The following is a 47,579-nucleotide window of genomic DNA, read 5'->3' as shown; positions in this document are numbered from 1 at the left end:
TGAAGGGGTGAAGGGGTGAAGGGGTGAAGGGGTGAAGGGGTGAAGGGGTGTGATGGATACGATCGCGTGAGGGATGCGCGCCCGCAGGGCCGAGAACACGGCGCGCATGCACGGGCGCGGCGGAAACGCGCAGAGGATGGTGCGCGCCGGGGGCTCGGCGCCGTTGGCAACAGTTGTATCGTTGCCTACGGCGCGCGCAGCCCGGCCCGGAGCGCAGCGGAGGGACACGCCCAAACGGCTTTTTTCCCAGGGCGAACTGTTCCCTGTACCCTGTAACCTGTCCCCTCCCAGTCTTGACAGAGTGGAGCGAATCGCTGAACCTACGGACCATGACCACCATATCCGAGCGCCCGTACACGCCTGTCGTCGAGGACTACCTCAAGGCCGTCTGGATGCTGCAGCAGGTGGAGTCGCCGGTCTCTACGTCGCGCATCGCGGAGCGGCTGGGGCTGACGGCGGCGGCGGTGACGGCCATGGTCAAGCGGCTGGCCGAGCACGACCTGCTGCGCCACGAGCCGTACTACGGCGTAAGCCTTACGGCCCCCGGTGAGCTGGCGGCGCTGCGCATTATCCGGCGGCACCGCGTGCTGGAGCTGTTCCTGGTCGAAAAGCTGGGCTACGAGTGGGACCGCGTGCACGACGAGGCCGAGCGGCTGGAGCACGCGGCCAGCGACGAGCTGATCGAGCGGCTGGCGCGGCTGATGGGCGAGCCGGAGCGCGACCCGCACGGCAGCGCCATCCCCACCGCCACCGGCGAGGTGGACCGCGGCGCCTACCCCGCCCTGGGCGACCTGTCCCCCGGCGAGCGGCGGCGCATCCTGGAGGTGCAGGTGCAGGAGCCGGAGCAGCTGCGCTACCTGGGCTCGCTGAACCTGCGCCCCGGCGCACAGGTGGAGGTGGTGGAGAAGTTTCCGTTCGAGGGCCCCATCTCACTCTCCATCAACGGCGCCCCCGCGGTGATCTCGCACTCCCTGGCCCAGCGCATCCGCGTGCGCCCGGAGGAGAGCAACTGAGGGAATAGGGAATAGGGAATAGGGAATAGGGAATAGGGAATAGGTTACAGCCAGCGGATCCGCGCCGCGTCCGCCGTCTGCACCGCGACCCGCAGGCTGTCCCCTGTAACCTGTCCCCTGTCACCTTTCCCCTCTGGCCGGTCTTTTGCTCCGCCCACCGTACTGAGGACGTGTCGCGAACCGGGAAAACAGACTGATGCGCAGAACTTTGAAGTTGCTGATCGGCGTGGCGGCGGTGGGGGTGGTGGCGGTCGCCTTTCGCGACTCGGCGCGGCGACGGTGGCTGCGGCCCGCCGTGCCCTTTGGCGACGACGACGACGAGGAGGGCGGGTTTTCGATGGGCGGGCAGGAGCCCGTGCTGGGCTACGACGGCATGGACCGCGACACCCTGCTTGACTGGCTGCGCGACGCAGACCTTGACCGCGGCACCCTGCTGCGCATCCAGGCCTACGAGTCCGCCAACCAGGCCCGCGGCCCCGTGCTCGACGCGGTCGAGGACATGCTCGGCTGACGCTCCGCCGTCCGCCGGAACGAGAGAGGCCGTCCACCCGCGGGGGTGGACGGCCTCTGTTCGTCAGGCGACGCGCTGCTCGGCGACGATCTCGATCTCGTCGATGGGCACGTCGAAAGCACCTTCATCGTCCTTCAATCCCTCCGGCCGAATGCGCACCATCTCTCGGCCACCCACGCCGATGAAGCCACGGTGCTCGATTACCTCAGCTGTCATCTTGTGACTGGGAAACGGGACCAGGACACGTGTCCCGACCGGCACCGTGATCAATTGTCTGCGTCGCCCACCCATCTCGGCCTCCCTGTCTACCACGGTCGAGTTCCTGTCGCGGATAGCAAATGATCGTACATCACCCGCTCAAAATCTACTGCCAGAGATTCACATACCTGCCGCCACTCCCGAACTTCCCTTAGCCGAACCCGTTTCCGTCCTTGAAGAAACGCACTGGAGAAATCCTGGTGCGCCACAGCGTTGCGCCAGCGGTTCAGCTTACCCAGCGCCTCCTGTCGTGCCCTGGCCTGGTGATCACGCGCGAGAAGCACCGGCCAAAGTTCAATTCCGAGTCGGCCGAAATCAGCGCCAAGGTTACCCGGGTTCGGATTGCCGGTTTCGAGCTTCCGCGCTTCCATCATTCGTTGCCGCACAATCATGCGGACGGCTGGATGCGAGATCGTGGCGGTCAGGTGCTCGATGCACTCCGTGTGCAGATCACGGCAGAACGCCTGAAACCACGACGAGAGCAGCACTACGTACGCCTGCTTGATCTGCTCTGCGACCGGCCCCCGGCGCGGCATCGTGCTACTGGCAAGCTGGTAGGCAACCTCGATTCCATCGAGAGCCCTGCGGTTGCGGGACTGCCACCTTCGAAGCGAACGCGACATACGAGCCTGTCCGAGCACGGCACTTGGTTCTGCACAGGAGATATCCAAAGGATCTTACAAGTAGACAGAGTGTTGCGCAAGGTGCGCAGCACTCGTTCCCCCTCAGCCGGCCAGGGCCTCGCGGACCAGGCGGTTGAGCTCCTTGCCGTCGAAGCGGCCGCGGGTATGCGGCATCACGGCCTTCATCGCGCCGCCCACGTCCGAGGCTCCGGCGGCGACGCTTCGCGGATCATGGCGACCACCTCGTCCTCGCCCAGCGCGGGGGCAGGTAGGCCTGCAGCAGCGCGGCCTCCTGGTCTTCTACCTCCGCCAACTCCCGAATCAGCTCAGGCCGCGAGTTCGTCGTCCAACGACTCTACGATTTCCAGCAGGCGAACCGGTGTGTCGAACTCGTCGGGAAAGTCAGGCTCATCGATCGTGCGAATGCGCACGACCTGCTGATCGTCCCTGAGAATCAACCCACGGTCCTCGATGACGACTGCATTCAGGAACCCGGCGGGAAGCAGATATCGCACACGCGTTCCCACGCGCAGACGCTGTGGCCGGCTCTTCCTCGGTCTGCTGCTCATCGTTCTTCCTTACCAGGGCGCAGCTCCCGTGAGGTTCGACAAATATGCGTGCATCACTTTGTCCATGTCTACCACGAGGCGGTTGCACGCGCTTCGCCAGCGCCTGAGCTGCGTGCGCTGGATCGTGGTGCGTCCGCGAAGCTCGGGATTCCGGAAATCCTGATGGGCAATGGCGTTGCGCCAGTGGTTCAGCATCTCCAGTGCTCGATGGTGCATCTGTCCACGCGTGCCCAGCTGCCGCAACTCCGGCCATACTTTCACACCCAGCCGGCCGAAATCGGAGCCGATGTTACCTGGGTTGGGATTTCCGGAATCCAGCTTTCGGCCTTCCATGAAGCGCATGTTCAGAATTCCATGATACGGCTGTACCGCCAGCTGTCGCACGAGGTACTCCACACACTCTTCGTGCAGGTCACGGCAGAAGAGTTGAAATTGAGACAGGAGGAGTACCACGTATGCCTGGTTCATCTGCTGCATGGCAATCCGGCGGCCGCGACCGGAACCCCGGACCGTGAGCCGTGCCGCCTCCATCTCATTCAGTGCCCGCCCGGCGGTCATTTGCCACTTGCGCAGAGAACGGGACGGCATAGGTGGCCGGGTTCGATACGGGCAGCGTCAAGTCACGGGACGATACGAAATGATCTTACAAGTAGACAGAGTGTTGCGCAAGGTGCGCAGCACTCGTTCGCCTCAGCCGGCCAGGGCCTCGCGGACCAGGCGGTTGAGCTCCTTGCCGTCGAAGCGGCCGCGAGTATGCGGCATCACGGCCTTCATCACGCCGCCCACGTCCGAGGCGCCGCCGGCGACGGCGTCGCGGATCATGGCAACCACCTCGTCCTCGCCCAGGGCGGGGGGCAGGTAGGCCTGCAGCAGCGCGGCCTCCTGGTCTTCCTTCTCCGCCAGCTCGGCGCGGCTGCCGGCGCGCATCTGCTCCGACGCCTCGCGGCGGCGCTTGATGGCGGTGGTCAGCAGGCCGCGCACGTCGTCGTCCGAAACGGCACGACCCTGCTCGATCTCTCGATTCTTGACCTCGGAGAGAAAGGTGCTGAGCGTGGTGGTGCGCAGCTTGTCGCGGTCCTTGCGCGCCGTGGTGAGGTCGGCGCGAAGCTGCTCCATGAGCGACGGGTCCGGCATGGTCGGCGTGTCCGGTTGAAATCAGGGCGTTGGATGCGAAGCCCCCAATCTACCGTGCGCGGCGCTCCGCCTCAACTGGACCGTGCACGTCCGCCGCTGTCTCATCCGAAGTCCCGGCTCGCCATCACCACCGCGCGATCTCATCCCCTGCCCTGCCACCATCCGATCTACCATCCCATTGTCCTATCCACTCATTCCATCATCCGATCCACCATCCCATCTTCCGATCCACCATCCCATCTTCCGATCCGCCATCCCATCGTCCGATCCCCCATCCCATCAATCCGATCACCATCCCATCATCCGATCCACCATCCCATTATCGGTCCGCCATCCGATCACCGATCCGCCACCCGTCATTCCGTCCATCGGCCGATACCGACCGTCCGCCATGTCTCACCGGCCGTCCACGATCCATCCACTTCCGCCGCGCCGGACGGCCCGCTAAAATTCCAGCACCGGGCGAAACCCGCCGGGCGCTCCCGACGTACCACGCCGCGCACGCCTCCACACGGCCGCCGGAACCGGCGGATCGTGGTTGTCCCATCCCCCTGAAAGCGCATGAGCCACGCACTCCTGCTGGACGGCGTCTCCAAGAGCTACGCCAGCCACGCCGCCGTAAAGAACCTGAGCCTGGCGGTGCCCGCGGGCACCATCTACGGCATCCTTGGCCCCAACGGGGCCGGCAAGAGCACCACGCTGCGGATGGTGATGAACATCATCATCCGCGACGCGGGCACCATCCAGCTGCTGGGCGCCGACCCGGAGCGCGACCGCTCGGTGCTGCGCCGCATCGGCTTTCTTCCCGAGGAGCGGGGGCTGTACCGAAAGATGAAGGTCACGGACGTGATCGTCTTCTTTGGCGAGCTCAAGGGGATGCAGGCGCGCGACGCCCGCCGCGAGGGCGACCGCTGGATCGAGCGGATGGGGCTGGGCGAGTGGCGCAACGCCAAGGTCGAGACGCTCAGCAAGGGGATGCAGCAGAAGGTGCAGTTCATCACCACGGTGGTGCACGACCCGGAGCTGCTGATCCTGGACGAGCCGCACTCCGGGCTGGACCCGGTGAACCAGGAAGTCCTGCAGGACACTATCCTGGACTGGCAGCGCCGCGGCCGCACGGTGCTGTTCAGCACGCACAACATGGCCGCGGCCGAGGAGCTGTGCGAGCACGTCTGCATCATCGCGGGAGGGAGCAAGGTGCTGGACGGACGGCTGCGCGACGTGCGGCGCGCCCACCGCGGCACCCGCTACCGCGTGGAGTTCGAGGGGCCGTCGGAGTCCGTAGACCGCTGGATGGCCGCGTCGCGCCACGGCCGGGCCGAGCGGCACGGCGAAGGGTGGCGGCTGGAGCTGGCCGGCGGGGACCCGCGGGCGCTGCTGGACGAGCTGAACCGGCTGGACGTGCCGCTTTCCCGCTTCGAGCACGAGCAGCCTTCGCTGCACGAGATCTTCGTATCCCGCGTGGGCGACGCCGCCACCGCGCACCGCCGTCCCGAGGTGGCCCATGTCTGAAACCGCGATCATCCTGAAGCGCGAGTTCTTCGAGCGCGTACGCACCAAGGGGTTCTGGATCGGCACGCTGATCCTGCCGCTGTTCATGGGCGGCATCACCATTCTTCCGTCCATGATGGGCGGCAACGACGCGCGCACGCTGGTGGTGGTGGACGAGGCGCCCGCCGGCGTGGGCGACCAGGTGGTGGCGGCGCTCACCCGCCCGGACGAGGACGGCGAGGCGTCGAACTACACGGTGCGGAAGGTGGCGGGGCCATTCGCCGGCCGCCGCGCGGAGCTGAACCGCCAGGTGCTGGAAAAGGAGATCGACGGCTACGTGTACCTGCCCGCCAGCGTGGTGCAGACCAACGCGGTGGAGTACCGGGCGCGCAACGTGTCGAACTTCCAGGTGGCGGGGGACCTGCGCCGCGCGGTGAGCCAGTCGGTGCAGGCGGCGCGGCTGCAGGGGCAGGGGCTGAACGTGGGCGAGGTGGCGGCGCTGATGCGGCCGGTGGAGGTGAACGCGGCGCGCGTAACAAAGGACGGCGAAAAGGCGGGCGACGCGGAGTCGGCGTTCTTCCTGAGCTACTTCGTGGGGTTCGTGGTCTACTTCCTGGTCTTTCTGTACGGCTTCAACGTGATGCGAAGCGTGCTGGAGGAAAAGACCAACCGCATCGTGGAGGTGATCGTAAGCTCCATGAAGGCCAGCCACCTGATGCTGGGCAAGATCCTGGGCGTGGGCGCGGTGGCCATGCTGCAGGTGGCCATCTGGGTGGCGCTGAGCGTGGTGGCCGCGCGGCTGGGCTCGCGCATCGGCATTCCGCCGGACGCGCTGAAGTCGCTGGGGTTGGGATGGGGCGTGGCGGTGCCGCTGATCGCGTTCTTCGTCCTGGGCTTTTTTCTGTACGCGGCCCTGTTCGCGGCCCTGGGCGCGGCGGTGAACAGCGAGCAGGAGGCGCAGCAGTACCAGACGGTGGTGTTCCTGCCGCTCATCGTGCCCGTGGTGTTCATGGGGCAGATCATCGGCGACCCGCTGGGCACCGCGGCCACGGTGCTGGGGCTGATCCCCTTTACCGCGCCGGTGGCCATGCCCATGCGGCTGACGGCCACCTCGCTGCCGGGCTGGCAGATCGGCGCGTCGCTGGCCGGCGTGCTGGTGACGGTGTTCGTGGTGGCGTGGCTGGCGGGCAAGATCTACCGCGTCGGCATCCTGAGCACGGGGACCAAGCCCTCGCTGCGCGAGCTGGGCCGCTGGCTGCGCGCCGCGTAGCGACACAGGCGGTTCGATGAAAGTACGAGGGGCGCGCCGGAGCATCCGGTGCGCCCCTCGCCGCGTTGCTACCGGGATCACGGCGTTCTGCTGACGACGGACTGGCCTCACACAGAGTCAGCAGAGTCAGCAGAGTTTTCTCGTGCAGGATCCGCCGGATTCATGCGTGGCGTCCGTCGAGTCCGACTGCTTGCTGGAGCCGGGCGCCGGGCATACACTGGCCGGGCGCCAGGATCATCTTCCCCCCTTCTTGATCACGCCATGTCCGACATCGACAACCCCACGGTGCGCGAGAAGCTGGCGCCGCACCGGCGAAGCGCCTGGATCCCGGAGGTGGTGGACGGGGAAGGCCCGGCCGACGGCTCCCGGTTGGGCGGAGCACCCTGGCTGCGGCCCGGCGAGACGTGGCCCGCCTGCGGCGGCTGCGGCCAGCCGATGCAGTTCTTCGTTCAGCTCAACGCGCGCGACCTGCCGCAGCCGGCCGCACAGGCGCTCGAAGGCGGGCTCCTGCAGTTCTTCTACTGCACGAGCGACGACGGGGCGTGCGTGGTGGATGCGGAGCCATGGGCGCCCTTCTCCCCGACGGCCCTCGTTCGCCTGGTCGCGCGCGACGACCTGGGGGGCGGCACGGCAGCCGTCGCGGAACCGGAGACGTTCCCCGGGAAGCGCATCGTCGACTGGGCGGAGAGCCCGGATTATCCCAACTGGGAGGAGACGGGGGACAGGGGGCTGACGCTCTCTGACGAGGAAAGCGACGAGTTGAGTGACGCGGGGTTCCCGCTCGGCGGCGAAAAGCTGCTGGGCTGGCCGTTGTGGGTGCAGGGGGTGGAGTACCCCGACTGTCCGGACTGTGGAGAGCGGATGGAGCTGCTCTTCCAGGTCGATTCGGAACAGAACATCCCCTACATGTTCGGAGACGTCGGCGTCGGCCACATCACGCAGTGCCCGCGGCACCGCAGCCGACTCGCCTTTGGGTGGGCCTGCTCCTGATCGGGTCCTCGCCAGACGCCCCACCCTGCGCGGAACCACCTGAATGCGGACGGCCCCGCCCCTCGTGCGAGGGAGCGGGGCCGCCCTGTTCATCCACCGAATCCGTTCAGCCGTGAGGCCCAGGACATATCCCCCGCCCCCATGCCGCCGCCGGAAGATCCTGCGGAGAGCCTGGTACTGGATCCGGGAAAACAACGCCTTTGGGGTACAGAGGAACAGAGTCAAACAGAGGAAGCATGATTTCGCTGCCTCTGTCTGACTCTGTTCCTCTGTACGATGATTCTTTTTCAGGATCTGGGCGCAGCGGCGGATCTCCGTCCCGCTTGACGCCCCCGGCCGGCCGAGGCGAACGGTCCTCCCCGACAGGGCGCCAGGGCTACGTGTTCGACAGCGAGACGAGCTCGGCGGCCGCGACGATCAGGGACTGGGCCTGCTTGATGGACAGCGACGGATCGGCGCGCACCACCCGCTCGGGACCGGCGGCGGCGAGGTCCCAGGCGGTCACGATCCCCTCGCGCGCAAAACGCTCTTCGCGCACCTCACCCACGCCGGCGACCTCGCGCACCGGGAGCAGGGGCACCCGAGTCGACTCCAGATCATCGGGCGGCCGCGTGATCACCCCCTCTTCAGTTGAGGGCGGTGTCGCCTCTTCCTCCGTCGTCGGCGGCGTCACCTCTTTCTCCGTCGGGGGCGCCGTCGCATCCTCGGCCGGGGGCGGCGGCACGACGGGCGAGGTGAGAGGCGGGGCGTCCGGGAGAGGGATCACGGCGGCCGGCGCGCGGGTGTCCCGGGGAAGCTCCCAGCGGGTCGACGACGTGGCGCGGGGCGCGGCGATGGGGACGGTGCGCGTCCGCGGCTGCGCGGCCCGGGAAGGCTGGCCCGTTGCCGGAGCGGTGGGCGCCGCGCCGTCGTCACCGCAGCAGACGTCATCATCTCCCCCCGAACCGCCGCCCGCCGCGGGGGGCGTGCCGGGTGCGGGCGCGGAGGAGGGCGGCGGCCCCGCCGCCGGAGCCGCCGATCCGGCCGTATCCACCCCCGCGGCCACGCCACCCGCCGCGCCCAGGTCGTAGACGATGCGCGCGTCCGTCACGGTCAGCTCGCCGGGGGCGCTGGCGATGAAGCGGACGGGGACGTCCACCTCGGGGGCGGGGACCAGGGTCAGCCGCTCCGCCTGCACGGCGGCGCGGGGCGGAACCAGCAGCGCGACGCGCGCCCGTACGGCGCCGGCCGGCGGGTCCAGGCGCAGCACGTGGGCGCTGAAGTCGTCGGGGTGGACGGCGAGGGCCGCGGCGGTGCCGGTCTCGCGCCCCCCGGCGTCGATCCACGACACGCGCAGCCACGGCACGGCGCCGTCGGGCGCGGCCAGGCCGCGGCCCTCCATCCGCAGGCGGAGGGGGACGCCGGGACGGACATCCGCCTCCTGCACCACTTCCGCCGTGCCGGGCCCCACCCCGGTGACGCGCGTTCCGCCGGGGCCGAGCGCGCGGGCGACCGCCGCGCGCGCCTCCGGCTCCACCGTCCACCCGCCGTCTTCGCCCAGCAGGGGAAGGCGCAGGTCGCCGTTCACCAGCAGGTCCGGCGAAACGGCCAGCGAGGCGGCGGCGATCCGCGCCACGCCCACGGGCACCCGAAAGCGCACCTCCACCCGCGCGGAGCCGGCCGGGGGCACCACCACGCGGCGGTGCGGGCGCAGCGGCGGCGGCGCGGCGTCCGCGGGGGGGAGCTCGCCTTCGGCCATGGGCACCGGCCAGGCGTCGATCGGCTCGCCCCGGGCGCCCACCCACAGCAGCTCCGCCGAGGCGCCGGACCCGCGCGAGGCCAGCGCGCCGAACGAAAAGACGTAGCGGCAGGCGGGGGAAACCGCCACCGACTGCAGCAGGACGGCGGGGGCCGGCCCGTCCGCGCCCCCCCCGCGCAGGATGACGCTGCGCGGGCCGCCGGCGGTGGGCGGGCCCACCTCCATGCGCCCCGACTCGGCCGTCCACACCGACAGGCGGCGCGTACCCAAGGGAAAGGCCCGCGCCCCCGCCCCCGTGACGGCGTACAGGCGGTCGCCCTGCGGGGTCACGGCCAGCACGGCGGGGGTGCCCGCCACACCCAGCGGCGTGCCGGGAAGCAGGGCGTTGCGGTCCAGCTCCAGCACGGCTACGGCGCCCGCGACGCCCAGGTAGGCGCGCAGCCCGTCCGGGTCCACCACCACGGAGCCCGGCGCCACGGCCTGCCGGGCGCGCGTGGCGATCACGGCCAGCCGGTCCAGCTCCACCAGCACGGCGCCGGAAGCCAGCGCCACCACCGCGCGCCCGCCATCCGGCGTCACCGCCACGTCGCGGGGAAGCGCGGGAAGCTCCACCTGCACCGCGCCGCCCCCCGCCACGTCCAGCAGGTGCAGCCGCCCGCGGTCGAACACCGGCCCCACCGTCGTCCCCGCCCCCGCTCCCGGTTTCGCCTTCCCCGCCGCCGCCGTGCCCACGCACAGCCGCGCGCCGTCCGGCGAGACGGCGATGCACGCCACCCGCTCGTCCGGGAACGGGTGGACGGAAAGGATGCGCACCGCGCCCCCCGCGTCCCCAAGCGCGTCCACGTCCAGCGCGGCCAGGCCCTCCCCGCCGGCCACCCAGAGCGTGCCGCCGTCCGGCGAGATGGCGGCGTGGACGGGGGGAGGGGACGCCCCCGGGCCGGGAAGGAGCACGAAGTCCGGGTCCGGCGGCAGGATGCGCGCGGGGCCGGCGGCGCGCCCCTGCTCCAGGTCCACCGGCTGCACCAGCAGCGAGGGCGGGGCCGCGCGGCTCGCCGCGACCACGAAGGCGCGCGAGCCGTCGGGGTGCACCACCAGGGCGCACGTGTCGTGCGTGGAGAGGGAGAGCGGGAGGGCGGGGTCCAGCGCCACCTGCGCCACCACGGCGTCGGCGGGGACGTCCACGCGCAGCAGCAGGGGCGCGCCGCCGCCGCCGGCCAGCACGTACGCCCAGCGCCCGTCGGGCGACACGGCCACCCGCCGCGGCGCCGGTCCCACGCCGGCAAGGGCCACGGGCACGTCCATCCCCTCCCCCTCCACCGTCCACGCCTCGAACCCGCCGTCCGCCAGCGCCTCGCCGGGCGCGCACCCGTCCGGGCCGCCGCGCGCGTGGCGGGTCACGGCGTCCGCCAGCGCGGCGTCATCCACCGTGAAGTCCACCCGGGCCAGCGGAGCGAAGCGGTCCAGGCCCACGCGCGTGGCGTGCAGCCCGTCGCCCACCTCCACCTGCAGCGGCACCTCGTAGCGCGCGGGAAGGGAGCGCAGGCGGTACAGCGCCAGGAGCGCGCCGCCGGACCGCCACGAGGCGCCGCCGTCGTCGCTGTGCTGCAGGGGGGGCGCGTCGGCGGGGGCGGCGGGAGGACAGGCGCGGCCGCCGGCCAGCTCCAGCCGCCGGGCGGCCTCGGTGCCGGCGCGGTACGCCACCCACTCGGCCTCGCCCTCCACGGCCTGCAGCACCAGCCAGTAGCGGCGGCACGGGTCCACCGTGAGCGGGGCTTCGAAGCGCGCACCGGCCCACACGGCGCCGCCGGGCTCCGCCCCCTCGCGAATGGCCACGCGCGCGGTCTGCGGAAGGAGCGACTCGCGGTCGGGGCGGCCGCCGGCGTCGCCGCGCAGGTCCACCTGCAGCACGGCGGCGCGGGTGACGGGGCGCAGCAGCAGGTCCACCCCCACGATCACCGCGCCGGCGCCGGGGGGCACCTCCTGCGCCTGGGAAAAGGTGGGCGAGACGAGCGCCCGGCCCTTTGCCGCCTCGGGGTCGATGACGCCGGTGGGGCCGCGCCCCGGCACGGCACGCGTCTCGGCGAAGGCGCCGCGGACGCGGATGCGCGTCTGCCCCGGCACGACGGCGGCGCCCGCGGGGAGCCGCGCCACGAAGTCGCCCGATGCGCCGGCGCCGCGGGGCGGCACGGCCAGGGAGGAAAGGTCGAAGGGGAGCGTGGCCTCGGGCATGCCGCCGGGGAGCAGCGTCGCCTGCAGCAGCACCTCCACCTCGACGACCACCTCCACGCGGGCGAGGGTGTCGGTGTGCAGGACGAGGGGCACCGCCGTGTAGCCGTTCCCGGCCGTTCCCTGCTCCGCCAGCCACGCGGCCAGCAGCGGCGCGAAGTCCGGCGTAACCGCCTCGTCCGTCAGCTCCGCGGGGTGGGCCCAGAACGCGGGCTGGCCGCCCACGCGCAGCGTAAGCCCGGCGGGGGCGCCGCGCACCCGGACGCCCGTCACCCGCGGCGGATCGCCCTGGTCGTGCCACAGGCGCATGCGCGTGGCGGCCACGCCGGGAAGCGACGCGACGCCGCCCTCCACGGACAGGCTGAACGCGTCCCCCGGCGGTCCCCCCAGCGTGCCGTTTAGCGCCACGGGAACGAAGATGCCGCCGCCGGGGTCCACGGCCAGGCGGGCGCCGTCCAGCGCCGTCCCCTCCACGGCGTGCAGCAGCCTTCGCCCGCGCAGGTCCACCTCCACCGCGCTTCCCTGCGCCACCGCCGCCGCCGACGTGCCGGGGGCGGCCCCCGGCTCCAGCGACAGCCGCTCCACGAAGGGCGCGGCGGCGTCGGCGCTGGCCGGCCGCACCCGGGCGCGCGCGGAAACGATGCGCGCGCCGGCCGGAATGGCCAGCAGGCGCAGGGTGCGGTCGCCCTGGAAGGGGACGCCGGTGCCGTCCCAGCGGTCGGCGAGGATCATGGGCGTGGCGGCAGGGGGCGAGGACGCATCAGCGCAGCAGGACCATCACGGCCACCTCTTCGGGGCCGCCGTCCAGCAGCCGCAGCCCCACGGTGCTCAGATCCAGCTGCAGCACCTCCACGCACGGCGGAGCCCCCGGCTGCGCGCCACGGGCCGGGACGTCCTCCTTTCCGTTGCTTCCCCACTCGCGCCGCATCTGCTCCAGCCGGTCGTGGATGCTGAGCGCCTGGTCCCACGCCCCGTCCTCGTCGCCCTTGCGATAGGTCACCAGGGCCTCCAGCGCCATCCGCAGCCCCGGCTCTTCCGGGAAGCGATCGGCTGCCGACAGCACCGGCGCCGGCCAGTTGAGGGTCTTGCGGGGGCGAAAGCGCAGCTTGAGGTCGTCCCACTCGCCGCCGGCGGTGCCGGGGCGCATGGAGCCCACCGTGCGCCGGTCGCCCACGTTGCGCTCCAGCCAGGGCGACACCCCGTAGCTGGTCTCGTCGAACGGGTCGCTGGGAGGGGAGAACAGGGCGCTCCAGAAGTCCACCACCACGTCGCCCAGGTGCGTGTCGTCGTTGTACTCCACCCCCGCCATGCGCAGCGCCTGCTCGAAGGGGATGTGCCAGCGGTCTTCGCGCGTCTCGACGCTCACGTTGGCGACGTTGCCGTTCCCGTCCGTGGCCCGGGCCGTGGCGTCGGTCTGGTGATAGACGTAGAACTGCACCGACGACACGTCGCTCCGCTCGTCCGCCGAGGTGACGGCGTCGAACGAGGCCAGCTCGTACACGTCCACCGAGGGAAAGCCGTAGCGCTCGTGCGGAACGGTCTCGATGCGGCCGCGGCGCAGGCGCTTGAAAACCGGCATGGCACGCCCGGCCGCCGTTCCGTCGCCGGGCGCGCCCGGGGAGATGGGAGCCATGGGGCCGTCGGGAACCGGGGGAGGAGGAAAGGGAACGTCGCTCATGGAAGTTCTCCGCGCACGTGCAGGAAAGAAGGGGGCGGCCGCCGGGCCGCCGGGGAACGCCATCACACCTTCAGCACCACCATCAGGAACAGCTCGTCCGGCTCGGGGTGGCCCCGCTGGGCCGCGGCGCCGGCGGCCTCGGTACCCAGGCGGCGCAGCAGGGCTTCCACCGTGGGGTCGTCCCCCGGCGCACCCGTCGGCGCACCCCCCGCCGCACCCCCGACGCCCCCGGCCCCGCCCTCGGCATCGTTCGCATCCGTGCCGGGATCCACCCGCTTGAACACCTCCTCGACGGACCTCTGCGTCAGCCGGGCGAAGTCGGCGCGGATGAGGCCCAGGCGGTTGCGGTCGTAGTGCACCACCTCGACCCCCAGCGGCCACACGGGGGCCACGGAGTTGATGGTCTTGCGGGGCACCACCTTGAGGTACAGGTCGTCCCACTCGCCGCCGCGCTTGAGGCTTTCGACCGTGCGCCGGTCGCCGCAGCAGCGGTCGAACCAGGGCGAGTTGGTGAAGCTGCTCTCGTCGAACGGGTCGTTGAGCCCGGAAAAGAGCTTTTTCCAGAACTCGTTCACCACGTCGCCCAGCGCCGTCTGGCCGTCGTACTTCACCCCGTACTGCAGCAGCACGTCTTCGAAGCGCTGCTTGAAGGCGGGGCCGCGGCTGTCCTCGATGGTGATGAGGGCCGGCACGGGCGGGTCCTCGACCGGGAACTCCTCGGGGCGGCGGATCTTCATCTCGGTGCGGTGATACAGGAACCAGTGCACCCGGTCGTACCACTGCCTTCCGTCCGCCGAGCCCACCACGGGAAAGCGCACCAGCTCGCACACGTCCACCACGGGATAGCCGCCCAGGTTGTGCTCGATGAGGGCCGGCTCGTCGGGCTGCAGGCGCTTGAAGACCACGCGGTGGCCGGTGAGCCCCGGCACCAGCGCCTTGAGCTTTTCGACGATGTCGTCCGTCAGCTCCTCGGCCGTCTTCTGGCCCAGCGCATCGGCGTTCCTGGCGCGGTCCACGTACTGGTGCTTCGCCACGGCGTCCTTCACCTTTTCGGCGATGTCCTGCTGCGTGCGCACCTGGATGCGGTTGAACAGCTCGGCCGTGATCAGGTCGCCGGGGCTGGTGGGCTCGTAGGGCTTGATGTCGGTCATGACGGCCTTTCCTGTTGGGTGGGCGAAGGAGCTTCGGGGGCCCCGGCGCGCTCGCGCAGCACGCGCGCGGCCACGCCGGCGGCCTTGGCGTGCAGCACGCCCACGGGGCCGGGGGCGTTGATCTCGGCGGTGGTGGCGGGGGTGTGCTCCCCGCCCAGGGCGGCCGTGCGGGCGCTCTCGGCGCGGCCGCCGGCAAAGCGGACGGAGACGTCGAAGCGCCCCGGCCCGCCGGGCGTGGGCGACACCTCGACCTCGATGGCGTTGCCCCACGCGCCGGGCGCTTCCACCGGCCTGCCCTGCTTCTCGGACTCCGCCGCGTCCTTTGCGGTGAGCTCGATAACCAGCGGCACGTCGGGATCGACCAGGTACAGCCGCGCGGGCTGCCCCTCGCGCCCCAGCAGCAGCCGGCGCACGCGCGGGCGGCGCAGGGGGATGGGGATGCCGGTGAAGCCGATGGGCACGCGCGCCACCCGCCGGGCGATCACCAGGCGCGACGGGCCCTGCTCCTCCCTGGTCCCGTCCGGGAGCGTGGCCGTGCGCGTGCCGTTGATGGCGGCGACGAGGTGGTCCGGGTCCTCGTCCGGCTCGGTGACCACGCCGGAGTAGCGCTCGGCCTGTCCCTCGCCGCCAAAGCGCGACGCGTCGAAGGCGCCGCCCAGGAAGTCGGGGAGCACGGCGGGAAGCAGCAGGTCGAACGCCCCCGGCGCGTGCCGCGTCCACGCCGCGCGCACCTCCACCGGCGGCGGCGCGGCGTCGCCCTCGCCGGCGAACACGGCGCCGCCCGGGGCGTAGCCCGTGGCCTCGGACCCGAAGCGGCTCACGTCGTGGATCCCCCGCTCCAGGCACCCCGCCCCGCCGGGAAAGCGGGTGAGCGGATCGTCGCGATGGGGGGGACGGCCGAACGGCGCGTGGTCGAAGCGGGCGCCGTGGCACTCCACGTACGTCCACGCGGACCGCCCGCGCGGGACGGACAGGAAGGCGGCGCGGTCCTCCTCCTCCGCCACCACCAGCGGAGACTTCGCCGCGGCGGCGCGGCGCACCAGGCTGTCCGCCGCGTCGCCGGAGCCGATGGAGACGCCGGCGAACGTCTGCACCGCGCCACCCTCCCCGTCCTCGCGCACTTCCACGTCGTACAGGCGGTCCACCCGCCGCGCGACCAGCGTGGGAATCTCCCCCGGCTCGCCCTCGTGCAGCGGGCCCTCGGCGGCGACCACGCGGTCCGCGTGCCAGGCCAGGGGAACGGCCAGCCCGGGAAGGACGCGGGTGAACGCCGTCCCCGCGCCGTCGCGCAGCACCCAGTGGCCCTCGGCCAGGGCCAGCATCCCGCGCAGCCGCGCCGGCCCGCCCTCCGGGGCCGGCGTGGGCGCGCCCCCCGGCGCGGCATCCGCCACGCGGACGACCAGGCGGGGCGTCTCCACCTCTCCCACCGTGGCGGGGGGGACGGGCGCGGCGCGGCGGGTGCGCGCGCGAAGGACCACGGCGCGGGGCTGCCGCGGGTCTTCCAGCCGCAGCGCCCACGGCTCGCCGGGGCGGCCGCTCGTCAGCCGGCGCTCGCCCGCGAACGGCACCCGCGCCGTGTCGCGTGACGAGCCGGCGAAAACCTGCTCGGGCGAAACGGGGGCCGGCGCCTGGTCCACCCCCTCGCGCTCGGCGGGAAGGATCCAGGCGCGGACGCCCAGCTCCGGGTCGCGCGCAAAGCGGACGCCTTCGCCGGCGCCCAGCGCCGCGCCCAGGCGCACCCACGCGCCCAGCGCCGGGTTCACCAGCGCGGGCGAGGCGGCGCCCCGCGGCGCGCGCAGCTCCACCACCGCGTCGGCGTCGGCGGCGCCGTCGTTCCGGAGCTCGGCGGACCGTCCGTCGTGGCGCAGGACCAGGGGCGCGGCGCGGTGCGGCGCGGCGGGAAACTCCACCACGTCCAGCGAGCGGACGGGGAGCACCTCCACCCCGCTCTCCCGCCCCGCCGACGGCGAGGCGAGGACCAGCTCGCCGTCCGCGGTGACGGAGGCCACGCCGGGAAGCGCCTGCTCGAACGCCGCCAGCACCTCGTGCACCTCCGCGCGCTCGGGGTAGGCGGCGGCGACCTCCACCTCCACCGGCCGCCCGCCGTCCACCGACACGCGCAGGGTGCGGGAAAGGGAAAGGTCCGCCGTCTGGCGCAGGTCGGGGAGTCCCTTTACGACCGCCGGCGTGGGGGCACGGCCCACGGCCTCCGGCTCCACCTCCGCGCCGAAGAGGAGGGCGCGGGCGTCGGCGCTCTCGTACGGCAGCAGCTCGATGCGCGCGGCGGAGCCCGTCTCCGCCGTCGCCAGCACCAGGCGCCCGGCCGCGTCCAGCTCCGCCATCCCCGCCCCGAGCGCGGCGTCGAGGGCGGCCCGGACCTCGGCCGGCGTCACGGCGCCGGCGTCGGCCGCCCCCGCGGCCACGTCCACGTCCACCGGCGGGGCGCCGTTGATGGCGACGCGCAGGCGGCGGGCGCGGCGCAGGTCCATCGCCGCGGGGAGCGGGGCCGTGCCCGTCACCTCCGCGCGGAGCGGCGGATCGCCGGTGTACGTCCGCGGCGCGTCGATCCCCAGCAGCGCGCGGGTGGCGTCCCGCTGCGACGGAGGGCGGATCTCCAGCACGCCACCGGGCGCGGCGGTAAAGAGGACCAGGTGCGCGCCGTCGCTCCGGGCCACCAGGTCGGCGAACGCGACGTTGATGGCGGTGATGATCTCGGGGAGCGCGGTGTGCGCCGGGTCCGCGCCCGCGCACGCCACCTCGCGCTCCGTGCCGTTGGCGAAGACGCGCAGCCGGTCCGCGGCGGACAGGTCCACCCCGCGCGACAGGTCCGCCGTTCCCGCGAACATCACGCGCCGCCCGTCGTGGCCGCGCCACAGCCCCGGCTCGCGGCCCAGCAGCGCGTGCCGCGCGTCCTCGGGCCTGGGCGGCTCCAGGGCCACGCGCGCCGCCGCGCCCTCCCAGCGCGAGGTGATCGACAGCCGTCCGCCGTGCACCTGGGCGCTGCCGTCCAGCCGCGGGTCCACCGCGCGGAGGCCGGCGTTGATGGCGGCGGCGATCTCGCCCGGCAGCGCGTTGCGGGGACGGGGGATGCCGTCCGCGCAGTCGACGTCGGCGGCGGGGTGCCCATCCACCCGGATGCGCAGCCAGCGGTCCACGCGCAGGTCCACGCCGCGCGACAGGTCGCGGGTTCCCACCAGCCGCGCCGGCTCGGCGTCCGTCCCCGCCGCGCGCGCGGTGGGAACGCCCAGCAGCACGGACGCCGCCTCGCTCACCACGAAGGCGCGCACCAGGAAGGGGAGCGCGGTCACCGTCTCCAGCGGGCGCAGCTCGAGGCTTCCCGCCGTGCCGCGCGTGGCGGAGGCGAGCACCAGCCGCCCCGCGTCCACCGAGGCGATCCAGTCTCCGCCCGCCGCGGCCATGGCGGCGTTGATCGCCTGCCGCAGCTCGGCGGCGGTGGCGTGCTCCGGGTCCGCGGCGCCCGCCCGCAGGTCCACCTCCACCTCGCGGCCCCCGTCCACCGCCAGCAGCAGCCGCCCGTGGACGCGCACGTCCACCCCGGCGCGCACCACCACCGCGGTGACCTGTGGCGGCTCGGCGGCGGGGCCGTCCAGGCGCAGGCGCACGGCCCGGATCTGCAGCCCGCGGGCGTCCAGGGGAAGGCGCGCGGTGCCGCCGGACCCGGTGATCGTCCACGCGCCCGCGCCCCCCGGCGTTCCGTCCGCGCCCACGGCCACGAACCTGCCGTCGCCCAGGTCCACCGAGAGCCGCGCGCCCGTCAGGCCGGTGCCCTCCACCTCGTGCAGCCGGCGTGGCCCGCGCAGGTCCACCTCCACCGCGTTGCCGGCCTCCACCTTCGGAAGCGCGGTATCGGCGGGGGCGCCGGGCTGCACGTGCAGGCGGCGGGTCTCGGGGATCTCGACCGTGCCGCGCAGGACGGCCGGGGCCGCCGGCGCGCCCTGGAACCCGCGGGGGCGAATGCCCAGCAGCCGCGGCGCGGCGTCCTCGGTGGAGACGACCGGGCGGATCTCCAGGCGGCTGTCCGGCCCCGCGGTGCCGGACGAAAGCCGCAGCCGCCCGTCGAACGCCGCCGTCCCCGGCGCCAGGGCGGCGGCCAGGCGCGCGGCGGCCTCGTCGGGGCGGGTGCGGCCGGGAACGGCGCCGGCGGCATCCACCGTCACCGCGCGGCGGTCGTCCTGGCGCACGCGCACGGCGAACACCTCCGAAAGGTCGATCTCCGGCCCCAGCGCCACGGCCCCCACCATCTCCGCCGGCGCGGGGTCGCGCCCCTCCGCCTGCCGCGGGGCGTCGCCCAGCAGGAGCGGCGCGGCGTCCTGCGCGCCGGGCTCCTGGACGGACAGGCTTCCCGCGGCGCCCTGCGAGGGAGAGCGCAGCACCAGCCGCGCGCCCCGCAGCGAGGCGACCGGCCCCAGCGCGCCGTTGATGGCGGCCACCACGTGCGACAGCGGCGTGGCGGCGGCGTCCGGGCCGGCGCAGTCCACCTCGGCCAGCCGCGCCCGGTCCACCGCGATGCGCAGGAAGCGGCGGCGGGAAAGATCCAGGGGATCGGGAAGGTCCGCCGTCCCGCGGATCTCCGCGTCCACCGCCGCGCGCCCCCAGTGGATGCGCGCGGGAAGGCCCAGGAGCACGGGCGCCGCATCCCCCCGCACCTCCAGCACGTCGAGCGACGACGCGGAGCCGCGGGTGGGCGACGACAGGACCAGCCGCCCGTCGTCCGCCGACGCGACGACGGCCCCGGCGGCGGCGTTCACGGCGTCGACCACGGCGGAAAGCGGGACGCGCGCGGGGTCCTGCGCCCCCGCGGCGCAGTCGGCGGTCACGGCGTTGGCCCCATCCACCGAAAGGCGCAGCAGGGCGCCCTCGCGCAGGTCCACGCCGTCGCCGGAAAGGACGGGGCCCCGCACCGCCGCCGCGCGGGCCGGGTGGCCGCGGACGCCGGCGTGGGGGACGCCGAACAGGGTGCGCGCCGCGTCGTCCCCGCGGGGGCGCACCAGGGTGGGCGCGGGGCCGGTGCGGCTCCACCAGGCGTCCAGGTGCTCGTCGTCGATGCGCAGGGCCAGGGCGTCGGCGGTCACGCGCAGGACGCCGCGGACGGTGGCGGTGCCGTCCATGAAGGTGCGCACGTGCCGCTTGAGGCGCTGGCGGAACTCCTCCACCGTCTCTTCGGGCATGGGGCGGGGGCGCGGCGCCAGGCCGTACAGCGTGGCCATGCGGCGCAGGTCGTCCACCGCGTCGGCGCCGCGGTCGGCGTGGTCCACCCAGTGCGACTGCATGACCTCCGCGAGCGCGTTCTCGGCGCGCAGCAGCTCGCCCCCGAACGCCTCGGCGAGCGCGTGCAGCGCCGTGGGGCGGGGGTGCGCGCGGAAGGTGCGCGGCAGCAGGGCCAGGATGCGCTCGGTCTTGGTGGGCATCAGGCCTCCACCACCACCACGTCGGTGGCCGCCATGTCCAGCACCACCCACCACTTCTGCCCGGCCACCGTGGCCAGCACCCTGAACTCGCCCTTCGCGATCTCGGCGTCCGTGGCGGGGGCGCCCTGCGGGTTCACCACCAGCTGCGGCGCGGGAAGACGGCCGCCGGCGGGGGCCGTGGGTGCATGGCCGCCCAGCGCGTCGGCCAGGGCACGCTCCAGCGTGGCGGTGTCGGGGATGTTGGACCCCAGCGACGCCACCACCGCCTGCGCCACGGCCTCCGCGTCCGGACGCTCGGTGTCGCTCACCCACACGGTCACGCTCACGAACTCCGGCTGGCGCAGGTCGCGCACGGCCTCCAGCGCCTTGAGCATCGCCTTGCCGTCCGCGTCGTCGCCGGAGGTGAGCGCGTCCAGGTAGCCCTGCAGCGCGGCCACGGCCTGCCCCTGCGCGCGCGCCACGGCGTCGGGCCCCAGGGGCCCCGCGGCGGTGGCGGCCACGCGGGGGCGCAGGTAGACGTAGCGGGCCTGCACGGTGGCGCGCACGCCGGCCGCGCGGGTGGACTGCACGGCGTCGAGCACCTGGGCAAAGCGCTCCGGCTCGGCCTCCACCAGCAGCGCCACCTCACCGGGGGCCGAGCGGCGGGCCATGGGGCCGGCGGGGTCCCACACCTCGACCACCGACGCGCGCTCGCGCTCCACGGCCGCCTTGAGCGCGGCCGTGGTGGCGCTTCCCAGGGCGCGCAGGGCGGTGCGGGCGCGGTCGCGCAGCTGGGCGTCGGTCTCGTCCGGCGCGCCGAAGAGGGTGGGCTCGGCGTTGGTGACGTGGCCGATGCCTTCGAGGGGCCGCACCAGGGTGGTGATGGCCCCCGCGGGCACCACGCCGGCCGGCCCGCGCACGGCCGCCCGCACGGGAACGTCGATGCGCGCCTGCCCGCGCTGCAGTACGCGCTGCTCGCTGACCTCGAAGGCGGCGCCGCCCTTTTCCGTTCCCAGCCGCGTCCCCGCGGCGATCACCACGTCGCCGCCGGCGGCGCCGGGGGGGCGGTAGAAGGTGACCAGCCCCGCGGCGTGCTCGCCGGTGCGGCGGTGCAGGTCCAGGATGCCGACCACCAGGTCCAGCGACCTGCCCTCCGCCGTCTCGAGGAAGGCGGAGCGGTACGCCTGGTTCACCTGCTCCCAGACCACGGCGATCTCGCGCGCCACCGCCTCGGTGACGGTGCGCGCCACGCTTCCCACGTTGACGTCGGTGATGGGCGAGCGGGCGTCGCGCGGCAGGTAGTCCACGTCGAACGCGGTCTCGTCGCCCGGGCGGCGGCCGCCGGGAAGCCAGACCAGCTCGTTGTCGGCGTCGCTGAAGGTCCAGTCGGTCTCGCGGACGAAGGAGTAGCGCGCGAGCTGCTCCGCGCCGTCGGCGCCGGCCACCCGCAGCAGGCCGTCCACCGCGCGCACGGTGCTCGCGGGGCGGGCCAGCGGGTAGCGGTCGGACTTGAGGTCGTACTCGATGCGCTCGTTGGTCACCCCGCCCAGCAGGGCGGTGAGCACGTCCTCTACCACCTCGCGGTAGGGGCGCTGCATGAGCGACACGGTTTCGCCGTTCACGGCGACTCTCCTGCGGCCAGGGAGAAGGGAAAGACCAGGTTCAGCACGGCGGCCTCGCGAAGGGCGACCAGGGTCACGCGGATCTCCATCTGCTCGCGGATGGCGGGGTGCACGCCCACGGTCACGCCCAGCACCTCCTGCACGCGCGGCTCTTCGCCCAGCGCCTGCAGCACGTACATCTTGGCGCGGTTGCGCGAGGTCTCGTTGTTCAGCTCGCCCACCAGCTCGAACAGGCGCGAGCCGTAGCGCGGGTGCCCCAGCGGCGCCAGGTCGCCCAGGGGCGTCAGAAAGCGCAGCAGCAGCGCCTGCCGCAGGTTCTCGACGCCCGCCACCGTCCGCAGGTCGCGGGGCGGCGGCTCGCCGGGGTACCCGCGCTCCGGGCGCTCCACGGTGTGCAGGTCGCTGCCGGGGCGGCGGCTGTTCTGGTGCTCCAGGTCGTCCAGCAGCCGCAGGTCGGTGCCGAACAGGCTGGGATCGACGTCCATCGGTGCCTCCTCTCCCGTTCGGCGTGGGTGGATGTGATCGAAACGCAAGCTCTTCGAGCCATTCTGACTTCACGGCCGCGGAGGGTTCTACGGCCGCCGCTGCGCGGGCGCCCCCCTCCCCGGCCCTCCCCCGCAAACCTCGCGGGGGAGGGAGAATTCGATTGCGCTTCCGACAGCGCCTGCCGGGGGCACGCCCCCTCCCGCTCGTCGCCTCGCGCCCTCCCCCCAAAACCCTTGGAGGAGGTGGAACCCACGCACTTCCGCACTCCCGCACTCACGCACTCACGCACCCGTTCACCCCTTCACCCCTTCACCCCTTCACCCGCTCACCCGCTCACCCGCTCACCCCTACGGCGGCGTCGAATCCGTAACGAACGGCGCCGCGGGCGGCCCCAGGATCAGCAGCACCCCGGGCCCGGCGGGAATGCGGTCCATCATGCGCACCAGTCCCATCCCGTTTACCGTCACGGCCGTGCTCACGCCCATCGGCGGGATGGGGAGCGGATACGGCACGCCGCTCAGCGAGTTGACCATGGTGCACAGCGACCCGGCGACGGCCAGCGGCATTCCCCCGGCGGTGAGGGTGGTCTGCGTGATGGTGGTGATGAACCCGCTGTCCGGCGGGCCCGCCGCGCCGGGGGTGAGCACCACCGCGCAGCCGTAGGAGACGGGCATTCCCGGCATGGTCGCGCCCTCACATCGAAAAGGTGGTCATTCCCTTTACCGTCACCATCGAGCCCTGCAGGGTGGCGGACGCGGTGCCCTGCACCGAGGCCGCGAGCCCCTTGAGGGTGAGCTGGCCGTTGGCCTCGACGCTGGCGCTGCCCCTGGCCTTCAGGGTCACGCTGGTGCCCTCCAGCGCCAGGTCGCCGTTGGCCGTAAGGGTCAGGCTTCCCGCGGCCTCGACGGTGATGTCGCCGTCCTGGTTGATGGTGATGGTGCTGCGCCCGGCGCTGACGGTGATGGTGCCGCCGCTGCCGCCGGGCTGGTCGATGAGCACCTCGTTCCTGCCGGCGGTGGCCTGGATGGAGCCGTCGTTGGCCATCACCGTCACCTTGGGCGCCATCTCGAGCCTGGCCTCGCGCTCGCCGCCCACGTTGCGCAGGCGGGATTGGAGGGTGTGGCCGTCGTCCTTGCCCAGCGGCAGCCGGGTAAGGATCTCGCCCGTCTCGTTGAGGGGCGGCCGGGCGGAGTCGGAGTACAGGCGCCCGATGACGACGGGCTGGTTGACGTCGCCCTTGTCGTAGGTGAGCAGCACCAGGTCGCCCACGGCGGGCGCGGCCACGCTCCCGACGTGCTGGGTGGCGATGGGGACGCGCTTGAGGAGCAGGTTGCTGTTCTTGAGGCGCACGTCGCAGCCGTAGTTGTCCTTGTCGCCGTCGCTGGCGTGGCTGCGCACCGCCTCGACCACGCCCAGGTCGGCCACGCGCACGCGCGCCATCTCCTGCCGGATGATTGCCTGGATGGTGTCGACGATGGTCCCCATCTCACCCCTCGCTGTGTATGATCGTGTCCCGCCCTGCCCACCGGCCTTCGCGGCACGGCGGCGTCCCACCCCGTCACCCCGTCACCCTGTCACCCGTTCACCCGTTCACCCGTTCACCCGCTCACGTCCACTCCCCGAAACCCCACCGCCGTCGTAAACCCATGCGTCTTGCTGAGCCGGTGCGTCACGCTGCGCACCTGAAAGGTGCCGTCGGCGTCCACGGCGCCCGTTTCCTCCAGCCGCACGGCGTCGCCCAGGCGGACGGCGGGGCGGCCGGCGATCACGGCCTCGCCGCGCACGCTGCGGCGGCGGAGGTCGGTCAGCGCGGCCTGGGCGGCGGCGGACGCGGCGGCGGGGGTGCGCAGGACGGGGCGCTCCAGCAGGAGCCGCGCGCCGCTCCCGGCGCTTCCCTTCGATCGCCCGGCGTCGTTCGTGAGCCACCCCCACGCTTCTTCGCCCTGGGATCCCGCCGGGCTCTCGCCCCAGGCCTCGACGGAACCAGCCGCGGGGTCGGTGCGGCGCACCTCCAGCGAGATCAGGTCGCGGCCGCGCCGCAGCACGTGCACCGCGTTGCCCTGCTGGAACCCGCGAAAGACCAGGCGCCCCTGGTCGTCGGCGTAGACGTCGAAGCCGCTCAGCGAGGCCAGGTCCCGCAGGTGGTGCCAGGCGGGGCGGCGCCCATCCACCACGTACGCGGGAAAGGAGGGCCCGTCGTCCGCCGCGGCCACCGCGACCCCCGCCTTCCCCGCCAGGTCGCGCGCGATGTCGCCCGCCGTGCGCCCCTCGTACGTCTGGTCCACGAACAGGCGCAGCAGCGGCGCGATTCCGCCTTCCACCCCCACGCGGTTCACGGTGAGCCCCGGGCGCAGCGAGGCGACTTTCCCGGTAAGGACGCGCGTAATGGAGCCCTCCTCGTCCGCGTAGCCCAGCTCCACCGTGACGTCGTTCCCCCGCTGCGGGACGATGCCGCCCACCTGCGCCAGGAGGAGCGTGGCGGCGTCCGCGGGCGCGTCCAGGTCCAGCTGGACGCACAATTCCAGCAGCGTGCTTTCCTTCGGCGCCCCGGCGCTGTCCATCCGCCGCCCGCCGATGGTGAGGAGGTACGAGGGAGTCAGCATCTCACCCCCTCACGCGACCGGCGGCGCGCCGCCGAGCTTGCTGATGGTGAACGGCTCGGGGAGCACCGCGCGCCCGCGGGACGGGTATTCCACGGAGATCTCCGCGCCTTCTGGGGGCACCTCGTCCACGTAGCCGACGATGGTCCGCTGATCGGAGGAGATCTCGAAGCGCCTCACCACCACATCGCCGACGCGGATCACCGGGTCCAGCGCGCCGATCCGGAACCCGCTCCCCCGCAGCACGATGCGCAGGGGAAGCATGGGGGCCATCGTGGCCGCGTCCTCCACAGCGAGAGCGGCCGGGGCGGCGCCGCCCACCGCTTCCAGCGTGTACGCGTGCACCTCCAGCTGTTCCGGCCCCTGTCCTTGCTCCGTCATTCCTTCACTCCTTTTCCATCCCCCGCTCACAGGGAGAACTCGATGTCGTCCACCGCCACCTCGCCCTGGGGGGTGACGTTGAACTCGAAGGTGATAGAGGTGAGTGCCGCCAGGTTCAGTTGCGGGTTGGCGGCCTTGAACGAATCCAGGCGCAGCCGCACCGTCTTGAGCGTGGACTTGGTGTCGCCCCCGCGCAGAATCGCCGCCGGGATGGTTGTCGCGCTGCTGACGGCCAGGGTGGCGGTGTGCGCCGCGTCGTCGGTCAGGCGCACGGAGAAGTCCTTGGCCGCGCCGGCGGGGTTCCGCGCGCTTCCGTGGCGCTGCGCGACGCGGAACGCGAGCACCTGAAAACCGGACACGTCCCGCGTGCCGAGCTGGGAGGTGTACGTTCCCCCGGCGGCCGTCCACACGATCATCCCCCCGTTGGTGGCGTGCACGAACGAGGGTGTGCCCACCCGCGTCAGCGCCTGCTCCGTGACCGTGGCGCCGACTGCGGTGACCGCTTGGCCCAGCGTGTTGGTCAACTCAGGGCTGGCACCGGGCTGCTCGAAGTTGTCCACGATGAGGGCGGCGGTCTCCTGGTACTGGGCATGGTGTTCCACCGCCGCCACCGTCGCCGGCACCGCTCCGTGCGCCAGGAACAGGTCGAACGCCTCGTCCCCGCGCACGTGCCGCTCCAGAAAGGCCAGGCAGTACCCTTTCGCGAAGCTCTTGTGGACCTCCACCGTCAGGGCGCGCGCATCGGTGCTGTCGATTTGCGTGGGGTTCTGCCAGTCCACGTTCTCGCAGAAGTTGTTGTGGATCGCCTCCGGCACGAACACCATGCCTTTCTTTGGAGACGCGTGGTCGTACAGCAGGAACGGGTTGATGGAGTCGTCCGTGCCGGCCACATCGTCGTCCAGCCCGCCATACAACACAAAGTACGGCGTGGTGGTGTGATTGAAGTTCAGCGCGTTGGTGGGCGCGATGGAGGCAACCGCCCGGATGCCGTGCGTGTGTCCCGCGGCCGCGTTCTGCTGCTCGGCGGCCACGACACCTTCTCCGCCACGCGAATGGCCCACCAGCCCAATGCGGGTGGTGTCGATCTTTCCCGTCAGCACGGGAACGCCGAGCGCCGCCGGAGTGCCAAGCGCGGTCAGGTGGTTCAGGATGGCCTCGCCGCGTTCGGCGATCAGATTGGGGCGCCCGTTGATGTCGTCGACATCGATGCTAATGGCGATGTAGCCGTGGGTGGCCAGGTGCTCGGCCAGGTAGGTGAACCCGGTAAAGCTTCCCACGAACGCGCCTCCGTCGTCCTTGCGGCGGTGGTTGCCGTGGAGGATCATCACCAGCGGACGCTGCGTGGGATTGGGGGCCACCTGGCCTGCCGCATCGCGCGGAAAGCGCACCAGCGCCTTGCGCCGGCAGGCAAAGGTGTCCGTGGGGTCCGGTGTGGTCGTGTCGGGGAAGTTCATGCTTCCGCTGTTGTAGGCGCCGCTTCCCACCGGCAGCGTCCCCGGCAGCGAGGGGTCCGCCAGCACCGCCACCTGCCGGGTGAACGCGGTTCCCAGCACGGTCGCGGTCGCGTCTGCCCGGACCGCCGCCACGCGAGAAACGGTGGCCCGCAACGGGTTGCCCACGACCGGCGTGGCGTTCGTCCACACCACCAGCCCCGCGGGGACGGGGTTCAGCACGGGGGTCAGCGTCCCCACCACCGTCACGTCGCCCGCCCCCGTCGTGGTGGCGAACAGCGTGCTGCTGCGCGCGCCGATCTGCGTCGCGCCCTGGACGCCGGTGATGTCGAATGCGACGACCGTCACCGTGACCGTACGCGTGACGCCCAGCAGCGCCGACGCGGCCTGCACCTGCACACCGGCGGCGACGGAGGGGGCCGTACGCGGCACCGTGCGCTGCCTCGGGTTTCCGACCACCTCGGCGCCGCCTGTCATCACCACCACGTCGGCGGGGAGCGGCACGGCGGGCGCGGGGGTGATGCGCGCCTCCGCCACCAGCGGGGCGGCGCCCGCCTGCGCAAGCGCGAAGAGCGCCGTTCCGTTCGCCGGCACCGCCGTGGTGTCCGCCACCGAGAGCGTAAAGTCAACCACGTTGATGGTGGCGGTGCGCGTGACCCCCGCCATGGCGGCCTGCACCCGCACCGCCGGACCAGACGTGTCCTTGGCCACCTTGCGCGCCAGCAGCCCGTCGGGGGTCACGGGGGCGCCGCTCCACACCACCAGGTCCGGGGGCGTGGGGGTGGGCGCCGGGTCCACCGAGGCGGCGACCACCGCGAGCGTCCCCGGCGCGGCCACGGAGATGAACTCGCCGCTCCCCGCCGGCGGGATCTCGGCCGCGCCGGTGACCTTGAGGGTGAACTCGGAGACGAAGACGCGGACCGACTGCGCCTGCCCCGCCACGGTCGCCGTAACGGTCACCTCGCGCTTTGGCGAGCGCGGGACCAGCCGTGCCAGCGGGCCGGCGGCGGTGGCGGTGCCGTCGCTGCTGGCCCAGGTGACCAGGTCGCTGGGCACGGGATTGGGAAGCGGGTCGATCACCGCGCCCACGTTCACCGCGCTCCCCGCCACCGTATCCACCACCGTCACGAAGTCGTTTCCCGCCGGCGTGGTCACCCGGGTGGCGCCCTGCACGTCCAGCCGGAAGGTGACGATGAAGAGGGTGATGCTGCGCGTGGAGCCGCCGATGCTGGCCGTGACCGTGACGGTGTTCTTGCTGGGCCGCTGCACGGTGGCCTGCAGCGGCTGGGCGGGGTTCTGCACGGCGCCGCTCCAGGTGATGAAGCCCGGCGGCAGCGGGTTGGGCTGCGGCGATACGTTCGCCACCACCGTCAGCGGCGTCCCCGCGGGAAGCGCGACGAAGCGCTTGCCCGCGGGCCCGTCCAGCCGGGTGGCCGCGGGAACGTCCAGCTCGAAGCTCACCACCGTGATGGTGGCCGAGCGCGACGCACCGCCGGCGGGCGGCGCCGCGGCCGGAGGCGGCGGGGGGGCGGCCGGCGTGCCACCGCCCACGCTCGCCGTGACCGTGGTCACCTGGATGGCCTGCTTGCTCACCAGGCGGAAGCGCGGCCCCGGGCCGGGCTGGCCGCCGGTCCAGTCCACGAGCCCCACGTCGTCCGGGACAGGGGGAGTGAAGACGGCTTCCACCGAGACGTCGCCGGTGTCGTCCTGGGCCGCGGCGAACTGGTCCGGACCGGTCCGCTCGGCGCCGGTGACGTTCAGCGCCAGCTCCGACACCTGGATGGTGACCGTCTTCGTCACCCCGGCGACGGTGACGCTGACCGTCGTCGTGCCCGCGGCGGCAAGGGAGAGGGTGCGGCGCAGCGGATCGTCCGTCTCGTCCCCCGCGGACCAGGCGACCATGTCGAACGGGACCACGTCGGGCGCGGGGGTGACGTCCGCGCGCACCGTCACCCTGCCGGTGGCGTTGCGGACGGCCACGAAGGTGGTCCCCCCCGCCCCGCCCAGCCGCCGGGCGCCCTCCACCGTGACGTCGAAGTTCACCACCTGCACGGCGGCGTACGTCTCCAGGGGGCGCCCGCCGGCCGCGGCGAGCTTCGCGATCACCTCCGTCCGCCCCACCGTCCCGCGCGAGACCGTGCGCTGCGTGGGCGTGGCGCCGGGATCGCCGCCCGTCATCGCCAGCCCGGAGGCGGACAGGTGCGGGGGAAGCACGGCACTCACCGTGACCGCCGGGGCCGCGGCGTCGCGAATGGCGATGAAGCGGTGGCCGTGCGGGCCGCCGTAGCGGGTCGCGCCCGCCACCCGCAGGGCCAGCGGCACGCACTCCTTCGCCGCGTCCGACGATCCGCGCGCCTGCGCGACCTCGGTGTCCAGCAGCCGCCGGTGATCCTCGCCCAGCTCCGGGAGCATCAGCCGGCCGCGGTTCCGCGGGGCACTGTCCGGTCCCGTCTCGTGGTCCAGCGACAGCCAGTGCCCCAGCTCGTGCGCCAGGATCACCTCCGCCTCCCGCGCGCTGGGCGTGTGGCGGGACGGCGGGATGGGCGGAAGCACCTGGCGGAGCACCACGTCGGCGATGGAGATGGCCACCAGCTCGCGAACCTGCGTCCCCGCGCCGTCCATCAACCCGCCGCGCAGGGTTACGCCGCCCTCGCCGAGCACGTCCACGCTGCCGAAGAAGAACAGGTTCACGGCGTTGGGCGTGGCGGCATCCGCCACCACGTTGTTGCGCTCGTCCTCGGTGACGTGGCAGGCGTCGCGGCCGGGGGTGGCGAACGCCTCGCGCACCACGTCGCGCACCTCGAAGCGCACGCGGGCGCGCCCCCAGATGGCGTTGGCGCCGCCGAGCATCGTCCGCACGGCCGCCTCGTCGCGCGCGGTGCGCTGCGGGTGCGTCGCCGGCGTCGCGGTGGACTCGTCCAGGCAGGTGCGCACCGCGCGGGTGGCGGGGTGCAGCGCCGTCATCAGGTGGACGACGACGGGAAGGCGGATCTCGCGCAGCACGGGGTCGCGCAGGATCAGCACGTCCAGCCGGGCCCCGTCGGTCGCCAGCGCCTTGCAGACCGTCGGCCCCAGCGCGGCGGCGCCGGGCGCGTCCAGCAGCCGGGCCACCACGCCGCGCTGGATCTCAAGCGCGTACAGGCCCCGGGGCTTGCCGGGAAACGAGAACGCGCCCTCCGCGTCCGTCCTTGCCGGCGTGGGCAGCCCGCTTCCCGCCTCGCCCGCGCGGTACTCGCCCGCGGCGGTGATCAGGACGAAGCTCTCGCCGGCGGCGGGCACCTGCTCCACCGTGCCGTCGGCGCGCTCCACCTCGCGAAGGATGCGGCCGGCGGCGTTCACCGTCCCCGGCTCGGCCGGCTGGATGAGCAGCCGCGGCGGCTCGGGCGGCGGGGTGCGCTTGCTGAACGCGCAGCGCTTCGCCCGGTCGCCCGGCCCCAGGCACCAGTCGGCGGCGGTGCGCCCCGGCGGGTGCAGCGTCCAGGTGTCGGGCTCCGGCGCCGGGGCGGGAAGCGTGGTGCGGGTCGTAAAGAGCAGCTCCACGCGCCGGTTGGGGCGATGCGCGTCCCCGGTGTTGTTCACCGGGTCCTGCTCGCCGCACCCGATCCACTCCAGCTTCGTCCCCGCGCAGTTGGCGAGCAGCTGCGCGCGGGGGACGGCGGGGGGATCGTCGGCCAGGTAGTCGCGGATGAGCGCGTCCCACACGGCGTCGTCCACCGTGGTCCCCGGGGGAAGCCCCTTGCGGCAGCGAAAGGCGCGCACCGCCTCGTCTGTGACGGGGCCGTGCCGGCCGTCGATCTGCCCGGGGTAGTCGCCCAGCTGCTGCAGCATCTGCTGGTACTCGCGCGCGCCCCAGCGGTCCTGCACCGTACGGACGGGATCGCCCGTGCGCGGCTGGCGCAGCGCCGTCCACTCCGCCACGGCGGCATCCGGCGTCTCCTGGAAGCAGACGCAGGCAAAGACGGCGCGCGCCCGCCGCTCGCTGAGCGACTGGTTGTACGCGTCGCTCCCCGTCTTGTCGGTGTGGCCCACCACGATGAGCTTCTGCGACGGGTGCGCGCGCCCGTAGCTGGCCGCGCGCCGCAGCGCCGCGCGCATGCACGGCTCCACGAAGGCGTTGTCGAAGCGAAAGCTGACGGAGAACGCCCGCGCCACCCCCTGCGCGGGGACCAGGGTAATGCGCACCCGCGTGGTCTGCCCCGCGCGCACCGTGGCGGTGCCGGCGCCCGTCATCTCGGGCTCGGCGACGGTGGCGGTCACCGTGTGCTCGCCCAGCGGCGCGGCGGACTCGGTCCACAGGTTCCCCGCGCGGTCCGTCAGCGTGCGCGACGCCGGCCCCCCCGCGCCCCCGCCCTGCGCGGTGACCGTCACCCGCCCCATGTCGAAGTCCGGCTCGCCCTCGACGACGACCTCCACCTCCAGCACCCCCGTGTCCGTGGCCGGCCTGGGGGGGACGACGGGGGGCACCTCGGTCTGGCGCGGCGGGGGCGGCACGTACTCGCGCAGGAGAAAGGCGTACTCGAAGCGGTCCGGCTTTCCCGCCAGCTCGCGCACATCGAGCTTTTCGACCAGCACGCGGGTCACGCGGGTGGCCGTGGCCACGTCGGCGACGAAGTCCACCGGTTTCGCGGCCCGAAGCTGGCCCCGCAGCTCCTCCAGCCCCTCGCGCGCCTCGGGCCCGGCGACGACGCCGGTGACGGCCACGCGCGCGGCCCGCCGCCCGGTGCGCTGCAGGAAGTCGCCGTCCAGCGCGGGCACGGCGTGGTGGACCAGCCCATGGCTGTCCTCCACGTCGATGCACTGCGCCAGCGGCAGCTCCAGCTCTCCCAGCAGCGTCCTGGTGGTCATGTCTAAGTCGTCGCTCGTCAGAAGCAGGTACGCCTCACGCAGCGCCCAGCAGGCGCTTCACCAGCTCGTAGCTCTCACTCCCGGTCCACCCGCGGGCGGGTGCCAGCACAAGCCAGCGTTTCAGGAAGTCACGCAGCTCGCCGTCCGCGGGCGCCCGCGAAGCATAGTCCGCCCCCGTTCTCCGCACCGTCTCGTCCTCGTCCATCAGCATCCCGCCCAGCAGAAGCAAGAGCGCCTCGGGGTTCCGGCCGGAAAAGCAGAGCGTCAGAAGAAACTCGAACGCGCCCCGCCGTACGGGTGGATCCGGGTGCATCAGGAGCGGCCTGACCCGCGCGGCTTCGGACGGCACCGCGGCAGGGCGCAGGAACTCCAGGACGGCCGGCAGCACCCCGGCACCCTCCGGCGACCAGGCGTCGTCGCTGGCGAGCCACGCCAGCAGCGTGCTGCGCGTCTCCGGGCGCTGCAGCTCGTCGCGCAGGCCCGCGTGCGCCCGCAGCACGGCGTCGCGGGTGAGGACGTCATACGCCGTGAGATAGGCGCCCAGCGGCTCCGGAAGTCCGATCATGCTCCTCCTTCGTGCACACGCGCTCAATACGGGCGGCTGAAACGGTGGGCCCGTATGGCATCGATCTGTGGCGGAATGGTGAGGTTGGGCGTACGGGCCGTGTTGATGAACTGCGTGTTCCACAGCCGCTTGGGGTTGGCGACCCCCTGCGTGTTCACCTTCGGGAAGCGGTGCAGCACGTTCCGGCCATCCACGGGGCCGGGGCCCGGCGACGGGTCGGGCCCCAGGTCGAAGTGCCCGCCGGCGATGGAGCCGGACAGGTTGGTGGTGATGTGGGTAGCCTCGTGCACGTCCGTGAACTGGGTCAGGGCCGAGCGTACCGCCACGAAGGCGAACCCGCGCGCCCCCGAGGCCACGGTGGCGTAGTCGTCGGCGAAGGCCTGGCCCGCAAGGTGGGTTGCGAGCACCTGCGGCTGCGCGGGCGGCGGCACGTCCAGGATCCGCGCCACGTATATGACGTACAGGTCGTTCGCGTCGAAGCCGGGGAGCAGCTTTACCGCGGCGATCAGGTCACGCATCTCGGAAGAGGGAACGACGTTCCCGAACAGATCCCCCGTCGGCGCCTGGACGGAGGGATCCTGCCCGATCGGGTCGCCGGGAAAGCGCGTGGTCCCCCACCCCAGGCACGACGCCGGGGGGTCCAGCGCCAGCTCGTCCAGTTCCATGAACACGCCCGCCCGTGCGTAGATGGACCAGAAGGCGGCCTTTGCGGCGTCCCGGCGCGCGCCCAGCAGCACACCCGTGCCTCCCACCGAGGTGCGGACGTTCACCATGTGCACCCGGATCCGGCGCCGTTCCTCGGGCCCGCGCTCGAACACGGGGATGCGCACGGTCGCCACGGGCACGGGCGCGCCGGGCGGCGTGTACTCGGCGAACACCTCGCTGTCCAGCGGATGGGTGTCGTTGACCGTGATACGGCGCAGACGGTGGTTGCTGGTGCCGACCGCGCGCGCACCCGCCTCCGGGTGCGGAGGTGCCAGGCCGCTGTCGGTCGCCTGTGCCCTGTCCACGTCGTCGGTCACCAGCATCACCGCGCGCGAGGTGAAGACGCCCGGGGTGCCGGTCACATGGAGAAGGGAGAGGCGCGCCGAAGCCCCCGGTGCCGGGGGATCGTCGGCACCCCCGCCCGGAAACCGGGTGCGCCAGTCGATCGATACCTCGGCGCCCGTGACGCTTGGATCGCGCACGCGGAAGTGGAAGCGTCGCGTATCGGAGCCCACGAAATTGGCGTTCTCGGCCAGGCCGTTGCGGGGCGTGAGCACATGCGCGGCGTCGAACGCGTTGTCCCACAGCCCCACCTGGACGGAGGTGGCCGCGGGCGCCGCGACGCCGGCCGCCCGGGTGACTTCGATCTGCACCACCGTGAAGCTCACCGTGCGCGTGGTCCCCGCGAGGGTGGCGCGTACCGGGATGCGGGCCACCACGTTGCGGCGCAGCGTGCGCACCAGGGGGTCGGGACCGACGAGGGCGGGCGGGCTCCACGCCACGCCGTTCGCCGGCAGCGCGGCGGAGGGCGGCGGGGTCAGCACCACCCGGGCCGTGGCGTTCAGCGTGGGATGGATCTCCGCGAAGAACTCCGTCCCCGCGGGGCCGCCCGCCTGCACCGCGCCCTCCACCCGCAGCGTCATCGCCACCAGCTCGATGGTCACGCTGTGCGTCACGTCGCCGATGGTGGCGGTGACGGTGCCGCTCCGCGCCGTGTCGCGCTGGAGGAGGCGCTCCAGCGGGCCCAGGGGGTCCGTCGCCAGCGTGCCTCCCCACACCACCAGGTCCGCAGGGACGGGAGAGGGCGCGGGGTCCAGCAGCGCGCGGACCGTCAGGGTGCGGGGCGGGTCCACCACGGACAGGAAGTTTCCGTTCGCCAGCCGCACCGCGTCCGTGACCTCGAGGGTAAAGTCCTCGGCCACCTGGATGACGATCGTCCGCGTGACCGTCCCCACCGTGACGGGAACGGCAACGTTGCCCGCCGTGGCGCGCGGCACCGACCGGCGCAGCGGGTCGGGGAGCTCCGTGCCGGCGCCCCAGTTCGCCAGGTCGGCGGGGGCCAGGAAGGGGTCCGGCGCCAGGACCGCGCGCGCCACCAGCGGCGTGGTCGCGCTGCGGATGGCGTAGAAGCCGGTGGCGGGAAGGGGCGCCAGCCGTTTGGCTCCGATCACGTCCACGTCGAAGTCCACCACGTAGACGGAGACGTGCACCACCAGCGGCGTCCCCCCGCCCGCGGGGCGAAAGCGCGCCACCACGTCCACGGGCGGCCCGGCGGTGCGCGCCACCGTGCGCTGCAGCGGGCCGGCGCCCGCCGCGCCGCCCGTAAAGGCCAGCGTTCCTCCGCCCGGCGGCTGCAGGTGCGGCGGAAGCACCGCGTCCACCGTAACGTCGGCCCCGCCCGCCCCGGTGACGGCCACGAAGCGGTGTCCGCGCGCGCCGCCGAACGCCGTGGCCCCGGCCACCCGCAGCGAGAGGGGGGTGCAATCGCGGGCGCCGGGCGCGGCGCGGGCCGCCAGCACCTCCTGCTGCACCAGCCGCACGTTCGCGGCGGCGGGCGGCGAGCGCATCAGCCGGTTCTGCGCCTGCGCACCGGTGCCGCCCACGTGCGGAAGCCCCAGCTGCTCGCCCAGCGCGTGGGCCACGATCACCTCCGCCTCGGCCTGCGTGGGCTCGGCGACGTCCAGCAGGGACAGCACCACCCGGTCGCCCAGCGCGCACCCCTCGGCGGTGCGGACGGGGGTGCCCGCGCCGTTCTGCACCGTCTCGGTGGTGTGCACGGCCACCTCGCCGGTGGCCGCGGCCAGCGTGCCGAAGAAGTACAGGTTCACCGCGTTGGGAGCGGCCGAATCCACCAGGATGCGCCGGAACTCGGCGTCATCCACCGCGCATCCGTCGCGGCCGGGGGTGGCGAACGCCTCCGCCACGGCCGCGCGCACCTCCATCCGGATGCGGGCGCGCCCCCAGATGCGCCGGTTCACCTCCGCCACCAGCGCGCGCGCCTGCGCCTCGTCCCGGACCGGACGCTGGCGATGGCTCACGTCCGCCTGGATCAGATCCGGGCAGGTGCGGACGTCGCGGGTGACGGGGTGCAGCGCGGTCATCAGGTGCACGATCACCCGCAGCCGGATCTCGCGCAGCACGGGGTCGCGCAGGATGCGCACGTCCAGCGCGCCGCCCGTGGCCGGGATGGCGCCGCAGACCGTGGGGCCGCGCGCCGCCGCGTCGTCGTCGGCCGCGGGGCGCGCCAGCACCGAGTCCTGGATCTCCAGCGCGTACACGCCGGGCGTCTTGCCGGGAAAGGAAAAGCGCCCGGCGGCGTCGGTCCGCGCCGGGGTGCCGCCGCCGCTCCCCGTTTCTCCCGCCAGGAACTCGCCCCGGGGGGTGATGAGGACGATGGACAGGTGGGCCGCCGGCACGCGGGTGACCACGCCGGTGGCCGCGTCCTCCACCTCGCGCTCGATCAGCCCCTGCACCGCGACCGTTCCCGGCTCCGCGTCCTGGATGAGCCAGCGCGGCGGGGCGGCGGGCGCCGTGCGCGTGGCGAAGCAGGTGCGGCTGGCGCCGGGGCCGCCCAGGCACCATTCGCCGGCCGCGTGGCCGGGCGCGGGGAGCCCCCAGGTGTCGGGGGCCGGCACCGCGCAGGGAAGGCGGGGCGCCGTGGTCAGCAGCAGCTCCACCCGCCGGTTGGGGCGGTGGGCGCTCTGGGTGTTCAGGACGGGGTCTTCTTCGCCGCACCCCAGCCACTCCAGCAGCGTGCCCTCGCAGTTGGGAAGGCGCTGCGCCGCGGGAAGGGTGGGCGGGTCGTCGGCCAGGTACGCGCGGATCAGGGCGGACCACACCACGTCGTCCACCGTGGTCCCCGGGGGAAGCCCGTGCTGGCAGCGGAAGGCGCGCACCGCCTCGTCCGTCAGCGGCCCGTGGACGGCGTCGATGCGGCCGGGGTAGAAGCGCAGCTCCTGCAGCATCTGCTGGTACTCGCGCGCGCCCCAGCCGCCCGTCTCCTTTTCCGTGGGCGACGCCACGGTGCGCCGCTGGCGGATGGCCGTCCACTCGGCCACGGCGGCGTCGGCGGCGGCCGGCCCGGTGCCAAAGCGCAGCGCGGCGAACACGGTGCGGGCCCGGCGCTCGGAGAGCGACTGGTTGTACGCGCCGGGCCCGGTGCGGTCGGTGTGGCCCACCACCACCACCTTCTGCGACGGCCGCGCCCGCGCGAACGCCGCCGCGCGCCGCAGCTGGGCGCGCATGCACGGCTCCACGAAGGCGCTGTCGAAGCGAAAGCTCACCATGAACATCCGCGCCACCGCGCCGGTGGGCGCCAGGACGATGCGCAGCGGCGTGGTCTGCCCCGCCCGCACGGTCCCCTGCGCCGAGCCGGCCATGGGCGGGTCGGCCACGGTGGCGGTCACCGTGTGCGGGCCCGCCGGGGCGGCGGCGTCCGTCCAGGTGCCGCCGGCGCGGTCCGTCAGCTCGCGGGTGGCGGCGCCGCCGGGGCCCGTGGTCGCGGCCGTGACCGTGACGCGCGACGGGTCGAAGTCCGGCTCCCCCTCCACCGCCACCTCCACCACCAGCGTCCCCGTGCCGGTCGAGCTCGCGGGCGTACCGGTGCTCCCCGGGACGACCGTCCGCGGGCCGTCCGTCTTCGTGGACGCGGGCGGGTCCAGGTGCTCGCGGAGAAGGAAGGCGTACTGCCAGCGGTCGGGGCGGCCCGAGAGCTCGCGCACGTCCCACCGCTCGATCACCACGCGGGTGACGCCCGTCGCCGTGGCCACGTCGGCCACGAAGTCCACCGGCTGCGCGCTCCGCGACTTTTCGCGCAGCGCCTCCAGCCCCCCGCGCGCGTCGGGTCCCGCCACCACGCCGGTGATGGCCACGCGCGCCGCCCGCCGCCCCATCTGCTGCAGCACGTCACCGTCCAGCCCGTGCACGGCGTGGCGGACCAGCGCGCGGCGGTCCTCCACGTCGATGCACTGCGCCAGCGGCAGCTCCAGGCGGTCCAGCAGCGTCTTCGAGGCCATGCGGGGGTCGCGGGTTTACGACTTGAGCTCGGTCAGCTTGGTGGTGATGTGCTGCAGCAGCGCCAGGATGTCGGCCTTTACCGTGTCCAGCGTGGGCAGGCCCGACACCACGTTCACCACGGCCAGCACCTGGTCGATGGCCGGCTTCTGCGCCGGGAGCAGGTTCTCGGCGGTGGTCAGCAGCGCCTTTACGCCGTCGGTGAACTGGGCCACCTGCGCCAGCCCGGGGATGGCGCCCACGTTCAGGTTCTCGATCTCCGTCTTCAGCTGCCCCATCAGCGCGATCAGCTTGTCCAGCAGCTGGGTGATCTGCGGCACCGCGGTCCTGAGCGCCGCGATGGCGGGCTTGATGGTGGTGAAGTTGGCGTCCAGGAAGGTCTTGAACTGCTCCAGCGCCGTCTTGAGGTCCTGGTACAGGTTGGTGTCCGCCATGATGGGCCTCCTGCGGGTGGGCGGCGGGGGCGCCGCGGCCGGGGTGCGGGTCGGTGGATCGGGGTCCGGCGCCCCCTCAGCCGGAGCCCGCGGCCTGCCGGAACGCGCGCAGGCGGGCGAGCAGTCCCTGCATCTGCTCCACGAACGGCTCCAGCCCCGAGACGAAGAGCGGCGCCAGCTCCAGCGCGCCGGCCAGGCCGTCCATCAGCCCCGCGGCCTCGTCCAGCACCCCGGCGTCCACGGCGGGGCCGGGGGCGGCGGGGGGCGGCTCCAGGTACTCGTCCAGGGCCAGGGCGTACACCCAGCGCTGGGGCCGGCCCGCCGACTCGCGCACCCGCAGGTCGGCGATGGACATGCGCTCTATCGCCGCGCCGCGGGTGATGTCGGCGATGAACGGCACGGGGCCGCCGGCGCGGAACTTCGCGGCCAGCTTCTCCACGAACTCCGCCGCGTCGGGCCCGGCCGCCACGCCCCACAGGCGCACGCGGGCGGCGTGGCGCCCCAGGTCCTGCAGCACGCTTCCGTCGGCCCCGGCGGCGTGGTGCTCGGCCAGCGCGCGCTGCTCGCCGATCGCCGCCTCCTGCACCTGCGGAAGCTCCAGGTCGTCCAGCATGGGCCGCATGCGTCCTCTACACGTCGATGCCGTAGCGCCGCGCCTCGTCGTCCAGGATGCGCTTGAGGCGCCTGGCCAGCGCGTCGTCCAGCTCTTCGGCGGCGCGCTCGGCGTCCCGCGCGAACGGGTGCCCGGCGGCGTGGGGCCCGCCCGCCGGCGCGCCCCACCCCTGCGCCCCCCACCCCTGCGACAATGCCGCGGCGTCCTGGCCCGCGGCCAGCGGCGCGGGCGCGCGCGCGGCCTCCGCGGCGGCCGGGTCCGGCGCGGCCTCGCCCAGCACGGCGGTGCGCGGGGGGAACGGGCCGGGGGTCAGGGGGGGCGGAAGCGGGCCGGCGGGACGGTACAGCCCGCCCGCCGTGGGGATGGGGCCGCGCGGCGTGCCCCCTTCGGCGGCGGGCGAGGCGGACGGGGATGCGGCCGGCCCCCGCTCGCCGCCGGACGCACCGGCGGAGGGGCGCGGACGCGCGGTTCCGGCGGATGCGGACGCCCTCGCCGCGGCCGGCCGCCCGTCCGTCGCGCCGGCGGCGGCGGTGCGCGGGCCGCCCGGCCAGGGAAGCACCGCCGGCCATCCCACCCAGCGGTCCCGCCCGTCTTCGGGGAATGAGGATGCGTCCGCGCCGCCGATCCGGTTCCGCGCGGCGCCGGCGGACGCGAGCAGCGGATGGGTGGAAGGCCGCAGCACCCCCTCCGCCGTCGCCACCACGCGGACCGGGCGTGGATCGCCAGCGGAGGACGCCGCGCGGTCCGCCAGCGCGCGGACGAGCGACGGGACGTGGACTGCCCGGTGCCCGCGCGGCCGCCCGCCCGGCGCGGCAAAAGGCGCCGCATCCGCATCCCCGTCCACCGGTCCGCCGTCGCCCCCGGCCGCACGGCGCCGCGCCTGGCGCAGGAGCGACGTGGCGGCGTTCGCGGGCGCGCGGCGGGCGGACTCGGCCGCGGTCCCCCGCGCCGGGGCGCGCGGCCGGCCGCTGGCCAGCCGCGCGAGCACGTCCGCCGGCGCGGCGGGGCCGTCCAGCGGCGCATCCCACTCCCGCGCCAGCCGCGGCGCGCCGGAGGGCCCGCCCTCCTCCACCTCCGCCCCCCACGGACGGTGCGGATCACGGGGATCCACCCCCATCCGGCGCGCCCCGGCCGGCTCCATCGCGCCCGGAGCATCCGCCCGGAGCGGACGGCGTGGATCATCCGGTCCCGGTCCACCGGACCGCCGGCCGGCGGATTCGATCCCCCCCGCGTCCCCCGCCAGGGGCGGACGACGTGGATCGGCCGAATCCCTCCACCCCGCCCGGTGCCGCGCATCCCCCGCATCGCCGCCCTCCACCGCATCCGCCCGCCGCGGGCGATCCGGCGCGTCGAAATCCATCCGCCCCGCCTCCCCCGTTCCACCCGCCGTTGCGGCGCCGCGCAGAAAGCGCCGGATCGCCCGCCGCGCCACCGTGCCGATCCACCGCCCCCCGCGCGCCTCGCCGCCCGGCGCGGGACCCGCCGCATCCGCCCGCACGCGGTCGATGGACGGAAGCGCGGGCGATCCGGCGCCGTTCCGCCACCCCGCCAGCCGGTCCGCCAGGGCGAGCGACGGCAGCGCGTGGGGCGACGACGTCCGCGCGGCGCGCGCGGCGCGGCGGACGATCTCGTCCCACTCCATCGCGCCGCCGGTGGAGACGCCGGCCGCCGGGCCCGCGGGGCCGGACCAGCGCCGCAGCGTGCCCTCGTCCGCGCGGCGCGGCAGGGCGGACGGGCGGGGCCGGTGCGGCGGCGCCGCGAGCGCAGCGGCGGCGCGGCGTTCCCGCGGGGTGCGGGCGCGCGGCGCTGCGTCGTCCGCACCCTCCGCGGACGGCGCGTCGCTCTTCCCGGCGCGGCGGCGGGGCGAGGGGGGAGATTCGCCGCGCCGCGAGGGCGCCGGCGGGGCGGCGGGCGCGTCCGCGGGGGACGAAGGGGCGGAGCCGGAGTCGGCGGAGGAAAGGGCGTCCAGGGCGCCGCCCAGGAGCGGGCCCTCGCGCAGGGCGGGACGCACGGCGGCCAGCGCGGGCGCCCAGGCGGTGCCGCGCGCCAGGGCGTGCAGCCGGGCGCCGGCGCGCTCGGAGCCGCGCATCCACGCCGCGGGGGCGCGCCCCGCGTCCAGCAGGCGAAGGGTGCGCCGCCTCACGCCGCCTCCGCCCCGTCGTGCACCATCTGCAGGTACAGCAGGATCTGCCCGATGGTCATCCCGCTCACGTCCTCGGGCGTCCACCCGAACTCGCGCGCCAGCACGAAGCAGGCGCGGGCCAGCGGCGCCTGCACCAGCTCCTCCAGCGCGTCGCGCGGCGTGTCGATCCCCGAGAGCTCGTCGATCCGCTCCACCAGGAACCGCGCCAGCCCCGCCGGCAGCTGCGCCACCTCGTCCGCGCGCAGCGCCGGCTCCACCAGCGCCTGGCTGATCATCAGCGCGGCCGACAGCCCGTCGTCGTCGCGGGCGGCGCGGCCGATGCGCTGCAGGTCGCGCACGGTCAGCGGGCGCAGCACCACCCGCGAATCGGCGCGGGCGGCGTCCGGCGGCAGCAGCGCCGCCGGAAGCTCCAGCTCGTGCGTAAGCTGGCCGCCCGCCAGCAGCTCCTCGGCGGTCAGGGCCATGGATCAGGCGCCCCCTTCCACGTCGTCCACGGTGATGAACAGCCCCTTGAACGTCACCGACTCCATCACGAAGTCGGCTTCGGGAAGCGAGTACGCCCAGTTCTCGAACTTTACCCCGTGCACGGTAAGGGTGCTGCTGGTGCCGGGGACGGCGGGGTCCTTTACGTCCAGCATCAGGTTGAACGAGGGCTGCGCGTACGGCTCGGCCTCGCGGGCCGGCAGCGCGCCCTTGCCCAGCAGCAGGCGAAGAAGGGCGCCGTTGATGTAGGCGCGGTCCACCTTGCCGCTGACGTAGATGTTGCCGGGGCGCAGCGACACCGGGTGCCGCCGCCCGATCTCGTGAAAGGTTTCCAGGTCCGTGCGCACGAAGACCTCCACGTTGCTGGCCCGGCCCACGGGCGAAAGCTGGAAGAAGTTGATGATCTCCTCCGCCGCCTGCCCCTCGGGGGTGGCCTCCACCGCCAGCGTGAGGGTGGCGTCCGTGCCGCGGAAAACGTTGGTGTTGGGCATCTTGCGGTTCTCCTTAGCCGAGGAACATGGTGACCTTGATGTAGTCGATGCTGAAGGTGGGCTTCACCGTCATCGTCACGCGCGCGATCCCGCGGATCTCCTCGTCTCGCGTGGCGGTGACGTCCAGCTCGTACGCCACCAGCATCTCGTCGTCCACCATCCCGGCCAGAAAACCGCTGATGGCCCCCTTCATCGCCTTGCGCACACGGTCGTTGTTCAGCAGGCCGATGAAGGGCTGCGCGGCGCTGCGCACTCCGAAGCGGGCGTAGTCCACGATGCGCCGGGTGGTGATCTGGCGGAACGGCCCGCCCGGGTCGTCCGTGGTGATTCCCTTCACCAGGCGAATTCCGTTGCGCTCCTCCAGCGCCAGCACCCGGTTCTCCACCAGGGCCGAGAGGTCGCTGGGCGAGGGTTTGGGGACCACGCCCGAAACCCCAGCCATCTGCTTGTTGGTCAGGCTCACGTGCGGCGCCCGCGCGCTCAGCATCCCGGCGACCGCCGCGGCGGCGTACGAGCCGGGAAGCTCCACCGCCTTCTTGGCCACGGCGTCGTTGGCGCGAACGCCCGGCGCCACGTAGATGACGCGCCCGCTGGTCACGGGGGGCGCGGGCACCGCCTGCACGCTGTTGACCGCCTTGCTCCCCACCACGGCGATGCGCTCGCGGCGGTTCAGGTCGGTCGAGGCGTTCTGCACGTGGGACAGCAGCACGTCGGCGATCACGTCCGCGCTCTGCCCCGCGGCCACCACGATGTGCACGTTCTCGTTCGCCAGCCTGTCCAGCCCCTCCTTGTAGTCGGCGGGCGAGGCGGCGGGGTCGTCGGTGCCGGCGGTGTTCCCGTCCGCGCCGAACTTCTTGAACTCGTCCTCGGCGCCCGACTTTTTGGGCAGCTTGGCGCCCTGCCCCGCCACCACCGTCGCCGTGGCCAGCCGCGAGGGGGTGTCGGGGTTCTCCAGCTGCGACTCCAGGTGCGCCAGGTCGGCGACCGTGAACGTTTCCGTCACCGGCCCGTTGCGCAGCGTGACGCGCCGCGCGCTGGCGGCCGGCACCACGTAGGTCACGGTCACCGTGTCGGCGGCGGTGGGCGCCTCGCCGGCGAAAAAGGTGACGGATCCGCCGCTGGTGTCGATCACCGCCGAGCCCGCCACCGCCGCGTCGGGGTCGTACTTCACGCTGAGCGCCGTGAGCACGCCTCCCTTCAGCACGCGGATGCGGGTGCGCGGGTCGTTGGCGACGACGGTGCGGTTGAGCTGCACGGCGCCGCCGGTGCCGGGGTGGCTTTCGTTGTGGACCACGGCGGCCGTGGAGGCGTCCCACACGTTCACCTCGATGTCGTTGCCCCACGACCCGGCCGAAGGGGCGGCCAGGGTAAGCGCGTCGGTGTTGTCGTCGGCCTTGAGCACCCGCGCCGCCGTGGCGGCGGTGTTCCCGGCCACGCGCACGGCGTACACGCGCGACGCACCGTTGTTGAAGGCCAGCTCCAGCCCGCGCACCAGGCTGAGCGCAGGGGTACCGGAGAACGGGTCGTAGGCGTCGTAGGTGCCGAACGCGGCCACCGCGTCGGCGTAGCTTCCCAGCTGGACCACGGTGTTGGGCTTTCCCTTCCGCGCGGTCCCCACCATCCCGACGTTGCCGACCGTGATCTGGCCGGCGGAGATCAGCCCTTCGGGGCGCTCCTCGATGTAGACGCCGGGGAGTATCATCTCGCTCATGTCCACCGTCTCCGGGTTGTGGGAAGTCTCGCCAGGTGCCTACGGAAGGGGGCCGCGTGCCGTCCCCAGGTACACCACCGCGCTGGAGCCCCCGGGGAACTTCGCCGCGGCGTAGCGGATCTCCAGCCGGTCGGCCCGGGTCTGCAGCCGCACGCCGCGCAGCGCGTCCAGCGCGAAGGGGGTAAACGCCGCGGGCACGCCCCGCGGCGGAGGGTCGGGCCCGTCGCCCAGGCGGGCCAGCGTCACGTCCGGGCCCGCCACGGCAAAGGCGTTCAGCAGCGACTGCAGGTTCGCCATCGCCAGCCGCACGTTGCGCCCCCCGGCGGGGCCCAGCACCGACGCCGCGAACGTCGCCATGGAGCCACGGAGGACGCCCGGCGGCGCGCCGTCGAAGGTGCGGCGGATGGAGACCTGCCCCGGCGGCACGCCGCCCCCCGTAAACGACAGCAGGGTGATCCGCCCCACCGTCCGCGGCCCCCGCAGCACCAGCGGCGCCGCGCTCTCGCGGTCCCAGCGGGTCAGGTCGCGGGTCACCGCGTCGTCCTCGTGGTGCTCGCCGCGCAGCTCCAGCGGAATGCGGACGATCAGCGAGCCCGCCTCTTCGGGGTCCTCGTAGCGGTACTCGAAGAGCGCCCGGTACTCCACGCTCTGCCGCCACTCGCCGGCCCCGATGAGCCCCGCCGGGTCGCTTCCGTCCGGCTCCAGCACCAGGAAGTCGCGCATCCAGGGAAGCAGCGGGTCCAGCCGCGCCGCGCGCACCCGCTGCTGCAGCTGCTGCACGGCGATGGCGGCCTCGTGGGGCGTGCCGGCCCGCAGGTCGTAGCGCACCCGGGCCTGCACCCGTCCGCCGCGCACCCCCAGCACCGCCAGCGGCCCCCGCTCCACGTTTCCCTGGACGTTCCCCACCCCCACCGGCCGCTCGGCGGCCTCCAGCACGGTCAGGCTCGCGGGGCGCGGCGGCATGCCGTCCGGGGGAAGAAAGTGGTTCAGGTGGCCGATCATGGCCGTGACCGCCGCGTTGAAGCGGTCCGTGGCCAGCGTGGTCACGCCCCGGCCCCGGCGGTGCGAATGCCGCGCGGCGCGTGCGGCTCGTCGATGGATGCGGCCATGTCGGGGCGGGGGCGGCGGGGGATCGGGGCGCGGTGGTTCTCCTGCCCGGTACGTTGGCGGTGCGGCGCCGTGGCCGAAATGGACCCGGGTGCCCACGCCCGGTCCACCCCGCATGAACCTCCTCCGCCGCCAGTCTGAACCTTCGTCTGGACCCGCGGCCCACACCTTCCCCCCAGCGGCGGATGGATCCCGCCGCATCCATCACCAGCAAAGCCCCACGAGCAAGGACCGACGGACGGCCGGAGGCGATTTGCCGAATCCGGAAAACAGCACCTTCATGGGTACAGAGGGACAGAGTCAGACAGAGGAACCAAGATGATATCCCGGTTCGCTTTCTCTGTCTGACTCTGTTCCTCTGTACGATAATTCTTTTTCAGGATCCGGTATCAGGACCAGAACAGCTCCAGCGAAAGAATCGTCTCACGGCGCGCGGCCGTCGCCGGCGGAGGCCAGGACGGCGGAAACCAGGTCGCGCGGGCCCAGGTCGTGGATGCGGTCGCGGCGCAGGACGAACATGGTGGCGCGCGAGTGGTCGCGGCTGATGCCGATGAAGGCCAGCCCCGCCAGCTCGCACAGCAGGCGGCACAGCTCGGGGGGGAGCGCGTCGTCCTCCGTCTGCACCACCACGGCGGTGGGGCGATGCAGGCGGATGGCGCGCGCCAGCCCCGCGGCGTCGGCGGCCTCGCCCACCACGGCCACGCCCGGCGTCGCCGCCAGCAGCCGCCGCACGATGCCGCCCAGCAGCGGCGGAAGCATTCCAAGAACGACCCGCGCCTGATCCGCCATGAGGGATGGGGGGAGGGACCGGGGAAAGGACGGACAGGACTGCACGTTCGTCCCCGGGCGGGGCGCGGGAAAGGGGGGCGGAGATCTACACCGTCGTGAGCCGCCGGTCCATGGCGTCGGGCGCGGGGGCGTGCAGGCGCAGCCAGTCGGCGGCCTCGCCGCGGTGCTCCACCTGCAGCTTCCGAAGGATGTTGTGGACGTGGTTCTTGGCCGTGGCCACCTCGATGCCCAGCTGGCGGGCGATCCCCTTGTTGCTCAGCCCCCCCGCGATCAGCCGGGCGATCTCCAGCTCGCGTGACGTCAGCCGCACGGGCGCGCCCGCGTACCGCGCCGTGCGCACCATCCCCGCGAGCCCCGAAAGGTGGCGCAGCAGCGTGGCGGTCATGGTGGGCGAGCAGCGCAGCTCGCCCCGGGCGGCCGCCTCCACCGTCTCGCACAGCTCCTCCAGCGAGCCGTCGCATCCCACGTAGCCCGCCACGCCCAGCTCCACCCACTCCAGCAGCGCGTCGTCCGCCACGCCCACGGCCATCACGACGACCCGGGCGCCCGCGCGCGCCGCGACCGCCACCAGCTCGCGCGCCTCGGGAACGGCCACGTCCAGCAGCACCACGTCCACGCGCGGCTCGGCGCCCAGCAGCGCGCGCGCCTGCGCGGCGTCCAGCGCGGCGCTGCACCCCGCGACGCCCGCGCGGCCGGCCAGCGCCTCGGAAAGCCCTTCGCGGTAAAAGCGTACGCCGGAGATGATCAGAAGGTGGATCATGAACTGGCCTTTCGCTCCGTCGGCAGGGATGCCCGGGGAGAAAATCCCGGAGCACCTGGAGGAATGGACCCGGAGGGGTCTTCCGGGTGGCGCTTCCGGTGCGCAAAACGCAGACCTTCCTACACATTTTCCGCCCTGTGTTCACAATCCGTTGTCCACGCTGCACTTATGAAGGATGCCGATCGGTGCGCGCATCGTCCACTCCGCTTCCATTCGCGGCAGGCGCGCCCCATCGGCACCCACGCGTGCCCCACCCGCGGCGAGGGGCGGATCAATCCCGACAACGAAAAGAACCGGCGGAGAGCCTGAGGCCCTCCGCCGGTTCCGTTCATCCACCAAATCCGTTCAGCCGTGAACGCCGGCGGCAATCAGGTCCTCGTACTCGGCGGTGCGGGCGTTGTAGCCGTAGTTCCTGTCCTGCGGCTCGCGCACCTTCTGCACATGATGCTCCCTTGACCGCCCACGTTCACGCTGATCTGGCGGATGGAGTTCTCCAGGGCGCGCTCGATGACGCGAACACGATCTGCTCGTCGGCGTCGTCCAGATGGAACCCGGGTGGCGTGCAGCCCCGTGACCCGCCCCTGCCTTGCCGCACTCCTTGACCCCGGCTGCTGGCCCGGCATAGCTTGGGCTGGGTACCTTCGGGGACGTTTCGTGTCGGCTGTACCGACCGGGTTTCCGGTGCACCCGCCCTGTTATTCCATGGCCTTTCCCAGATTCACGCGGCCGGGCACTCCGGTTCGGCAAACTTCTGTGGAATCCGGAATGGAAAAGCGTTACCAGATTTTCGTCAGCTCCACCTTCTCGGATCTCAGGGACGAGCGCGAGGCGGTGCTGCGGTCGATTCGCGCACTCTACCAGATGGCGGCGGGGATGGAGCTGTTCCCCGCGACCGACGCCCGGGCCTGGGAGGTGATCGAAGGCGTCATCGCAGCTTCCGATTACTACGTGCTGGTGATCGGAGGGCGATACGGCTCGCTGGACGAGAACGGAATCAGCTACACGGAGAAGGAGTACGACTACGCCCGCGCCAACGGAAAGCCGATTATCGCCTTTCTGCACGGGGATCCCAACGAGCTTCCCCGTGGCCGGACCGAGACGGATGGAGCTCGCTGGGACAAGCTGCTGGCGTTCCGCTCGAAGGTGGAGGCCCTGCATCACTGCAAGTACTGGAAGGACGCGGCGGAGCTGGAGAAAGCGGTACTCCTCAGCTTGCCGCAGGCAATCAGGACCACGCCGGCCATCGGGTGGATCCGGGCGGATTCGGCGGACACTCCGTCCACCGACATTCAGGACGACCGGGTTCCGGGGTACCTTCGCGACATCGTGAAGCTGCACGGCGTGATCGCGCGAAAGACACGCTTTCGTACCGCCGACAACGAGATCCTAGAATACCTGGTCAAGTACTACATGAGCGGCTACGCGAGCGCGCTCAAGGAGGTTCACCACTACCAGCGACTCTCGCTCCCCAGCGAGCCCCGCCTGGAGGTGGCGATCCGCATGATCGCCGGCGCAAGGGACGTACGCGCGGTGAGCATCATCCTTCCGCAAGACCAGTGGCTCCTGACTGACGATGGCTCGCCCTACGTGCGCGTGAACATCGAGGCCGCGCGGCGCGGCGCCGTTGTCCGGCGCGTGTTCGTGGTCGAGAACCAGCGTGACCTCAGGAAGATCGCCGGCACCGTGCGGGCGTTGAAGGCGGCCGGAACCGACGTCCGATGCGCGGTGCGGAAGGAGCTCGAGAAGGCGGTGGACAAAGTGGTGAACCTGCTGATCTGCGACCGGAGAATCGCCACCGTGTCGGCCGATCACACCAAGCACGACGGACTGCTGGTGATGAGTCCCGGCGAGGTCGGCATCTACCGGGACCGATTCCGGCTGATCTGGGGGTGCTCACACGAGTGTCCAAGTGATGAGATCGGCGGCGCCGATGCCTGAGGAAGAAGACCGGTGAGCGAGGTCGTGGTGGTGGGGGGCGGAGCCGTGGGCGTGAACGCCGCGCTGTTCCTGGCGCGAATGGGCTTCGGGGTGGAGCTGGTA

The 47,579-nt window shown here is 73.3% G+C and carries 34 protein-coding genes (1 of these 34 running past the window's edge); 7 read left to right on the top strand and 27 right to left on the bottom strand.

Annotated features, from left to right (window positions below; all coding sequences use genetic code 11):
- Nucleotides 1-329 precede the first annotated feature (329 nt).
- The gene (locus tag VGC13_RS14295) at nt 330-1,013 is read left to right on the top strand and encodes a metal-dependent transcriptional regulator (RefSeq protein ID WP_331125935.1); all 684 of its coding nucleotides are present in this window, start codon (nt 330-332) and stop codon (nt 1,011-1,013) included.
- Between the two features lie 196 nt (nt 1,014-1,209).
- A complete protein-coding gene (locus tag VGC13_RS14290; protein WP_331125934.1) occupies nt 1,210-1,524 on the top strand; it encodes a hypothetical protein in 315 nt (104 codons plus the stop codon).
- Nucleotides 1,525-1,587: 63 nt separating this feature from the next.
- On the opposite strand, the gene VGC13_RS14285 is transcribed toward VGC13_RS14290, so the two are convergent.
- From VGC13_RS14285 to VGC13_RS14265, 5 genes are all read right to left on the bottom strand, one after another.
- Nucleotides 1,588-1,740 (bottom strand): hypothetical protein, encoded by a 153-nt coding sequence (locus VGC13_RS14285; protein ID WP_331125933.1) that lies wholly within the window; start codon nt 1,738-1,740, stop codon nt 1,588-1,590.
- Between the two features lie 89 nt (nt 1,741-1,829).
- Nucleotides 1,830-2,405, bottom strand: coding sequence for a hypothetical protein (locus VGC13_RS14280; protein ID WP_331125932.1), 576 nt, complete (start codon nt 2,403-2,405; stop codon nt 1,830-1,832).
- A gap of 326 nt (nt 2,406-2,731) precedes the next feature.
- Nucleotides 2,732-2,974, bottom strand: coding sequence for a hypothetical protein (locus tag VGC13_RS14275; RefSeq protein ID WP_331125931.1), 243 nt, complete (start codon nt 2,972-2,974; stop codon nt 2,732-2,734).
- A 9-nt stretch (nt 2,975-2,983) separates the two neighbouring features.
- Nucleotides 2,984-3,451, bottom strand: coding sequence for a hypothetical protein (locus tag VGC13_RS14270; protein ID WP_331125930.1), 468 nt, complete (start codon nt 3,449-3,451; stop codon nt 2,984-2,986).
- 213 nt (nt 3,452-3,664) lie between these two features.
- Entirely contained in the window at nt 3,665-4,108 is a 444-nt protein-coding gene (locus VGC13_RS14265) for a GatB/YqeY domain-containing protein (RefSeq protein WP_331125929.1), read from the bottom strand.
- Between the two features lie 561 nt (nt 4,109-4,669).
- On the opposite strand from VGC13_RS14265, the gene VGC13_RS14260 reads away from it, so the two are divergent.
- From VGC13_RS14260 to VGC13_RS14250, 3 genes are all read left to right on the top strand, one after another.
- Complete coding sequence (locus tag VGC13_RS14260; protein WP_331125928.1) at nt 4,670-5,620, top strand: ABC transporter ATP-binding protein; 951 nt, start codon at nt 4,670-4,672, stop codon at nt 5,618-5,620.
- On the top strand, nt 5,613-6,869 hold the full coding sequence (locus VGC13_RS14255; RefSeq protein ID WP_331125927.1) for an ABC transporter permease: 1,257 nt from the start codon (nt 5,613-5,615) through the stop codon (nt 6,867-6,869). Before VGC13_RS14260 ends, VGC13_RS14255 begins: the two co-directional genes overlap by 8 nt.
- Before the next feature lie 261 nt (nt 6,870-7,130).
- Nucleotides 7,131-7,859, top strand: coding sequence for a DUF1963 domain-containing protein (locus VGC13_RS14250; RefSeq protein WP_331125926.1), 729 nt, complete (start codon nt 7,131-7,133; stop codon nt 7,857-7,859).
- 376 nt (nt 7,860-8,235) lie between these two features.
- Here VGC13_RS14250 and VGC13_RS14245 read toward each other — a convergent pair whose 3' ends face one another.
- The 22 genes from VGC13_RS14245 to VGC13_RS14135 form a co-directional block, all read right to left on the bottom strand.
- Entirely contained in the window at nt 8,236-12,555 is a 4,320-nt protein-coding gene (locus VGC13_RS14245; RefSeq protein ID WP_331125925.1) for a hypothetical protein, read from the bottom strand.
- 28 nt (nt 12,556-12,583) lie between these two features.
- Nucleotides 12,584-13,501 (bottom strand): hypothetical protein, encoded by a 918-nt coding sequence (locus VGC13_RS14240; protein ID WP_331125924.1) that lies wholly within the window; start codon nt 13,499-13,501, stop codon nt 12,584-12,586.
- A 62-nt stretch (nt 13,502-13,563) separates the two neighbouring features.
- Nucleotides 13,564-14,652: a hypothetical protein gene (locus VGC13_RS14235; RefSeq protein ID WP_331125923.1), complete on the bottom strand. Its 1,089-nt coding sequence runs from the start codon at nt 14,650-14,652 to the stop codon at nt 13,564-13,566.
- Nucleotides 14,649-20,081 carry a hypothetical protein gene (locus VGC13_RS14230; protein ID WP_331125922.1) on the bottom strand — a complete coding sequence of 1,811 codons (5,433 nt, stop codon included), beginning with the start codon at nt 20,079-20,081 and terminating at the stop codon, nt 14,649-14,651. The genes VGC13_RS14235 and VGC13_RS14230 overlap by 4 nt, the downstream gene beginning before the upstream one ends.
- Nucleotides 20,081-21,682, bottom strand: a complete 1,602-nt coding sequence (locus tag VGC13_RS14225) for a baseplate J/gp47 family protein (RefSeq protein ID WP_331125921.1) — start codon at nt 21,680-21,682, stop codon at nt 20,081-20,083. Before VGC13_RS14225 ends, VGC13_RS14230 begins: the two co-directional genes overlap by 1 nt.
- A complete protein-coding gene (locus tag VGC13_RS14220) occupies nt 21,679-22,167 on the bottom strand; it encodes a hypothetical protein (RefSeq protein WP_331125920.1) in 489 nt (162 codons plus the stop codon). Before VGC13_RS14220 ends, VGC13_RS14225 begins: the two co-directional genes overlap by 4 nt.
- Nucleotides 22,168-22,515: 348 nt before the next feature.
- Nucleotides 22,516-22,851 carry a hypothetical protein gene (locus tag VGC13_RS14215; RefSeq protein WP_331125919.1) on the bottom strand — a complete coding sequence of 112 codons (336 nt, stop codon included), beginning with the start codon at nt 22,849-22,851 and terminating at the stop codon, nt 22,516-22,518.
- Between the two features lie 10 nt (nt 22,852-22,861).
- On the bottom strand, nt 22,862-23,653 hold the full coding sequence (locus VGC13_RS14210; RefSeq protein WP_331125918.1) for a phage baseplate assembly protein V: 792 nt from the start codon (nt 23,651-23,653) through the stop codon (nt 22,862-22,864).
- A gap of 113 nt (nt 23,654-23,766) precedes the next feature.
- Nucleotides 23,767-24,771 carry a hypothetical protein gene (locus VGC13_RS14205; RefSeq protein ID WP_331125917.1) on the bottom strand — a complete coding sequence of 335 codons (1,005 nt, stop codon included), beginning with the start codon at nt 24,769-24,771 and terminating at the stop codon, nt 23,767-23,769.
- A 9-nt stretch (nt 24,772-24,780) separates the two neighbouring features.
- Nucleotides 24,781-25,149 (bottom strand): IPT/TIG domain-containing protein, encoded by a 369-nt coding sequence (locus tag VGC13_RS14200; protein WP_331125916.1) that lies wholly within the window; start codon nt 25,147-25,149, stop codon nt 24,781-24,783.
- A 26-nt stretch (nt 25,150-25,175) separates the two neighbouring features.
- Complete coding sequence (locus VGC13_RS14195; protein ID WP_331125915.1) at nt 25,176-31,445, bottom strand: OmpA family protein; 6,270 nt, start codon at nt 31,443-31,445, stop codon at nt 25,176-25,178.
- Nucleotides 31,446-31,479: 34 nt separating this feature from the next.
- Nucleotides 31,480-32,010 carry a hypothetical protein gene (locus VGC13_RS14190; protein WP_331125914.1) on the bottom strand — a complete coding sequence of 177 codons (531 nt, stop codon included), beginning with the start codon at nt 32,008-32,010 and terminating at the stop codon, nt 31,480-31,482.
- Nucleotides 32,011-32,033: 23 nt separating this feature from the next.
- A complete protein-coding gene (locus tag VGC13_RS14185; RefSeq protein ID WP_349264213.1) occupies nt 32,034-37,010 on the bottom strand; it encodes an OmpA family protein in 4,977 nt (1,658 codons plus the stop codon).
- 15 nt (nt 37,011-37,025) lie between these two features.
- Nucleotides 37,026-37,442 (bottom strand): hypothetical protein, encoded by a 417-nt coding sequence (locus VGC13_RS14175; protein WP_331125913.1) that lies wholly within the window; start codon nt 37,440-37,442, stop codon nt 37,026-37,028.
- A 76-nt stretch (nt 37,443-37,518) separates the two neighbouring features.
- Nucleotides 37,519-38,064, bottom strand: a complete 546-nt coding sequence (locus tag VGC13_RS14170) for a DNA circularization N-terminal domain-containing protein (protein ID WP_331125912.1) — start codon at nt 38,062-38,064, stop codon at nt 37,519-37,521.
- Between the two features lie 7 nt (nt 38,065-38,071).
- Complete coding sequence (locus tag VGC13_RS14165; protein WP_331125911.1) at nt 38,072-40,198, bottom strand: hypothetical protein; 2,127 nt, start codon at nt 40,196-40,198, stop codon at nt 38,072-38,074.
- Entirely contained in the window at nt 40,195-40,662 is a 468-nt protein-coding gene (locus tag VGC13_RS14160) for a hypothetical protein (RefSeq protein ID WP_331125910.1), read from the bottom strand. Before VGC13_RS14160 ends, VGC13_RS14165 begins: the two co-directional genes overlap by 4 nt.
- Nucleotides 40,663-40,665: 3 nt before the next feature.
- Nucleotides 40,666-41,172, bottom strand: a complete 507-nt coding sequence (locus VGC13_RS14155; RefSeq protein WP_331125909.1) for a hypothetical protein — start codon at nt 41,170-41,172, stop codon at nt 40,666-40,668.
- A 13-nt stretch (nt 41,173-41,185) separates the two neighbouring features.
- Nucleotides 41,186-42,883: a phage tail sheath C-terminal domain-containing protein gene (locus VGC13_RS14150; protein ID WP_331125908.1), complete on the bottom strand. Its 1,698-nt coding sequence runs from the start codon at nt 42,881-42,883 to the stop codon at nt 41,186-41,188.
- A gap of 39 nt (nt 42,884-42,922) precedes the next feature.
- The gene (locus VGC13_RS14145; RefSeq protein ID WP_331125907.1) at nt 42,923-43,930 is read right to left on the bottom strand and encodes a hypothetical protein; all 1,008 of its coding nucleotides are present in this window, start codon (nt 43,928-43,930) and stop codon (nt 42,923-42,925) included.
- 483 nt (nt 43,931-44,413) lie between these two features.
- Entirely contained in the window at nt 44,414-44,779 is a 366-nt protein-coding gene (locus tag VGC13_RS14140; protein WP_331125906.1) for a hypothetical protein, read from the bottom strand.
- Between the two features lie 85 nt (nt 44,780-44,864).
- Nucleotides 44,865-45,539 (bottom strand): response regulator transcription factor, encoded by a 675-nt coding sequence (locus tag VGC13_RS14135; RefSeq protein ID WP_331125905.1) that lies wholly within the window; start codon nt 45,537-45,539, stop codon nt 44,865-44,867.
- A gap of 765 nt (nt 45,540-46,304) precedes the next feature.
- Here VGC13_RS14135 and VGC13_RS14130 point away from each other — a divergent pair.
- Together VGC13_RS14130 and VGC13_RS14125 are read left to right on the top strand one after the other, a co-directional pair.
- Nucleotides 46,305-47,477, top strand: a complete 1,173-nt coding sequence (locus VGC13_RS14130) for a DUF4062 domain-containing protein (RefSeq protein ID WP_331125904.1) — start codon at nt 46,305-46,307, stop codon at nt 47,475-47,477.
- A gap of 12 nt (nt 47,478-47,489) precedes the next feature.
- Nucleotides 47,490-47,579: the 5' portion of an FAD-dependent oxidoreductase gene (locus VGC13_RS14125; protein ID WP_331125903.1), read on the top strand. Its footprint extends 1,434 nt past the window's final position; only the first 90 of its 1,524 coding nucleotides appear in the window; the start codon lies at nt 47,490-47,492; its stop codon lies beyond the right edge, outside the window.

Origin of the sequence: Longimicrobium sp. (assembly GCF_036399255.1) — a bacterium.
GTDB lineage: Bacteria > Gemmatimonadota > Gemmatimonadetes > Longimicrobiales > Longimicrobiaceae > Longimicrobium.
The sequence above is the reverse complement of the archived record's forward strand: the minus strand, read 5'-3'. Positions and strand labels throughout refer to the sequence as shown.

Coding starts and splice junctions, on each gene's coding strand:
- VGC13_RS14295 (WP_331125935.1), top strand. CDS start 330: ATGACCACCATATCCGAGCGCCCGTACACGCCTGTCGTCGAGGACTAC.
- VGC13_RS14290 (WP_331125934.1), top strand. CDS start 1,210: ATGCGCAGAACTTTGAAGTTGCTGATCGGCGTGGCGGCGGTGGGGGTG.
- VGC13_RS14285 (WP_331125933.1), bottom strand. CDS start 1,740: ATGACAGCTGAGGTAATCGAGCACCGTGGCTTCATCGGCGTGGGTGGC.
- VGC13_RS14280 (WP_331125932.1), bottom strand. CDS start 2,405: ATGTCGCGTTCGCTTCGAAGGTGGCAGTCCCGCAACCGCAGGGCTCTC.
- VGC13_RS14275 (WP_331125931.1), bottom strand. CDS start 2,974: ATGAGCAGCAGACCGAGGAAGAGCCGGCCACAGCGTCTGCGCGTGGGA.
- VGC13_RS14270 (WP_331125930.1), bottom strand. CDS start 3,451: ATGCAGCAGATGAACCAGGCATACGTGGTACTCCTCCTGTCTCAATTT.
- VGC13_RS14265 (WP_331125929.1), bottom strand. CDS start 4,108: ATGCCGGACCCGTCGCTCATGGAGCAGCTTCGCGCCGACCTCACCACG.
- VGC13_RS14260 (WP_331125928.1), top strand. CDS start 4,670: ATGAGCCACGCACTCCTGCTGGACGGCGTCTCCAAGAGCTACGCCAGC.
- VGC13_RS14255 (WP_331125927.1), top strand. CDS start 5,613: ATGTCTGAAACCGCGATCATCCTGAAGCGCGAGTTCTTCGAGCGCGTA.
- VGC13_RS14250 (WP_331125926.1), top strand. CDS start 7,131: ATGTCCGACATCGACAACCCCACGGTGCGCGAGAAGCTGGCGCCGCAC.
- VGC13_RS14245 (WP_331125925.1), bottom strand. CDS start 12,555: ATGATCCTCGCCGACCGCTGGGACGGCACCGGCGTCCCCTTCCAGGGC.
- VGC13_RS14240 (WP_331125924.1), bottom strand. CDS start 13,501: ATGAGCGACGTTCCCTTTCCTCCTCCCCCGGTTCCCGACGGCCCCATG.
- VGC13_RS14235 (WP_331125923.1), bottom strand. CDS start 14,652: ATGACCGACATCAAGCCCTACGAGCCCACCAGCCCCGGCGACCTGATC.
- VGC13_RS14230 (WP_331125922.1), bottom strand. CDS start 20,081: ATGCCCACCAAGACCGAGCGCATCCTGGCCCTGCTGCCGCGCACCTTC.
- VGC13_RS14220 (WP_331125920.1), bottom strand. CDS start 22,167: ATGGACGTCGATCCCAGCCTGTTCGGCACCGACCTGCGGCTGCTGGAC.
- VGC13_RS14215 (WP_331125919.1), bottom strand. CDS start 22,851: ATGCCGGGAATGCCCGTCTCCTACGGCTGCGCGGTGGTGCTCACCCCC.
- VGC13_RS14210 (WP_331125918.1), bottom strand. CDS start 23,653: ATGGGGACCATCGTCGACACCATCCAGGCAATCATCCGGCAGGAGATG.
- VGC13_RS14205 (WP_331125917.1), bottom strand. CDS start 24,771: ATGCTGACTCCCTCGTACCTCCTCACCATCGGCGGGCGGCGGATGGAC.
- VGC13_RS14200 (WP_331125916.1), bottom strand. CDS start 25,149: ATGACGGAGCAAGGACAGGGGCCGGAACAGCTGGAGGTGCACGCGTAC.
- VGC13_RS14195 (WP_331125915.1), bottom strand. CDS start 31,445: ATGACCACCAGGACGCTGCTGGGAGAGCTGGAGCTGCCGCTGGCGCAG.
- VGC13_RS14190 (WP_331125914.1), bottom strand. CDS start 32,010: ATGATCGGACTTCCGGAGCCGCTGGGCGCCTATCTCACGGCGTATGAC.
- VGC13_RS14185 (WP_349264213.1), bottom strand. CDS start 37,010: ATGGCCTCGAAGACGCTGCTGGACCGCCTGGAGCTGCCGCTGGCGCAG.
- VGC13_RS14175 (WP_331125913.1), bottom strand. CDS start 37,442: ATGGCGGACACCAACCTGTACCAGGACCTCAAGACGGCGCTGGAGCAG.
- VGC13_RS14170 (WP_331125912.1), bottom strand. CDS start 38,064: ATGCGGCCCATGCTGGACGACCTGGAGCTTCCGCAGGTGCAGGAGGCG.
- VGC13_RS14160 (WP_331125910.1), bottom strand. CDS start 40,662: ATGGCCCTGACCGCCGAGGAGCTGCTGGCGGGCGGCCAGCTTACGCAC.
- VGC13_RS14155 (WP_331125909.1), bottom strand. CDS start 41,172: ATGCCCAACACCAACGTTTTCCGCGGCACGGACGCCACCCTCACGCTG.
- VGC13_RS14150 (WP_331125908.1), bottom strand. CDS start 42,883: ATGAGCGAGATGATACTCCCCGGCGTCTACATCGAGGAGCGCCCCGAA.
- VGC13_RS14140 (WP_331125906.1), bottom strand. CDS start 44,779: ATGGCGGATCAGGCGCGGGTCGTTCTTGGAATGCTTCCGCCGCTGCTG.
- VGC13_RS14135 (WP_331125905.1), bottom strand. CDS start 45,539: ATGATCCACCTTCTGATCATCTCCGGCGTACGCTTTTACCGCGAAGGG.
- VGC13_RS14130 (WP_331125904.1), top strand. CDS start 46,305: ATGGAAAAGCGTTACCAGATTTTCGTCAGCTCCACCTTCTCGGATCTC.